This is a genomic window from Novacetimonas maltaceti (assembly GCF_002906255.1).
Taxonomy (GTDB): domain Bacteria; phylum Pseudomonadota; class Alphaproteobacteria; order Acetobacterales; family Acetobacteraceae; genus Novacetimonas; species Novacetimonas maltaceti.
In genome coordinates this window covers 1-57,671 of record NZ_POTC01000018.1, presented here as the reverse complement: position 1 = coordinate 57,671, position 57,671 = coordinate 1, and the positions used below count along the sequence as shown (strand labels likewise).

At 61.8% G+C, this 57,671-nt stretch carries 45 protein-coding genes and 2 tRNA genes; 18 read left to right on the top strand and 29 right to left on the bottom strand.

Translation table 11 applies throughout. From position 1 onward, the window contains the following. Nucleotides 1-176: 176 nt before the first annotated feature. The 3 genes from KMAL_RS08395 to KMAL_RS08385 all read right to left on the bottom strand — a co-directional run bounded on the left by KMAL_RS08395 (nt 177) and on the right by KMAL_RS08385 (nt 2,141). Nucleotides 177-253, bottom strand: a tRNA-Pro gene (locus KMAL_RS08395). Nucleotides 254-309: 56 nt separating this feature from the next. After that, nucleotides 310-894, bottom strand: a complete 585-nt coding sequence (locus KMAL_RS08390) for an LOG family protein (RefSeq protein WP_110095258.1) — start codon at nt 892-894, stop codon at nt 310-312. Nucleotides 895-944: 50 nt separating this feature from the next. Continuing rightward, on the bottom strand, nt 945-2,141 hold the full coding sequence (locus tag KMAL_RS08385; protein WP_110095267.1) for an MFS transporter: 1,197 nt from the start codon (nt 2,139-2,141) through the stop codon (nt 945-947). Between the two features lie 253 nt (nt 2,142-2,394). Between KMAL_RS08385 and KMAL_RS08380 the strand changes: the two genes are divergently transcribed. After that, the gene (locus KMAL_RS08380) at nt 2,395-2,979 is read left to right on the top strand and encodes an NUDIX domain-containing protein (RefSeq protein WP_110095257.1); all 585 of its coding nucleotides are present in this window, start codon (nt 2,395-2,397) and stop codon (nt 2,977-2,979) included. A gap of 159 nt (nt 2,980-3,138) precedes the next feature. On the opposite strand, the gene KMAL_RS08375 is transcribed toward KMAL_RS08380, so the two are convergent. The 5 genes from KMAL_RS08375 to KMAL_RS08360 all read right to left on the bottom strand — a co-directional run bounded on the left by KMAL_RS08375 (nt 3,139) and on the right by KMAL_RS08360 (nt 7,277). Further along, nucleotides 3,139-3,873, bottom strand: coding sequence for a methylenetetrahydrofolate reductase (locus KMAL_RS08375; RefSeq protein ID WP_180999773.1), 735 nt, complete (start codon nt 3,871-3,873; stop codon nt 3,139-3,141). After that, nucleotides 3,873-4,814: a bifunctional methylenetetrahydrofolate dehydrogenase/methenyltetrahydrofolate cyclohydrolase FolD gene (gene folD, locus KMAL_RS08370; RefSeq protein ID WP_110095255.1), complete on the bottom strand. Its 942-nt coding sequence runs from the start codon at nt 4,812-4,814 to the stop codon at nt 3,873-3,875. The genes KMAL_RS08375 and folD overlap by 1 nt, the downstream gene beginning before the upstream one ends. Nucleotides 4,815-4,861: 47 nt before the next feature. Beyond that, nucleotides 4,862-5,029 carry a hypothetical protein gene (locus KMAL_RS17235; protein WP_167400089.1) on the bottom strand — a complete coding sequence of 56 codons (168 nt, stop codon included), beginning with the start codon at nt 5,027-5,029 and terminating at the stop codon, nt 4,862-4,864. Between the two features lie 54 nt (nt 5,030-5,083). Next, nucleotides 5,084-6,643: a Do family serine endopeptidase gene (locus KMAL_RS08365; protein WP_110095254.1), complete on the bottom strand. Its 1,560-nt coding sequence runs from the start codon at nt 6,641-6,643 to the stop codon at nt 5,084-5,086. A gap of 169 nt (nt 6,644-6,812) precedes the next feature. After that, nucleotides 6,813-7,277: a nucleoside deaminase gene (locus KMAL_RS08360; protein WP_110095266.1), complete on the bottom strand. Its 465-nt coding sequence runs from the start codon at nt 7,275-7,277 to the stop codon at nt 6,813-6,815. A 352-nt stretch (nt 7,278-7,629) separates the two neighbouring features. On the opposite strand from KMAL_RS08360, the gene KMAL_RS17795 reads away from it, so the two are divergent. From KMAL_RS17795 to KMAL_RS08315, 10 genes are all read left to right on the top strand, one after another. Then, a complete protein-coding gene (locus tag KMAL_RS17795; protein ID WP_275399309.1) occupies nt 7,630-7,764 on the top strand; it encodes a hypothetical protein in 135 nt (44 codons plus the stop codon). 88 nt (nt 7,765-7,852) lie between these two features. Next, the gene (locus tag KMAL_RS08355; RefSeq protein WP_110095253.1) at nt 7,853-8,590 is read left to right on the top strand and encodes a gamma-glutamyl-gamma-aminobutyrate hydrolase family protein; all 738 of its coding nucleotides are present in this window, start codon (nt 7,853-7,855) and stop codon (nt 8,588-8,590) included. Beyond that, the gene (locus tag KMAL_RS08350) at nt 8,587-9,363 is read left to right on the top strand and encodes a pseudouridine synthase (RefSeq protein ID WP_110095252.1); all 777 of its coding nucleotides are present in this window, start codon (nt 8,587-8,589) and stop codon (nt 9,361-9,363) included. Before KMAL_RS08355 ends, KMAL_RS08350 begins: the two co-directional genes overlap by 4 nt. Nucleotides 9,364-9,373: 10 nt before the next feature. Then, on the top strand, nt 9,374-9,949 hold the full coding sequence (rsmD, locus tag KMAL_RS08345) for a 16S rRNA (guanine(966)-N(2))-methyltransferase RsmD (RefSeq protein WP_110095251.1): 576 nt from the start codon (nt 9,374-9,376) through the stop codon (nt 9,947-9,949). Nucleotides 9,950-10,128: 179 nt separating this feature from the next. Continuing rightward, complete coding sequence (locus KMAL_RS08340) at nt 10,129-12,972, top strand: DNA translocase FtsK (RefSeq protein ID WP_110095250.1); 2,844 nt, start codon at nt 10,129-10,131, stop codon at nt 12,970-12,972. Beyond that, a complete protein-coding gene (locus KMAL_RS08335; RefSeq protein WP_110095249.1) occupies nt 12,969-13,802 on the top strand; it encodes an RluA family pseudouridine synthase in 834 nt (277 codons plus the stop codon). Before KMAL_RS08340 ends, KMAL_RS08335 begins: the two co-directional genes overlap by 4 nt. A gap of 23 nt (nt 13,803-13,825) precedes the next feature. Beyond that, a complete protein-coding gene (locus KMAL_RS08330) occupies nt 13,826-15,931 on the top strand; it encodes a hypothetical protein (protein WP_110095265.1) in 2,106 nt (701 codons plus the stop codon). 157 nt (nt 15,932-16,088) lie between these two features. Then, nucleotides 16,089-16,754: a histidine phosphatase family protein gene (locus KMAL_RS08325; protein ID WP_110095264.1), complete on the top strand. Its 666-nt coding sequence runs from the start codon at nt 16,089-16,091 to the stop codon at nt 16,752-16,754. A 78-nt stretch (nt 16,755-16,832) separates the two neighbouring features. Then, nucleotides 16,833-18,476 (top strand): NAD-dependent malic enzyme, encoded by a 1,644-nt coding sequence (locus tag KMAL_RS08320; protein WP_110095248.1) that lies wholly within the window; start codon nt 16,833-16,835, stop codon nt 18,474-18,476. 384 nt (nt 18,477-18,860) lie between these two features. Next, the gene (locus tag KMAL_RS08315) at nt 18,861-20,051 is read left to right on the top strand and encodes an FkbM family methyltransferase (RefSeq protein WP_110095247.1); all 1,191 of its coding nucleotides are present in this window, start codon (nt 18,861-18,863) and stop codon (nt 20,049-20,051) included. A gap of 150 nt (nt 20,052-20,201) precedes the next feature. Here the strand turns inward: KMAL_RS08315 and KMAL_RS08310 are convergent, their stop codons facing one another. The 7 genes from KMAL_RS08310 to mnmE all read right to left on the bottom strand — a co-directional run bounded on the left by KMAL_RS08310 (nt 20,202) and on the right by mnmE (nt 26,718). Then, the gene (locus KMAL_RS08310; RefSeq protein ID WP_167400092.1) at nt 20,202-20,528 is read right to left on the bottom strand and encodes a YnfA family protein; all 327 of its coding nucleotides are present in this window, start codon (nt 20,526-20,528) and stop codon (nt 20,202-20,204) included. Nucleotides 20,529-20,846: 318 nt separating this feature from the next. Beyond that, nucleotides 20,847-20,922: transfer RNA gene (locus KMAL_RS08305), tRNA-Lys, on the bottom strand. Between the two features lie 222 nt (nt 20,923-21,144). Next, nucleotides 21,145-22,044 carry a ParB/RepB/Spo0J family partition protein gene (locus KMAL_RS08300; protein ID WP_110095246.1) on the bottom strand — a complete coding sequence of 300 codons (900 nt, stop codon included), beginning with the start codon at nt 22,042-22,044 and terminating at the stop codon, nt 21,145-21,147. Further along, a complete protein-coding gene (locus KMAL_RS08295) occupies nt 22,041-22,865 on the bottom strand; it encodes a ParA family protein (protein WP_110095245.1) in 825 nt (274 codons plus the stop codon). The genes KMAL_RS08300 and KMAL_RS08295 overlap by 4 nt, the downstream gene beginning before the upstream one ends. Beyond that, on the bottom strand, nt 22,849-23,487 hold the full coding sequence (rsmG, locus tag KMAL_RS08290; protein WP_408887906.1) for a 16S rRNA (guanine(527)-N(7))-methyltransferase RsmG: 639 nt from the start codon (nt 23,485-23,487) through the stop codon (nt 22,849-22,851). The genes KMAL_RS08295 and rsmG overlap by 17 nt, the downstream gene beginning before the upstream one ends. A gap of 3 nt (nt 23,488-23,490) precedes the next feature. Next, nucleotides 23,491-25,353 carry a tRNA uridine-5-carboxymethylaminomethyl(34) synthesis enzyme MnmG gene (gene mnmG, locus KMAL_RS08285; RefSeq protein ID WP_110095244.1) on the bottom strand — a complete coding sequence of 621 codons (1,863 nt, stop codon included), beginning with the start codon at nt 25,351-25,353 and terminating at the stop codon, nt 23,491-23,493. 24 nt (nt 25,354-25,377) lie between these two features. Beyond that, a complete protein-coding gene (gene mnmE, locus KMAL_RS08280; RefSeq protein WP_110095243.1) occupies nt 25,378-26,718 on the bottom strand; it encodes a tRNA uridine-5-carboxymethylaminomethyl(34) synthesis GTPase MnmE in 1,341 nt (446 codons plus the stop codon). Between the two features lie 72 nt (nt 26,719-26,790). On the opposite strand from mnmE, the gene KMAL_RS08275 reads away from it, so the two are divergent. Together KMAL_RS08275 and KMAL_RS08270 are read left to right on the top strand one after the other, a co-directional pair. Further along, nucleotides 26,791-27,258: a methylated-DNA--[protein]-cysteine S-methyltransferase gene (locus tag KMAL_RS08275; RefSeq protein WP_180999770.1), complete on the top strand. Its 468-nt coding sequence runs from the start codon at nt 26,791-26,793 to the stop codon at nt 27,256-27,258. Nucleotides 27,259-27,291: 33 nt separating this feature from the next. Continuing rightward, a complete protein-coding gene (locus KMAL_RS08270; protein ID WP_110095242.1) occupies nt 27,292-28,263 on the top strand; it encodes a quinone oxidoreductase family protein in 972 nt (323 codons plus the stop codon). A gap of 37 nt (nt 28,264-28,300) precedes the next feature. Here KMAL_RS08270 and rfaD read toward each other — a convergent pair whose 3' ends face one another. The 4 genes from rfaD to KMAL_RS17790 all read right to left on the bottom strand — a co-directional run bounded on the left by rfaD (nt 28,301) and on the right by KMAL_RS17790 (nt 32,369). Further along, nucleotides 28,301-29,275 carry an ADP-glyceromanno-heptose 6-epimerase gene (rfaD, locus tag KMAL_RS08265; protein ID WP_110095241.1) on the bottom strand — a complete coding sequence of 325 codons (975 nt, stop codon included), beginning with the start codon at nt 29,273-29,275 and terminating at the stop codon, nt 28,301-28,303. Nucleotides 29,276-29,324: 49 nt separating this feature from the next. Further along, nucleotides 29,325-30,485, bottom strand: coding sequence for an AGE family epimerase/isomerase (locus tag KMAL_RS08260; RefSeq protein ID WP_110095260.1), 1,161 nt, complete (start codon nt 30,483-30,485; stop codon nt 29,325-29,327). Nucleotides 30,486-30,607: 122 nt separating this feature from the next. After that, nucleotides 30,608-32,134 carry a D-glycero-beta-D-manno-heptose 1-phosphate adenylyltransferase gene (gene rfaE2, locus KMAL_RS08255; protein WP_110095240.1) on the bottom strand — a complete coding sequence of 509 codons (1,527 nt, stop codon included), beginning with the start codon at nt 32,132-32,134 and terminating at the stop codon, nt 30,608-30,610. A gap of 106 nt (nt 32,135-32,240) precedes the next feature. Continuing rightward, nucleotides 32,241-32,369, bottom strand: a complete 129-nt coding sequence (locus KMAL_RS17790) for a hypothetical protein (protein WP_275399308.1) — start codon at nt 32,367-32,369, stop codon at nt 32,241-32,243. A gap of 121 nt (nt 32,370-32,490) precedes the next feature. Here KMAL_RS17790 and KMAL_RS08250 point away from each other — a divergent pair, with 121 nt between their 5' ends. Beyond that, nucleotides 32,491-34,629 carry a glycosyltransferase family 4 protein gene (locus KMAL_RS08250; RefSeq protein WP_110095239.1) on the top strand — a complete coding sequence of 713 codons (2,139 nt, stop codon included), beginning with the start codon at nt 32,491-32,493 and terminating at the stop codon, nt 34,627-34,629. A gap of 263 nt (nt 34,630-34,892) precedes the next feature. Then, nucleotides 34,893-37,031 (top strand): glycosyltransferase family 4 protein, encoded by a 2,139-nt coding sequence (locus tag KMAL_RS08245; protein WP_110095238.1) that lies wholly within the window; start codon nt 34,893-34,895, stop codon nt 37,029-37,031. A gap of 218 nt (nt 37,032-37,249) precedes the next feature. Here the strand turns inward: KMAL_RS08245 and KMAL_RS08240 are convergent, their stop codons facing one another. The 5 genes from KMAL_RS08240 to trpB all read right to left on the bottom strand — a co-directional run bounded on the left by KMAL_RS08240 (nt 37,250) and on the right by trpB (nt 43,176). Further along, the gene (locus KMAL_RS08240; protein WP_239020028.1) at nt 37,250-38,560 is read right to left on the bottom strand and encodes a glycosyltransferase family 4 protein; all 1,311 of its coding nucleotides are present in this window, start codon (nt 38,558-38,560) and stop codon (nt 37,250-37,252) included. A 273-nt stretch (nt 38,561-38,833) separates the two neighbouring features. Further along, nucleotides 38,834-40,162, bottom strand: a complete 1,329-nt coding sequence (locus KMAL_RS08235; RefSeq protein ID WP_110095236.1) for a bifunctional folylpolyglutamate synthase/dihydrofolate synthase — start codon at nt 40,160-40,162, stop codon at nt 38,834-38,836. Nucleotides 40,163-40,177: 15 nt separating this feature from the next. Next, nucleotides 40,178-41,044, bottom strand: a complete 867-nt coding sequence (accD, locus tag KMAL_RS08230; protein ID WP_110095235.1) for an acetyl-CoA carboxylase, carboxyltransferase subunit beta — start codon at nt 41,042-41,044, stop codon at nt 40,178-40,180. A gap of 72 nt (nt 41,045-41,116) precedes the next feature. Beyond that, a complete protein-coding gene (gene trpA / locus KMAL_RS08225) occupies nt 41,117-41,941 on the bottom strand; it encodes a tryptophan synthase subunit alpha (protein ID WP_110095234.1) in 825 nt (274 codons plus the stop codon). Continuing rightward, the gene (trpB, locus tag KMAL_RS08220; protein WP_146044183.1) at nt 41,938-43,176 is read right to left on the bottom strand and encodes a tryptophan synthase subunit beta; all 1,239 of its coding nucleotides are present in this window, start codon (nt 43,174-43,176) and stop codon (nt 41,938-41,940) included. Before trpB ends, trpA begins: the two co-directional genes overlap by 4 nt. 212 nt (nt 43,177-43,388) lie before the next feature. On the opposite strand from trpB, the gene KMAL_RS08215 reads away from it, so the two are divergent. Both KMAL_RS08215 and rho read left to right on the top strand, forming a co-directional pair. Next, nucleotides 43,389-44,363, top strand: coding sequence for a magnesium transporter CorA family protein (locus KMAL_RS08215; RefSeq protein WP_110095233.1), 975 nt, complete (start codon nt 43,389-43,391; stop codon nt 44,361-44,363). 220 nt (nt 44,364-44,583) lie between these two features. Then, nucleotides 44,584-45,885, top strand: a complete 1,302-nt coding sequence (gene rho / locus KMAL_RS08210; protein WP_110095232.1) for a transcription termination factor Rho — start codon at nt 44,584-44,586, stop codon at nt 45,883-45,885. Between the two features lie 193 nt (nt 45,886-46,078). Here rho and KMAL_RS08205 read toward each other — a convergent pair whose 3' ends face one another. The 5 genes from KMAL_RS08205 to KMAL_RS08185 all read right to left on the bottom strand — a co-directional run bounded on the left by KMAL_RS08205 (nt 46,079) and on the right by KMAL_RS08185 (nt 55,677). After that, entirely contained in the window at nt 46,079-47,023 is a 945-nt protein-coding gene (locus KMAL_RS08205; RefSeq protein WP_110095231.1) for a glycosyltransferase family 2 protein, read from the bottom strand. Nucleotides 47,024-47,207: 184 nt separating this feature from the next. Then, the gene (locus tag KMAL_RS08200; RefSeq protein ID WP_110095230.1) at nt 47,208-48,944 is read right to left on the bottom strand and encodes an HAD-IIIC family phosphatase; all 1,737 of its coding nucleotides are present in this window, start codon (nt 48,942-48,944) and stop codon (nt 47,208-47,210) included. 271 nt (nt 48,945-49,215) lie between these two features. Further along, complete coding sequence (locus KMAL_RS08195; RefSeq protein WP_167400091.1) at nt 49,216-52,158, bottom strand: glycosyltransferase; 2,943 nt, start codon at nt 52,156-52,158, stop codon at nt 49,216-49,218. A gap of 30 nt (nt 52,159-52,188) precedes the next feature. Then, nucleotides 52,189-55,188, bottom strand: coding sequence for a glycosyltransferase (locus tag KMAL_RS08190; protein WP_167400090.1), 3,000 nt, complete (start codon nt 55,186-55,188; stop codon nt 52,189-52,191). Between the two features lie 60 nt (nt 55,189-55,248). Beyond that, on the bottom strand, nt 55,249-55,677 hold the full coding sequence (locus KMAL_RS08185; protein ID WP_110095227.1) for a hypothetical protein: 429 nt from the start codon (nt 55,675-55,677) through the stop codon (nt 55,249-55,251). A 546-nt stretch (nt 55,678-56,223) separates the two neighbouring features. Here KMAL_RS08185 and KMAL_RS08180 point away from each other — a divergent pair. After that, nucleotides 56,224-57,549, top strand: coding sequence for a hypothetical protein (locus tag KMAL_RS08180; protein ID WP_146044182.1), 1,326 nt, complete (start codon nt 56,224-56,226; stop codon nt 57,547-57,549). Nucleotides 57,550-57,671 lie beyond the last annotated feature (122 nt).

The following is a 57,671-nucleotide window of genomic DNA, read 5'->3' as shown; positions in this document are numbered from 1 at the left end:
CCATGCGCGCGACGCACGGGGACCGCATGCGTATCCGCATCAATATGGGAGAATACGCCCCCCTGCGCGAGGGGGCACATATCCAATAATTTCAGGCATGATTTTCTGGCGGGAAATATCGCCCGAAGGCGGCGCCTCTATAAGGCGTCCTGACCAGTCCGCTGTAAAAACAGGGCTGGTCGGAGTGAGAGGATTCGAACCTCCGGCCCCTGCGTCCCGAACACAGTGCTCTACCAAGCTGAGCTACACTCCGTCTGGAGGCGGCTATACAGGGGTCTGGCGCGTTCCGCAAGGGGGAGAGGCGTCTTTTCAGAAATGATCGACGTTGACGTTGCCGCCATCGGGGGTAGCCGCGCCATGCAGCGCGCGCATCAGGGCAGGTACATCATCGACCACATGGAACAGGCGACGCACGCTCGGCGATGCGAATCCATTTTCGATCGCGGATTCGATCATGGCCAGCAGCGGCCCCGCCCAACCCGCGATGTTGACGATGAAGATCGGCTTGTCATGCTGTTTCAACTGACGCCACGTCATGATCTCGATCGTCTCGTCAAAGGTGCCAAGGCCGCCGGGCATCACCACGAAGACATCGGATTTCGAGAACATCAGCGCCTTGCGTTCATGCATGGAGGTCGTGACCGTCAGGTCCGTCACCCCTTCATGCATGACTTCGCGGTCATGCAGGAATGCGGGGATGATCCCCGTCACCCGTCCCCCGGCCTTCAGCGTCGCGTCGGCCACGGCCCCCATCAGGCCGACATGCCCCCCGCCATAGACCAGGCGGATCCCCGCCTGGCCAAGGCATGCGCCAAGTTCCGTGGCGGCGTCGTGGAATTCAGGCCGCACGCCAAAGCGCGATCCACAGAATACAGCGGCCGAGGAAATGGACATATCAGAGCAGTCTCCCACAAATCATGGCGATGGATATCAGGGCCGCGCCCTCATGCACGCGCCTGGCGCTGCAGGAGGATCGTGGTCCCGACACCCGCCAGCGTAAACAGTGCGGACACCATGAACAACGCGCCATATCCCATCGTCTGGATGACAAGGCCAAGCAGAGGCCCCGACAGGCCCACCGCGATATCAAGGAACACCGAAAACGCGCCAAGGGCCGCGCCACGGTTTTCCGGCCCGACCCGTGCGACCGCCAGCACGCCCAGTGCCGGGAACACGAGCGAGAATCCCGCCCCCGTCAGGGCCGCGCCCACATCGGCCATGAACACGCCAGAACAGCGCCACAGCACCAGCAGGCCGATCGTCTCCACAATCAGGGAAATCAGCGCCACGATCAGCCCGCCGCGACGGTCGATCTGCCGCGCGAAGACAAAGCGCACCAGCACGAACACGATCCCGAACGCCGCCAGCGCGATAGCGGCACCATTCCAGTTCTGGTGCGCGAAAAACAGCGCAAGGCATGACGAGATGGTGCCGAACCCGACCGACCCGCACGCCAGCACCACCCCATGCGGCAGCACCCGCCAGAAAACGGTGCGAAACGGCGTGGGCGGCCCCTTGTGCACGACGGGAGCCACGGGTTCGTAGCCCAGCGCCATCAGGAACCCGATGAAGGGCAGCAGCGCCGACAAAAGCCCCACCAGCACCAGCCCGCCATAAGGCAGCGGCAGCCCCGAAAGCATCTGCCCGATCGGCGCGCCAAGCGCGATCCCGCCATAGGAGGTCACACCATTCCATGAAATCACCTGCGCGGTGCGCGTGGCCCCCACGCGGCCGATGTTCCACATGATCGCGCCGGTAGCGGTCCAGCTTTCCCCCACGCCAAGGAAGACGCGGCTGAAGATCAGCATCAAGGCCGACAGCGCGGCATAGTGGCGCAACAGGCCCGATGTCATCAGCATCACGCCCGACAGCGTGCAGACCACAAGGCCGATCACCACGGCCGGTTTCGCCCCGCGCCGGTCCGCCGCCTGCCCCGCCGACGCGCGAGAGGCAAAGGTCGCGAGATATTGCAGCGATACGGCGAAACCCGCGATGACCGTGTTGTATCCCAGCACCTGGTGCACAAAGACCGGGATGACCGCCATCGGCAGCCCGATATCGATGTAACACAGCAGGTTGAACAGGACGACGGCCAGAATCCGCCGTGTTGGTGACGCCGTGGACGTCTGCGGCAGGGTCATGATGCGATCGAAACTCCGACTGGGGATATGCGGGACAGGGGCCAGTGCGATACAGGCCACGCCTGCGCGCCCGCATGGACGGACACGATGGCGACACCGTGACGCAATACCAGTAACGGGCATGACGCAGGCAAAACAAGCGCGTGACCCATGCACATAACGCGGTGCGCGTCATGGTTGGCAGGACAGGTACGTAACATATAACCTGTCCCGACGTCATCCCGCCAACAGGACAGCAGGCCCGCACGCCATCATGACCGACACGCCCCATGACCCCACGCCCGACGCGGGCGGCTTCGTCACCGTATCAAGCCGCCTTGCCTATGAAAACCCGTGGACACGCCTGCGGGAGGACATCATCATCCGTCCCAATGGCCGCAAGGGACTGTATGGCGTGGTCGAACGCGGGGATTTCGTCGTCATCCTGCCCCTGTGGGAAGAAGACGGCAGACGCTTCGTCACGCTGATCCAGCAATACCGCTACCCCATCAAGCAGCGGATGTGGGAACTGCCGATGGGCATGTGGGAAACCCGCCCCGACGCCAGCGCCGAAGACGTGGCGCGCGGCGAACTGCGCGAGGAGACGGGCCTTCTGGCCGAAACCATGCGCGACGCCGGCCTGATGTACCAGGGCGCGGGATACACCACGCAGAAAGGCCGCGCCTACCTTGCCACCGGACTGACGCAGGGGCCGAGCGCGCGCGAGGACACGGAAGAAGACATCACCTGCCACAAGGTCGCGCTGGAGGAGATGGAGGCGATGATCCGCGACGGGCGCATCACCTGCATGGTCACCATCGCCGCCTTCGGCCTGATCCGCACGCAGGGCTGGATCTGACACCTGCCACGTCTGGTGCGGCAAGAAGCCGCAGGCCATACGAGCCAGAGGTTATTGGAGAAGATTGAAAGTTTTTGGTGAAGCTTTTTTCAAAAAGCTTCAAAGAACGCCGCCTTTTAAAAAAAGGCGGCACCCAAAAACTTTTATCACTTATCCTTTTCAGACGTCACACAGCGGCACGAGATACCGCTGCAGGTTCACCCGCAGCGGCATGAGGTAGACATTCCCCCCCTGCGCGCGCACCGCGTGCATCATCTGCCGGGCGAAGGCGATGTTCGCCTCCATCGTCGGTTCGAAATCATGGGGGAAGATGACATGGTTCGTCGTCTCCCAGTAGGAACGCGAACGCGGGCCGACCACCGGGGAGATCCCCCAGAACACATTTTCCCCATGCAGCCAGTTCATGCACAGGTCCAGCATGCGCATGTCAAAGATCGGCTGCGTGAAGAACCCGGCGGCCCCGGCCTCCTTCTTGCGCGCGATCGCCTCCATTTCCTCATACGGCGCGCGGCGGTACGGGTCGAACGCGGCATAGACCGACAGGTGCGGGGCCTCCGCACGGTAACGGCGGATGATGCTTTCGGTCGTGTTGGGATAGGTCAGGTGCCGCAGGTCCGATGGCGGATCGCCCTGCACCACCAGCACCGCCTCCAGCCCCTCCTGCCCCACGCCCGGCAGGGGCGCGTCGGGGGCAATGTCGATGGCCCGGATGTGCGGGATCACATTGGGGAAATGCGGGCGGACCAGCGCCGCCGCGTCCCAACTGCGCAGGGGAAAGCGCAGCAGGTCGGGAATGTTGATCATGTCCGCAAGGGGGAAGCACGACCGGACCTCCGCCGCGTCACGCAGCAGCGTTTCGGTATCGCGGGGGATCAGTTCAACGGAAACATGCATCACACGTCCCCCCGCACGCCTTCGACCAGTTCACGCGCCGCCTGCATCGTGTTGCGCAGCAGGCAGGCGATCGTCATCGGGCCGACACCACCGGGAACCGGGGTGATCTGCCCCGCGATGTGACGGGCTTCGTCAAACACCACGTCACCGACCAGCCGCGTCTTTCCATTGTCCAGCCGCACGCGGGAAATGCCGACATCGATCACGGTCGCGCCGGGCTTGATCCATTCCCCCGTCACCAGTCCGCTGCACCCGGTCGCGACCACCAGGATGTCTGCCTGCCGCGCCAGCGCCTGCGGGTTGCGCGTATCGATATGCGCGACGGTCACGGTGCAGCCTTCACGCAGCAGCAGTTGCGCCATGGGACGACCGACAAGGTTCGACGCCCCGACCACCATGGCGTTGAGGCCCCGCAGGTCCCCGACATAGGATTTCAGCAGAAGCAGGCAACCCAGCGGCGTGCACGGCACGATCCCCGGCAGGCCCAGCGCAAGGCGGCCCGCATTGACCACACCCAGCCCGTCCACATCCTTGCGCGGGTCGATGGCGTTGGTCACCGCCACGGGATCAAGATCGCCCGGCAGCGGCAACTGCACGAGGATGCCATGGATTTCGGGATCGGCATTCAACCGCCCGATCAGGGCGAGCAGTTCCTCCTGCGATGTCGTCTCCGGCAGCATGTGCATGAACGAACGCATGCCCGCGCGATGGGTCTGCAGCGCCTTGTTGCGGACATAGACCTCGCTTGCGGGATCATTGCCAACCAGCACCACCGCAAGGCCGGGCGTAACCTGATGGCGGGCATAGAATGCGCGCACATCCTCCGCGATCTCCTGCGTCAGGCGGTTGGCGAACCCCTTGCCATCAATCAGGCGGGCTTCTCCCGGTGTGGGCGCCCCGGATACGGACACCTGTGGATCGGATGATACTGGACCGGTCATAACCCCTCCGCGACTTGCAACACGACGCACAGCAGATACGCAAGAAGTCAGGCCGCGACAATCACCTTTGGGGATTGTTTCAAAAAACCGCCGATAAACATAATAAAAGTTTTTGGGTGCCGCCTTTTTTCAAAAAGGCGGCGTCTTCCGAAGCTTTTTGAAAAAAGCTTCACCAAAAACTTTTGGACGATTGGCGTAAAAAAACCGGGGGACATGCCCCCGGTTTCCTTTAGCTGGAAATGTTATCGCACCTGATGGTGGGATACGGCTTACTGGTCGTCGTCGTCATCGCCGCCATTGTCATTGTCATCGCTGCCCGGCGTCACCGCGACAAAGATGCTCTGCCCATTACGCACGACCCGCAGCAGGACGGAATGGTTGATCTCCAGCGCCTGGCGGATGGCGGACACCGTGGCGCGGGGATTTTCCACCGGCTTGTTGCCCACGGCCTGGATCACGTCACCCGCATGGATGCCCGCCTGCTCCGCCGAGGAGCCGGGCTGCACATCGCTGACGACAACACCATGGACATTCTCGTCAAGGCCAAGCTGCTGGCGCGCATCAGGCGTCAGCGGCGCGAGCGAGACGCCAAGGCGCGGTCCCTTGTCCTCGGAATGGTCATCGCCGATCGTGCCATCGGCCGAACCGCCCTTGCCAAGGTTGGCGATGGTCACGCTCGCCGTCTGGGGCTTGTTGTTGCGCAGGTAGCCGACCGTCACCTTGGTCCCCGGCACGACGGAGGCCACCTTGACCGCCAGCGTATGGGGCGTGTCGATCTTCTGCCCGTTCAGGTCGGTCACGACGTCACCCGCCTTGATCCCGGCCTTCTCCGCCGGGCTGCCGGCGCTGACGCTGGCGACAAGGGCACCCGCCGCCGGCGCGCCATTGACGGATTTCAGGCCCAGCGCCGTGGCCATGGACGGCGTGATCGCCTGCGCCGTGACGCCAAGGTAGCCGCGCGTGACATGGCCGGTCTTCTCCAGCTGTTCCACCACGTTCTTGACCGTGTCGGACGGAATGGCGAAGCCGATGCCGATCGACCCGCCAGACGGCGACAGGATGGCGGTGTTCACGCCCACGACCTTGCCGTCCTGCGTGAACAGCGGGCCGCCGGAATTGCCACGGTTGATCGGGGCGTCGATCTGGATGAAGGAATCATACGGGCCATCGCCGATGTCGCGCCCGCGCGCGGAGACGATGCCCGCCGTCACCGTGCCGCCCAGACCATAGGGATTGCCGACCGCGACCACCCATTCACCCGGTTCCACCTTGTCGGAATCACCCAGTTCGATGAAACGCAGCTTGCCCGAGGGCGTGACCTTGAGCAGTGCGATGTCGGTCTTGGAATCCCGGCCGACGATCTTGGCCGGCAGGCTGGTGCCGTCATCGAGCGTCACCGTCACCTTCGTCGCGCCCTTCACGACATGGTTGTTGGTCACGACATATCCGTCAGGGGAGATGATGAAGCCCGAGCCGCGCGCCTCCACGTCATGGTGCTGCTGCGGCATCATCTGGAACGGGAAAGGGAACGGAAAGCCGCCGGGCATGCCGCCGCCCATTTCCTCGCCCGTGTCGGCATTGTGGATCTTGGCCGTGATGGAAACGACGGCGGGTTTCACCTGCTTGACGAGGCTGACGAAGTTCGGAAGCTGCTGCACCTGCGTATCAGGCCGGATGACGCCGCTGTCATCCGCGCGGGCGCAGGGCGCACCGGCCACCATGCCGCCAAGCAGGCTGCTGGCAAGCAACGTGGCGAGGAGTGCCCCGCGCGCCGGGCGGGGGAAAAGGGTTTTCGGCTTTACTGCGTCTGACATGGCATCCCTGAACATCTTGGTCTGATCTCGCTTGCGTCGGGCTGGGCCGTCCCGACCGGGGTTACAGTCCCATCGCCCGCACTGTGACGCAAGAGAACCAACCCCTCTTATACCACCGCATGAAAGATACGTTAGATTACACGGCCATGGCGCCTCCCCCCCCGGCGCATGCACGATGCGCCGTTCAGGGCGTGCGGCGGTCGCCAAAGAAGGCCCGCAGCATGGCCTGCGCCTCCTGCTCACGCAGGCCGCCGATGGTCTCCGGCCGGTGCAGGCAGCCGGGGCGGGCGAACAGGCGCGGCCCATGGTCCACCCCGCCGCCCTTGGGGTCATAGGCCCCGAACAGGATGCGCCCGATGCGGAAATGCACCGCCGCCCCCGCGCACATCGGACAGGGTTCGAGCGTGACATACAGCGCACAGTCCGCAAGGCGCCGCCCACCGCGCACGCGCACCGCCTCACGCAGGGCCAGCATCTCCGCATGGGCGGAGGGGTCGTGCAACTCCTCCGTCCGGTTGCCCGCGCGCGCAAGGACAATGCCACCGGGGCCGACCACCACCGCGCCCACCGGCACCTCCCCGCGCAGGGCGGCGGCGCGCGCCTCGGCAAAGGCAAGGGACATCGGGTCGCGCGTGCGCCGTGGGGGCATGTCCGGCGCGGCATCGGGGGCGGAAGGGTGCGGCATCACGTCATGATAGCGCGCCTGCAACCCTGCGGGCCATCATGACGTTGCCGGCATGGAACGTGACGGGGCAGGGCACCGCACCAGTCCGTTACCGTGCGAAAACACAACAACAGTGCAAATTCGTGTCAGGAAACCGCAATTTTCATGGACATTTCATGATTCGGGCTGCCATCCTGCCTTGTATGCCGTCATGTTCTGTAACATTCTGTAATCAGGGATCTGGACTCACCCGCGCGTCACTTTCCGGCGGCATCTTCCGCCCCCTGCGGCGGATCGCACGGCACCGGCGCGCATCACAGCACACGGGAGAAAGGGCATGCATACGCTTACGCTGATTCTGACCACTGCCGCGATCGTCGCAGGCATGGCCATCGCGGACGCACCCCGTGGCATCCGCCGCTCCGAAGCCTGCCCCGTCGCGTGCAGCCTCTCCCCCGTGGGGCAGCAGTAGCACGACGGCGGCAGGCGACACCTGCCGGGACCGGTTGGGGCGGGGCGGGCGCATTTCCTTTCCTTGCGAATTCTTCTAGGGAAACGGAATGGATACGTCCCCTCCCCTGATCGGCGTGACACTGGACTGCGAACCGCCCTGCCCCCCGCAGCGCGGTGGCTACTCGCGCTATCCATGGTACGCGCTGCGCTGCAACTACATGGATGCCGTCACGGCGGCGGGGGGACTGCCGGTCGGCCTGCCCCATGACGCGGCGCAGGCGGCGGCCCTCATGGTGCGACTCGATGGCCTGATCGTCACGGGCGGCGCGTTCGACATTTCGCCCGACCTGTATGACGGGGGCGACACACACCCCAGCGTCACCACGAAATCCGCGCGCACCACCGCCGAACTGGCGCTGGTGGAGGCCGCGCTGCGCATGGGGCGGCCAATCCTTGGCATATGTGGCGGGGAACAGTTGCTCGCGGTTGCGCTGGGCGGCACACTGATACAGCATATCCCCGACACCATCACGGCCCCCCTGCCCCATGAACAGCCCAACCCACGGCACGAGGCCGGGCACGAGGTCACCATCGTCCCCGGCACACGCCTTGCGCACATCACGCGCGCCACCCGCATGGCGGTCAATTCGGCCCACCACCAGGCTGTCGCCACCCCCGGCCGGGCCATCGTCAGCGCCGTCGCCCCCGATGGCGTGATCGAGGCCGTGGAACTGCCGGGCCATCCCTTCTGCATCGGGGTGCAATGGCATCCCGAATACGGCATATCGTCAGGCGACCGCCACCTGTTCGATGCCCTGATCGACGCTTCGAGACATACAGAATGACAAAAGACGCCTCTCCCGCCCCTTCCGCCCCGCATGGCGACCGCATCGCCAAGTGGCTGGGCCGCTCCGGTGTCGCCAGCAGGCGTGACGCCGAACGCATGATCGAGGAAGGGCGCGTGCGCCTCAATGGTGACATCGTGCGCCATCCCGCCACCTTCGTCAGCGATGGCGACATCGTGCAGGTGGATGAAAAGGTCATCGCCGCCCCCGACCGCACCCGGCTGTGGCGCTATCACAAGCCCGACGGGCTGGTGACGACACACCGCGACCCCGATGGCCGCCCCACGGTGTTCGCCTCCCTGCCCGAAGGGATGCCGCGCGTCATCAGCGTCGGGCGCCTCGACCTCAACAGCGAGGGGCTGCTGCTGCTGACCAATGACGGTGAACTCGCCCGCCGCCTGGAACTGCCGAGCAACGGCTGGATCCGCCGCTATCGCGTGCGTGTCTTCGGCGTGGTGAACGAAGACCGCCTCGCCGACCTTGCGCAGGGCAGCGTGTTCGAGGGCGTGCGCTATGGCCCCATCGAGGCGGCGCTGGATTCCAGCCGGGGCGACAATGCGTGGCTGACCGTCTCCCTGCGCGAAGGCAAGAACCGCGAGATCCGCAAGGTCATGCGCGGGCTGAACCTGCATGTCAGCCGCCTGATCCGCACCTCCTACGGGCCGTTCCAGCTTGGCACGCTGGAGCGTGAGGAGCTTGAGGAAGTCACCGGCAAGGTCCTGCGCGAACAGGTGCCCGGGCTTGCCAGCCCGCGCCGCAACGGCCGGGCGTGACGGTCCGCCCATGAGGATTGTCGCCGGACGTTTCCGTGGCCGCGCCCTGCGCGCGCCACCGGGCCGCGTGACGCGCCCAACCGCCGACCGGGTGCGCCAGGCCCTGTTCGACATGCTGATGCACGCGCCATGGGCCGGGCGCGGCCGGGTCGAGGGCGCACAGGTGATCGACGGCTTCGCGGGCACCGGCGGCCTGGGGCTGGAGGCCCTGTCGCGCGGGGCGGCGGGCGCGCTGTTCATCGAAAGCGACCGCAACGCGCTGTCGGCCCTGCGCGACAACATCGCGGCCTGCGGGGCGCAGGCCATGGCGCAGGTACGGGCATGGAACATGACGCGCCTGCCGCCCCGTGGCGCGGCGTCCCCTGCGGATCTGGTGTTCCTCGACCCGCCCTATGGCCGCGACCTGCCGGCCGCAGCCCTCGCCACGCTCGAACGTGGCGGGTGGATCGCGCCCGATGCGCTGGTCATCGTGGAAACCGCCGCTGACGAGGCCCCGCCCCTCGCCCCCGAACACCTGCTGGCGCAGCGCGAACATGGGGCGGCGCGCCTGTCGGTCTGGCGGCACGGGGACGGCCGGGCACGATAATTTCGTCCATAAAAGACGCAACCGCCCTTCTTTCACGCGCCATCGCCGCGTTATAGTCCCCTTCACGCAGGCGCGCGCGGGTTCACGCCCGCCTTGTCCCGCCCGGATTTTTCATGACGGCCACACCCCGGCAGCCTGCATGCCGCGATTCCATGGCCATGCAAGCAGGATACGGATTTTTGGCGATCCCCGGCCGTTTCATCCCCGAGTCCCTTACCTCCGGCCCCACGCGGATCCGGCTGGTGCGGCGCCTTGCCGAAACGGGCGGGGTCGCGCTGTGGATGCTCGCCCTCGCGCTGATGGCGGCACTGTGGAGCTATGACCCGCGCGATTCCTCGGCCAATACCTCCAGCGCGCAGGCGCCGACCAACCTGCTTGGCACGGTCGGGGCCTATGTCTCGGATTTCCTGCTGCAGAACATGGGCGCCACCTGCGCGCTGGTCATCCTTGCCCTGATCGCATGGGGGTGGCGCATCATCCGCCATAATGGCGTGGGATCGGGGCTGCTCCGCGTCACCGCGCTGCTTGCGGCGATGCCGGTCGTCTCCGCGCTGCTCGCGGCGCTGCCGATCATGCTCCCCTCCTTTCCCAACCCGCAATGGCCCGCCGATTCCGGGCTGGGGGGCGCGGTCGGGCTGTCCATCGCGCACATGGCGCTGCAGGCGGGCGTCAGCCTGATGGGGCCATGGGGACGGCCCGTCATGTGGCTGCTCGGCCTTGTGCTGGCTCTGCTGCTGATCCCGCTGGCAATGGCGCTGTCGCTGTCGGAATGGCGGGCGATCGGGCGCGCGCTGCGCACGGTGGGACGCCAGCCCGCCCGCCTTGCCGCGGGCACGCAGGCGCTGGCGAACAGCATACGCGCCCGCACATCCCCCCCGGCCGCCCCGGTGGATACGCCCCCGCGCATGCGCGACAGCCTTGCCGATGCGCTGCCGGAAGAGGAACTGCCCCCCCGCCGCATGACACCCGACAGGCCGCCCGCAGCCCCCGACCCGACCCTGCCGGTAACGGAATACCCGGCGGTGGAGGCCACGGCCGACGCGCCCTCACGCGCCATGACCCCGCCGCCGCCAGTGCCGCCGCCTGCGACCTCACGCTCGCTGAGCGTGCGCGAATCCGCACACCCCCCGCTGCCGCCCGCACGCGATGTGGCCGCGCCGCCCGCCGCTGCCGCCAGCCTGCCCGCCGCCGCCCGGCAGGGGCGCGTGTCGATCGGCACGAACTGGGTGCACCCGCCGGGCATGGAAGAGGATATCCCGCCGCCGCTTCTGGAAACGCAGGCCGGGTCGCAGGATGTCGCCCCATGGCATGAGGCCCCGCCGCCACCGGCGACGACATTTACCCCCCCGGCCGCGCCGCAGCCAGAACGCCCGACGCTGCTGGGACGCCTGTTCAGCACGGGTGGTGCCACGCGCCCGCCCGCACCTTCGGCCCCCGTGGTGGAAGACCCGCCACCGCCCGCCCCGCATGCGGCCAGCGTCCCTGCCGAAGAACAGTATGACGCGCCGCAGCAGCATGCATGGCAGCTGCCGCCGCTCTCCCTCCTGCATCCGCCGCCATCGCATGCGACGACCGGCCCGACGGAAGAACTGCTCAGGGCCAATGCCGCGCACCTTGTCACCGTCCTGTCGGAATACGGGGTGCAGGGGGAGATCAACACCTATCACGCCGGGCCGGTCGTAACCCTGTTCGAACTGATGCCCGCACCGGGTATCCGCGCCGCGCGTGTCATCGGGCTGGCCGACGATGTCGCGCGCTCGCTTTCGGTGCTGAGCGTGCGCATCGCCACGGTGCCGGGGCGCAATGTCATCGGCATCGAGGTGCCCAACACGCGCCGCGACACGGTCTATTTCTCCGAACTGCTGCATGACGAGCGCTGGGTGCATGCGCGCGCGCGCCTGAATCTCGCGCTGGGCAAGGACATCGCGGGGGAGCCGGTCTACAGCGACCTCGGCTCCATGCCGCACCTGATGATCGCGGGCACCACCGGGTCAGGCAAGTCGGTGGGCGTGAACGCCATGATCCTGTCGCTGCTGTACCGGCTGTCGCCGGACCAGTGCCGCCTGATCCTGATTGACCCCAAGATCCTTGAATTCTCGATCTATGAGGGCATTCCCCACCTGATGACGCCGGTGGTGACCGAACCGGCCAAGGCGGTCGCGGCGCTGAAATGGACCGTGCGCGAGATGGACCGCCGGTATCGCGCCATGGCCCACCTGCAGGTGCGCAACATCGCCAGCTACAACGAACGCGTGGCCGAGGCCCGCGCCCGGGGCGAAATCGTCACCCGGCGCGTACAGACCGGATACGACCCCGAAACTGGCAAGCCGACATTCGAGGAACAGCAGCTTGCGCTTGATGCGCTGCCCTATATCGTCGTCATCGTCGACGAGATGGCTGACCTGATGATCGTGGCGGGCAAGGAGATCGAGGCCCTGCTGCAACGCCTGGCGCAGAAGGCGCGCGCGGCGGGCATCCACCTGATCATCGCGACACAGCGCCCGTCGGTCGATGTCATCACCGGCACCATCAAGGCGAACTTCCCGACCCGCATCTCCTTTCAGGTCATCAGCAAGTTCGACAGCCGCACCATCCTTGGCGAACAGGGCGCGGAACAGTTGCTTGGCCGGGGCGACATGCTGTTCATGCAGGCGGGCGGGCGCATCACCCGCGTCCACGGACCGTTTGTCGAGGACAGCGAGGTCGAGGCCGTGGTCGCCTTCCTGCGCGCGCAGGGCGAGCCGATCTATGACGACGATGTCATCTCCGCGCAGGACGAGGATGGCGGCGGCCGCGCGATCGGTGGTGGCGGGGGCGAGGAAGACAGCCTGTTCGGGCAGGCGGTGGAGCTTGTCGCGCGCGAAGGCAAGGCCTCGACCTCCTTCATCCAGCGCCATCTCTCGATCGGCTACAACCGCGCGGCCAAGATCATCGAGCAGATGGAGAAGGAAGGCCTTGTCAGCGAGGCCAACCATGTCGGCCGCCGCGAGGTGCTGATGCGCAAGACCGCCGAGGACGAATGAAGCGCCGGGCCGGACCATCCCCCCGCCGTGACATCCCGACCGCAGGCGGGGGGAACCTTCCCTTTCCCGTCCTGTTTCAGGACCGGCATTTCATCGTGATCGACAAGCCTGCGGGCCTGCCCGCCCATCCGGGCCGCGCGGGCGGGCCGAGCGTGGAGGACGCGTTCGGCCTGATGTCACGTCATCGCAACGGGCCGTGGCTGGCCCACCGGCTGGATCGTGACACGTCGGGCTGCCTGCTGATCGCATTGCGCAAGCAGGCACTTCTTGCGGCACAGGAATGCCTTGGCAATGGGCGGGCAACCAAGCTGTACTGGGCGATCACCCATGGCCATCCCCCCGCCGGCCACGGTGTGGTCGATGCGCCGCTGCTGCGTCGGGCCGACCACACGGGATGGCGGATCGAGGCCGCGCCGGGCGGGCAGGACGCACGCACGGCATGGCGCTGCCTTGCACGCGGGCACATGCCCGACGGCAGCCCGGCAAGCTGGCTGGAACTGCGGCTGGAGACGGGGCGCACCCATCAGGCACGGGTGCATTGCGCGACGCTGGGTTGCCCGGTGATGGGGGATGGTCAATATGGTCGGGCGGATGGAAAACTGCTGCACCTGATGAGTCGTGAACTGTACCTGCCACTTGACCTGCCCATCCATGCCATCGCCCCCCCACCGGCCCACATGCGGCTGACCGCCCGGCAGGCGGGCTGGACGCTGGGGGAAACATGTCCGCCGGCCCACCCGGCGACCGAGCCGCCAGCGGATGGTGCGGCCATGCGGACCCATCCCCGCACACGCCGCCGCAGCCACGGCGTGGCCGCCCCGACATCCTGACGCGCCCCATTACGGAGAACCCCGTGCTTGCCCAACAGCTCACCGAAGGCCTGATCCGCGTCCTTGAACGTCCCGACCTGCGCGTCATCGCGGGGACGCGGCGCATCAGCCTGTCGCCTGACCTGCCCGAACCGTTCCGCGTCACGGACAGGGGGGATGTCCTGCTGGGATCGGCATGCCTGGGAAATGGGACGCACAGCGCGTTCTACCTGCGCCATGCGCTGGAACTTGCGCACCTGCTCGACATCGCCCCCCACCAGCCCGTTATGGCGGCATTGTGCGCGGCCCGCACGGCGGCGCTGTTCCATGGGCTTGATGTCACCTGCGATGCGGCACCGGACGGCGTGGTGGCCGTGGCAGCCACGCCTGCGGCGCTACCGACATGGATCGACATCATGGCGGCGGACCATCTGCCCCCGCCCGATCGCCTGCATGATGTCTGGCAGGCCATTGCCCCATGCCAGCCCGCCCCCGCAACGCTGCCCGACATCCATGACGTGCATGCGCGCCTTGGCCCGCTATGGGCGTGGACCGGCCCGACCGAGACGCTGATGGCAATGGGCGGGGATGCGCGGCTGAGCATCGATCCCACCACCGGCCTGAACCATTACGGATGTTCGCATCGCCCGCGCCCGTGGGCGGTGACGTTCGCGTCCTCCACCGCGTCATCACTGTCCGAACGGGGGTTCGCCGGGGCGGAGGCCGCGCGCCTGCGCCTGATCGCCGCCGCCCTGTCAGACCCGCAGACCGATGTGCCCGCCACCCTGACGGCGGAAATCCATGACGGGATCGGCCGCCATTTCGGCCTGCGCGGGGATGAAGGCATCATCCTCGCCCCCTCCGGCACGGATTGCGAGCTTTACGCCCTTGCGCTGGCCGCCCTTGCGCCGGGGGGGCGTGCGGTCAGTAACATCCTGATCGCGCCGGAAGAAACCGGCAGCGGCGTGCCGCTGGCCGCGCGGGGGTGCCATTTCGCCAACGACACCGCACTGGGCCACATGGTGCCAAAGGGGCACCTGATCGCCGGGTTCCCCGATGATACGCAGGTGATCGACCTGCCGATGCGCGACGCGCGCGGGCAGCAGATCCCGCTGGCGCAGGTCGATGCGGACTGCCTGCGCGTGGCCCGGGCGGAACTGGCGCGCGGACGACATATCCTTCTGCATCGTCTCGACCTGTCGAAGACCGGGCTGCTCGCCCCGCAGATGGAGACACTCGACACCCTCGTCGCCACCGCGCCCGCAGGTCAGGTGGATGTAGTGGTGGATGCCTGCCAGACGCGCCTCGACCCCATGCGGGTGCGCGACTACCTCGACCGGGGGTGGATGGTGATGGTCACGGGGTCCAAATTCTTTACCGGTCCCCCCTTCTGCGGGGCGGTCCTGCTGCCTGCGCCGGTCATGGCGCGCCTGTCGGGTCGCCTGCCGGCGGGCCTTGCGCAATACACCCATCAGGCGGCGTGGCCCGTGGGACAGGCGCGCACGGTGCTGCCTGCGGGGCACAATATCGGGCTGCTCCTGCGCTGGCATGCGGCGCTGGCGGAAATGGCGGCACTGGCCGACGTGCCACGCGCCACCGTGACGCAGCGCCTGCGCACGTTCCTGTCGGCGGCGCGCGACGCGATCACGCATAATCCCGACCTGTGCCTGCTGCCGCCCTACGCCCCCCGGCGGCGGCCGCTGGCGGATGCGTGGGACGACGCGGCAACGATCCTGTCCTTTTTCGTGCGCGCCCATGACGCGGGCGACACGTTCCGCCCGCTGGCGCTGGCACAGGCGCGCAGGCTGTATGCGTGGCTCAATACCGACCTTTCCACCGTCATTCCCGCCCGTGACGCGGACGAACGCCGCCTTGCCGCCCTGCTGTGCCATGTGGGACAGCCCGTGCCGCTGGCGCATCCGGCGCTGGATGGGGCGCTGGCCGGGGCGCTGCGTATTTCGGCGGGCGCGCGCCTCGTCTCGGGCGAGCCATCGCATGACGGGATGGACAGCCGCCGCCGGATGGAACGCGAAACCCGCGATGTCCGCCGCGTGGTGGACAAGATCAGCCTGATCCTGCGCCACTGGCCCACCATCGCCGCCCATGACCCGCACCCGACCTACATGCCCCATCACCTGGAACAGGGTTGATGTCTTAAAAAATAAAAGTTTTTGGGTGTCGCCTTTTTTCAAAAAGGCGACGTTTTTCGAAGCTTTTTGAAAAAAGCTTCACCAAAAACTTTTGAATTTCGGCTTCGCCCTGAAGCTGGGCAAACGCGAACAAACGCCTATGGAGACCCCTGCTCCCATGCCGCAAAACCACGGTAATTTCCTCGATACCCCGCAGTTGCAGAAAGGCGTCACGCGGTTCTGGCTGATCCGCCACGCTCTTGTCGAACAGAACGCGCGCCGACACCTGTATGGCGCGATGGACGTGCCGCTGTGTCCCGACAGCCTTGTGGCCCAACGCCCCATGTATGAAGTGCTGGCCCGCCGCCTGCCGCATCCGGCGCTGTGGTTCACCTCCCCCCTTGGCCGCGCGCAGCAGACAGCGCAGGCGATACAGCAGGCCGGATATGGCATGCAGGCCAGCCGGATCGAACCCGGCTTTACCGAACAGTCGATGGGCGAATGGCACGGAACGACACATGACCGCCTGCCCGAAAAGCTGGCGGTGCCTGCCCACCCGTTCTGGTCCGTCGGCGCCACGGAACAGCCACCCGGCGGCGAAAGCATGGTGCAGGTCTGCGCGCGCGTCGGCGCGACACTCGATCGCATGTCGCGCGAACATGCGGGGCAGGACATGGTGATCGTCAGCCATGGCGGGGCGATCCGCGCGGCACTGGCGCATGCGCTGCATGTCCACGCGCACACGGCGCTGCATTTTTCCATCCAGAACCTGTCGCTCAGCGTGATCGAGCACCTGCGCGAGGGCTGGCGCATCGTCAATGTGAACGAACTGCCGCTGGTCTGATACGTTGGATATGCGGCATGCTCGGGCGTTGGCAAGGACGACCCGTTGCCCCCTTTCCCCTGCCGGAGACCGCACACGATGACCCATCCCACGTCCCGTTCCATTCCCCGGGGGGCGGCGCTGCTGAACGACCCCGCCGCCAACAAGGGAACCGCCTTCAGCGCGGAGGAACGACGGGCGCTGGACCTCGAAGGGCTGCTGCCACCACAGATCGAGACGCTGGAACGCCAGGCGGAGCGCGTGTTCCGTCACCTCGACGCCAAGCCGAACGACCTTGAACGCTATATCTACCTCTCCGGCCTTGGCGACCGGAACGAGACCCTGTTCTACAAGGTCATCATGTCCGACCCGGCACGATTCGTGCCCATCGTCTATGCGCCGACGCTTGGCGCAGTGTGCAAGGCGTTCAGCCACCTGTACCGCCGCCCGCGCGGCATGTATATCAGCCTGGAGCACAAGGGACGCATCGCCTCCGTCCTGCGCAACTGGCCCGAACGCAATGTCCGCTTCATCTGCGTGACGACTGGCGGACGCATCCTCGGGCTGGGCGATATCGGCGCCAACGGCATGGGCATCCCGATCGGCAAGCTGCAACTCTATACCGCCTGCGGGGCGGTGCCCCCGCACACGACGCTGCCGATCCAGCTGGATATCGGCACGACCAACGCGGCGCTGCGGGCGGATCCGCTCTATCTCGGGCTGCGGCGCGAACCGCCGGAGCAGGACGAACTCGACGCGTTCGTGGAGGAATTCGTCGAGGCGGTGCAGGAGGTCTTTCCCCCCTGCTGCATCCATTTCGAGGACTGGAAGGGTACCGACGCCATCCGCTACCTCGCGCGCTATCGCGACCGGGTGCTGTGCTACAATGACGATATCCAGGGCACGGCGGCCGTGACCCTTGCGGGACTGACCACGGCGCTGCAGATCATCGACGCGCCACTGTCCGAGCAGAAGATCGTGTTTTTCGGGGCCGGGTCATCGGGGTTGGGCATCGCCGACCTGCTGGTGCGCGCCATGCAGCGCGAGGGCCTGTCCGAAAGTGACGCCCGTGCGCGGATCACCATGATGGATAAGGATGGCCTGCTGGTCGCCTCGCGCACCGACCTGTCGGAACAGCAGCGCCCCTATGCCCGTGATGAAGCGCCCGCGACAGACCTGCTGGACGTGGTCGACCGGGTTCGTCCGTCCATCCTGATCGGGGTTTCCACAGCGGGCGGTACCTTCACGCAGGCCGTGGTCGAACGCATGAGTGCGATCAACAACCGCCCCATCATCTTCGCCCTGTCGATTCCCAATGCCGAATGTACGGCGGAACAGGCCTATACCTGGTCAAAGGGACAGGCGCTGTATGCCGCCGGCATCCAGTATCCGGTAGTCCAGATGGGAGAACGGGAGTTCCATCCGGGACAGGCCAACAATTTCTATATCTTCCCCGGCCTCGGCCTTGCCACCTACGCCACCTGCCCGCGCCACATCACCGATGATATCATCATCGAGGCAGCGCATGCGCTGGCCGATCAGGTGGACCTTGCGACGCGGACGCGCGGACGCCTGTTCCCGCCGCAGGACCAGATCGTCGAAGTCGAGATCACCTCGGCATGCCGGCTTGCGGAATATATCTTCGACCATGACATGGCCCATGTCGAACGCCCCGACGACATCCGCAAATGGATCGAGGGCATGATCTATACGCCCGCCTATAAACCGATCGTGCTGGACTGATACCGTCTGCGATCCGGGAGCCGCCTTCCATTGGAAAGGCGGCATTTTTTTGGATACTGGCTGAACAGGCGCTACGGAACACCAGCTCTTGCAGGATGTCCAGTGGGACAGCTTTTCATCATGCCATCAAGGTAAAAAAAGAAGCTGCCATAAATAATGGCATCCCTTTCCATGCTGCGGCCATCATGATCATTTCGACGCCGTATTTCATGGAATCCATTTGGGATGAAATTCCTATACCTGAGATTCCGGTTCTGAAAGAATTATGAACTGGCCAGTATCACTCTTGCAGAACATAATATTCAGATTTTTTTCCGCCTTTCCAAGCTGTGTTATTTTTTGTATGTTTCTTTATGTAATCACATCCGTTACCAAGGCAATAAAATGGCCAATTTACCTTCAAATATCACAAAAAATGTAAGAAACATTACAAAAAACGTAAAAAAAGCTCTCGAAACCTTTCAGGACAAGAATAAAAAAACCACGGAATCATTCAATCCTGGAATGTCTGATGAGGCATTTGTCAATGCACTCTACAGCGTCATCCTGGGTCGTCCGGCAGATGCCGCAGGGCTTTCCAATCATCTCCAGGCTTTGAAAAACGGGAAAGCCAGAAAAGACCTTATTCGTGATTTTACGGTTTCCACGGAATTCTGTGGCAGTCACTATCCCGAACCCGAAAACAAATGGAAGGAATACTCCAAGGAAGACGTTGATTTCCTTGCGTCCTGGGAACTGAAACACCAGCAGCCAACCCCCGGATTTGTCACGGATTTCATCGGACAGAAAACGCGCATCTCTTCGATGTGGAAAGAATGCGCGCCACTGGACAATGTCGTTCTGGGCCTTCCCGTCCCTGGCGACTATCGCTCGGGCGCGGGAGAATGGATTGGTACCCTGCGCGCGGTTGCCGCCGCCAAAGGCGACCAGTTCTCCGCCATGGAACTGGGCGCGGGCAATGGTCCGTGGATCACGGCTTCCGGCAAGGCAGCAGAACTTCGCGGGATCAAAAAGATCTATCTGCTTGGCGTGGAAGGCGATCCGAACCGGTTTGCCACCATGGAGCAGCATATCAAGGATAACGGCCTTGATAAATACTCGGTCAAACTGATCCAGGGTGCCGTCGGCGTCGAAAACGGCATGGCCCGCTGGCCCGTCCTGCCTGACCCGAATAACCAATCCGGCGCACGACCGCTGCAGAATGACAATTCGGAAGATGAAAAGTACCTCAGCTTTTCATTCGACATCAACAAGACCATCGATGTCAAAATCTTCTCTTTCTCAAGCCTGCTGGCAAAGCGTCCCTTATGGGATCTGATCCATATCGATATTCAGGGCGGGGAATACGATATCTGCAGTGCAACCATTTCCACCCTGAATGAAAAAGCCCGTTACATTGTCATCGGGACGCATTCAAGGAAGCTGGATGGGGACCTGATGGATCTTTTCTTCCGCAATGGATGGGATCTGGAAAACGAACATCCCACGGTCATCGATTACGACCGTAACCGTCCCTCCCTCCTCTCTTCCACGACAGGCGATGGCCTGCAGGTCTGGCGCAATCCGCGTCTGTAATGATGTAGCGGAGAAGGCCAAAATCACCTCTGGCCTTCAGGGGTGGTCACAACCTCTCAACTGTCGCACGGCCATTGGGAGACCGATGGTGACAGGGTTTCATGACGGCAACCGGTCGTCATGTCTTCCCTGCCGGGGCCAAAACCCCGGCTATGCGCTGCGGGGATGAAGCAGGATGATCCCTGCCCCGACAAGGCAGATCGCAGCGCCAAGGATTTCCCAACGTGTTGGGGTATATCCCTCCACCACGCGCATCCATGTCAGGGATGCCAGGATGTAGATCCCGCCATAGGCCGCATAGGCCTGCCCCGCCGTATCGGTGTCGATACGCGTCAGGAGCCATGCAAAGGACACCAGCGACGCCATGCCGGGAATCAGGCAGGCCATGGACCGACCGAGCCGCAGCCACGCCCAGAACGCAAAACACCCGCCGATTTCACAGAACCCGGCCACCATGTAAATGGCAAGGGACAGGATGTACTGGTTCACGGGCGACGTATCCTCTCCTGATATCCGATCCTGTCATGGACCATATCCGCAGGGGAATTACCATCCCTCTACACGACAGCTGATCACCGCATATGGTCTGAGTTCATAAAGAGTTTCTTGGATGATGCCTTTTGAAAAAGGCGACGTTCTTCGAAGCTTTTTGAAAAAAGCTTCACCAAAAACTTCTGTCATTTTTGTCAGGGGGACTGGGCAGGCACTATTCCGTTGCTGTCCGGCCACAAAAAATCCCGGCATCAGATGATACCGGGATTTTTCAGAAGCTGTCGGCGTTACGCCGGAATCCTGTGGTGGGCGCACAAGGGCTCGAACCTTGGACCCGCTGATTAAGAGTCAGCTGCTCTACCAACTGAGCTATGCGCCCACAGGGTTTTCCCTTTCGGGTGAGGGGCTTTTACCAAGGCAGGGCCATCAGGACAAGGGGATTTTTCAATATTTTTTCCCCTGCATGATATCTGGCCCCGAAATCCCCCTATTCCCTTGCTCCGCCACAAATGTTCATTGTTTGTTTCCAAATCACCCGGCAGACAGGCGCCATACAACCAGAAGTTTTTTGGTTCTTTTTTCCAAAAAAGAACCCCTTCCCTTACGCCTGCAACAGCTTCAGCAACCCGTCGAACTGATCAAGGGAGCGGTAATCAACCCGCAGCGTCCCGCCCTTGCCGTCAAACGTGATATGGACCTTCAGCCCCAGCTTCGCCGTCAGTTCGCGTTCCAGCGCACCGATCTCCGGGTTTTCGTGGTTCTTTTCATCCTGCTTTGCCGCGACCTGACGTTTGGCCACCGTCTTTTTCGCCAGCGCCTCGGTCTGGCGGACATTCAGCCCCTGTTTCAGCACGACCTTCAGCGCCGCAACCGGATCGGGATGCGCCAGCAGCGCGCGCGCATGGCCCGCCGACAGCTCCTTCTCCCGCACGGCGTCGCGCACCGGCGAGGGTAACTGCAACAGGCGCACCATGTTGGCGACATGGGGCCGTGACTTGCCGATCGCACCCGCCAGTTCTTCCTGCGTCAGGCGATAATCATCCAGCAGACGCTGAAGCCCCTCGGCTTCTTCGATGGCATTGAGGTCAGCACGTTGCAGGTTTTCCACCAGCGCCGCCGCCATCGCATCCCCATCGTCGAGCGCACGGATGTGGACCGGGACCTCATGCAGGGTGGCAAGCTGCGCCGCGCGCCAGCGCCGCTCCCCCGCGATGATCTGGAACACGTTGGGACGGTCGGGATGCGGACGGACCAGAATCGGTTGCAGGATGCCACGCGTGCGGATGGACTCCGCCAGTTCCTCCAGCGCCTCGGGCGCCATGTGCTGACGTGGCTGGAACGGGCCGGGTTCAAGGACATCCACCGGCAGGACCGATCCACTATCCATGGGCTTGCGCGGCTCCAGCCCCGGCGCGGGATTGAGCATGTTCACCTGATCGCCCAGCAATGCGGCCAGCCCCCGGCCCAGTCGCGGACGGGCGGCGTCCTTCTTCGGTTTCATCCCTGCTTCTTCCCTTTCCTGCCTGCCTTGAGCGCAAGACGTGCGATCACTTCCTCCGACAGCGCCTTGTAGGCCTGGCTGCCGGAAGAGCGGGCATCGTAGAACATCACTGCCTGACCGTGGCTCTGCGCCTCGGAAATGCGGATGTTGCGCGGGATGACCGTTTCCATCACACGATCGCCAAAGAACCCGCGTGCGTCGGCAGCGACAAGTTCCGACAGATTGTTGCGCCGGTCATACATCGTCAGCACGATCCCCTCCAGCTTCAGCGCCGTGTTCAGGGACTTGCACAGGCTGTTGATCGTGCGCACCAACTGGCTGATCCCCTCCAGCGCGAAGAACTCGCACTGCAACGGCACGATGACCGCCTGCGCCGCCACCAGCGCATTGAGCGTCAGCAGGCCGAGGCTGGGCGGGCAGTCGATCAGGATGACATCATACTCCCCCCCGATCCGCGCAATGGCGTCACGCAGGCGGAATTCGCGTCGGTCAGACATGACCAGTTCCAGTTCGGCCCCCGCCAGTTCCGTATCCGCCGCGATGACCGACAGGCCGGGAATGGAGGTTTCCTGTATCAGGTCCGCCGCCGGTGCGTCCTCCCCGATCAGGGCATAGGTCCCGCGACGCCGGTTTTCGTAACCGATCCCCAACCCGGTGGAGGCATTGCCCTGTGGGTCGATATCGATCAGCAGGACGCGGAATCCCTGCGTCGCAAGACCGGCGGCAAGATTGATGGCTGTTGTTGTTTTCCCCACACCGCCCTTCTGGTTCGCAAGGGCGATGATGCGGGGGGTATGCGCGGCCTTATCGACCGGCTGCATGGTTGTGGTCTGTGACACGCCTTATATCGCTCAATCTGAGAATGACACCATCCGCATCGGTGCGGCTTGGAATTCGGGTCACCGCCATGCGCCAGTCGGCATGGGCGGCGTTGAGTTCTTCATCTGCGTTCTTGCCCTTCAGGAACAGGCAAAATCCTTCCTTGTCCAGAAACCGCACGCCCCATTGCAGAAGCTGCGGCAGAGGGGCCAGCGCGCGTGCGCTTACCACGTCGACGGGTCCGGCATCTGCCGCCTCGATCCGGCTGGCAATAACACGGGTGCGCACCCCCGCCACGCGCGATGCCTCCCGCAGGAACGCGGCCTTGCGCTGGTCCGATTCGATCAGCGTGACATGCGCATCGGTCGCCATCGCGATGACCAGTCCGGGGAATCCCCCGCCCGACCCCATGTCCACCACACGCGCACCCGCCGGGATCAGGGTGGCGAGTTGCAGGCTGTCGGCAATATGGCGGGGCCATAACTGCGCCAGATCAGGGCGGGAGACAAGGTTGATGCGCGCGTTCCAGCGCACCAGCAGGTCGGCATAGGCCGTCAGGCGTTCGCCTGTTTCACGTGAAACATGTCCAAGGATCGCGTCCTGCATCGTCATGTCGCGTGCCATGCCTCAGGCCACCTGCCGCACATGCGACAGCACCGCCACCAGTGCCGAGGGCGTGATGCCGGGGATGCGCTGTGCCGCGCCAAACGTCACCGGCCGCGCCTGCGACAGGCGTTCCTGCATTTCGGTGCTGAGGCCACCGATCGCACGGTAATCAAGGTCATGCGGCAGGGTGATGCGCCCGTCACTGGCAAGCTGCCGGATCTCGCGCTCCTGCCGGGACAGGTATCCGCTATAGCGGGCTTCGGTCGCGACATGCTGGCGCACCCGTGGCGACAGGTCAGCCAGCCATGGGGCGATCTTCTCCACCGCCTCCATCGCCGCCCCCGTCGCCATGACATCGAGCAGCGAACGCGCGCGCCCATCGGCGGAGACCGCAATCCCCTCCCGCCGCAGGGCTTCGGGGGGATAGGTTTCGGTGCGGGCACGTTCCATGGCAGTGTCGATCGAGGCGCGCTCCGCCTCGAACCGCTGTCGGCGCGCGGGGCCAACACAGCCCCATTCCATGCCTAGCGGCGTCAGGCGCAGGTCGGCATTGTCGGCACGCAGCGTCAGGCGATATTCCGCGCGCGACGTGAACATGCGATAGGGTTCGGACACGCCCTGCGTCGTCAGGTCATCAATCATGACGCCGATATAGGCCGTGCCACGATCCAGCGTCACCGTCCCCTCGCCCGCCGCGCGACGTGCCGCGTTAACCCCGGCAAGGATGCCCTGTGCGCCCGCTTCCTCATACCCCGTGGTGCCGTTGATCTGCCCCGCAAGGAACAGGCCGTGCAGGGATTTGAGCTCCAGCGCCGGGGTCAGTTCGCGCGGATCGACATAGTCATATTCCACCGCATAGCCGGGACGCACGATGCGGCAGCGTTCCAGACCGGGGATTGAATGCAGCATCTGTTCCTGCACATCCGCAGGCAGGCTGGTGGAGATCCCGTTGGGATAGACCAGGTCGCCCCCCGGATTGCCCGGCAGGGCTTCGGGTTCAAGGAAGATCTGATGGCTGTCGCGCTGCGCGAAGCGGACGACCTTGTCCTCGATGGAGGGGCAGTAGCGCGGCCCCCGCCCCGAAATCGCCCCACCATAGATGGCCGACAGGTGCAGGTGTTCGCGGATGATTTCATGCGTGCGCGGGGTCGTCGCGGTGATGCGGCACGACACCTGCGGGTTCGTGATCGTATCCGTCATGCGGCTGAACGGTTCGGGGACCGCATCGCCCCGATCCTCCGCCAGTGTGTCCCAGTCGATGCTGTCGCGCGCGATGCGGGCGGGCGTGCCGGTCTTCAGCCGCCCCATCCGCAGGCCCAGCGCCTGCAACCGTTCGCCCAGTTTGCGGGCCGGCGCCTCCCCCACGCGGCCCGCAGGCTGGCTGTCATGGCCGACATGGATGACACCGCGCAGGAACGTGCCCGCCGTCAACACCACCGCCCCGGCATGGAATACACGCCCATCCTCGCACACCACGCCACGGACCGTATGGTCGTCATCGACCACAAGGTCGCCCGCAGCGCCCTCGACAATTTCCAGCCCTTCGGTTTGTGCCAGCAGGTCCATGATCGCCTGCTGGTACAGGAACCGGTCCGCCTGCGCACGTGGCCCATGGACGGCTGGCCCCTTGGAGCGGTTGAGCAGCTTGAAATGAATCCCGGCCCGGTCGGCGGCCCTGCCCATCAGGCCGTCGAGCGCGTCGATCTCGCGCACCAGATGTCCCTTGCCAATCCCACCAATCGCCGGGTTGCACGACATCACCCCCACCGTCACGCGATGGTGGGTCAGCAGCATGGTCCGCGCACCACATCGGGCGGCGGCGGCGGCGGCCTCGCACCCGGCATGGCCGCCGCCGATCACGATCACATCGTAAGTGGCGTTCACCTTATCCTTGCTCCCGCTTCATCCCTACTTGCCGATACAGAACTGCCCGAACACCGTGTCCAGCAGTGCCTCCACATCCACAGCCCCGGTCAGGCGCCCCAGCGCGCGCATCGCCAGGCGCATCTCCTCGCCCCGCACCTCTGGCCACGCATCGTCGGCGGCACGGGCCAGGTGGCGGGCCGTCTCCTCGATCGCGGCGCGATGGCGCGCGCGTGTCAGGGGGGCGGCCGCACGTCCCTGCGTCAGGTCCCGCGCCCGCTGCGCCAGCACGTCACGCAGGGTTTCCATCCCCTCCCCGCTGCGCACGCTGATGCCCGTGATGCCCGGCGGGGCGGCGACTTCGTCAATCTTGTTGCAGACCATGATGCTGTCGGGGCCGACCTTATCCGGTACCGCCGCACCTGAAAACACATGTATCACGCAATCAGCCTGTTTCACGTGAAACAATGCCCGCCGCACGCCTTCGGCCTCGATCTCGTCCTCGGTTTCACGCAGGCCCGCCGTATCCACCAGTGTCACCGGCGCATCGCCCAGCACGACACGCACCTCGATCGCATCGCGCGTGGTCCCGGCGCGCGATGACACGATGGCGGCGTCACGCTGCGCCAGTGCGTTCAGCAGGCTCGACTTCCCCACGTTGGGTTCGCCGACAATCGCAAAAACCAGCCCCCGGCGCAGGCGCTCGCCCTGGCTGCCATCGTCAAGATAGGCCTGCATTTCATCACGTAGGCCCGCAATCGTGCCGAGCAGTTCGTCCTCCACCTCCGGCGGCAGGTCCTCGTCGGGGAAGTCGATCAGCGCCTCCTGATGCGCAAGCGCGGTGCGCAGGCGCGCGGCCCAGTCCTCATACAGGCGGCTTTGTGCGCCATCGGCCTGTGCCAGCGCCTGCCGCCGCTGGGCCTCGGTCTCCGCATCAATCAGGTCGGCGATACCCTCCGCCTGCACAAGGTCGAGCCGTCCGCTGGCAAAGGCGCGACGCGTGAACTCCCCCGGTTCGGCCGGACGCGCGCCCAGCGCCACGAGCGCATCGGCCACGCCGGAAATCACCGCAGGCCCGGCATGCAGGTGCAGTTCCGCGCTGTCCTCGCCAGTATAGCTGTTGGGTCCGGGAAACCACAGCACGACGGCCCGGTCGAGCAGCACGCCCTGCCCCCCATCCGCATCGCGCCGCCAGATCCCGCGCAGCGACGCGCGGCGCGGTTCGGGCAGGCCACCGCACAGGCTGCGCAGGATCGCGTCACTCCCCGCGCCACTGATGCGCATGACGGCAATGGCGGCGCGCCCCGCGCCGGTGGCAAGGGCGAAGATGACGGGGGCCGCACCGTCGCCGTGCCGCCCTGCTGGAACCTCGGTTGCCGCTGTCATTCGGGTCGTTCCCATTTCCTCTGTGACGGGAACGGGTTATCGTTCACGTCCCTGTCGTGATCAAGGTGACACATGCCACAACTCTCCCTGCACTCCCCTATCGGCCCCCTGACCGTCTCGGCCGAGGACGACATGATCGTAGCGCTCGACTGGGGCTGGGGCCGCGACCAGGAGGAAACGCCCCTGCTGCGCCGCGCGTGTGACTGGCTCGATTCCTATTTCGACGGTGACACCACACCCTGCACCCTGCCGCTGGCCCCTTATGGCACACCGCAGCAGGTTGCGGCATGGACATTCATCCGCACCATCCCGATGGGACAGACCATGCCCTGTGCCGAGGTCGCGCGTCAGGCCGGCGTGGACGTGGCGGACGTGGTGGCCGCATGCAGTGAAAACCCGATCCCCATCCTGATCCCCTGCCACCGGGTGGATATGGACGGATGCGCGGAGTACGACGCGGACACCTACCCCGGCGATAACGGGGCGATGGACCGCACCTTCCTGCGTGAGATGGAAACCGGCACGCCCGACACGGATTGAACCCAACGCTCACGAGCACGAGGAACCCCCGCCATGAACACAGTCATCCGCATCCATGAATATGGTGGCCCCGACGTCCTGCGCGCCGAAGACCTGCCGATCCCTACACCGGGCGAAGGCGAGATCCTGATCCGGCAGGCAGCGATGGGCGTCAATTTCATCGACACCTATTACCGCAGCGGCCTGTACAAATTTCCCTCCCTACCCGCAACGCCGGGCATGGAAGGCGCGGGCGTGGTCGAGGCGGTCGGCCCCGGTGTGCGTGACCTCGCGGTGGGGGCACGCGTGGCCTATCCCATCATGCTGGGCGGATACGCGCAGTACCGCATCATCGCGGCAGACCGGGTGGTGGCGCTGCCCGCCGAAATCCCGTTCGAGACGGCGGCGGGCATCATGCTGCGTGGCCTGTCGGTGCATATGCTGCTGCGGCAGGTACATGACGTGCGCAAGGGGGAGAACATCCTCGTCTACGCAGCGGCAGGCGGGGTCGGGCTGCTGATGTGCCAGTGGGCGCGGCATCTGGGCGCGCGTGTCATCGGCGTCGTCTCGACCGAGGAAAAGGCCGAACTGGCACGCGCCAACGGGGCGGCGGATGTGCTGGTCGGCACGCACGACATCCCCGCACGGGTCCGTGCCCTGACCGATGGCGCGATGGTGCCCGTCGTCTATGACAGCATCGGCCACGCCACGTTCGAGGACAGCCTGAACTGCCTCGCACCGCGCGGACTGATGGTCAGCTATGGCAACGCGTCCGGCGCGGTAACAGGGGTCGCGGTCGGCACGCTGGCCAGCCATGGCAGCCTGTACCTGACACGCCCGTCGCTAGGCACCTATATCGCGAAGCGCGATGAACTGATGGCGGGGGCTGCGGAACTGTTCCGGCTGGTGGAAAAGGGCGTCCTCACCCCGCGCATCGGGCAGAGTTTTGCCCTGAAGGACGCAGCACAGGCGCATGTCGCGCTGGAATCGCGCAAGACCACGGGCAGCACGATCCTGCTGCCCTGAACCGGGAGGAAGCGCGCATCCCGACCTGCCAGCACGATCAGGGATGCGCCGCCTGGTAAAGCCGCACGAAATCGTGGATCGCGTCTTCGAGTTTCATGCCCGGCCGGTCATATCCGGCGGCGCGAAGGCGCGTGTTATCGGCCTGCGTGAAATACTGGTACCGCTGGCGCAGGACCTCCGGCATCTCGACAAAGCGGATGCGGTGCTCCAGCCCCAGCGTGTCAAAGATCGCCCCCACAAGGTCGAGGAAGCTGCGGGCCTGTCCGCTGCCGCAATTATACAGGGCCACGCCCTGTGACTGTTCCAGCAGCCACAGGATGACAGCCGTAATGTCGGCGACATAGACAAAGTCGCGCAACTGCTCGCCATCGCGGTAAGCAGGGTTGTACGAACGGAACAGGTCAATCGTCTCGCCGTTGCGGATCCTGCCGATATATTTCGAGGCCAGGCTCATCATCGCGCCCTTGTGGCCCTCGTTCATGCCAAAGACATTGAAGAACTTCAGCCCGATACACAAAGGCGGCAGTGCCTGTCCGCTTTCCCTGCGGCTTGCCACGACCTGGTCGAACAGCTGCTTGCTCCACCCGTACAGGTTCAGGGGCCGCAACCGGCGCAGATAGGCCAGCGACAGGTCGTCCTCAAAACCATGGGCGCCATCGCCATAGGTCGCCGCCGAGGACGCATAAATGAACCTGACCTGCCGTTTCGTGCACCAGTCGAGCAGGGCGAGGGAGAAGCGGAAATTGCTTTCCATCACCTCGTCCCCATCCTGTGCCATCGTGGAGGAATTGGCCCCCATATGGATGATCGCCTCGACCTCCCCCTGCCGGTCCAGCCATGCCAGCAGTTCATGTGGCGGGACGATGTCCTGCACGACGCACTGGCGCAGGTTCTGCCATTTCCCGTCACGGCCCAGCCGGTCACATACGGCCACGTCCATGCGCCCGGCTTCATTAAGGGCAGCGACGATATTGGACCCGATGAATCCTGCCCCGCCCGTCACAACGATCACTGAGATTTTCCTCCCGCAGCAGAGGTGAAAAGAGAAGAGCCCCGTCCCATCAGGATGCCATCATGGCGCGATGCGCGACAGTAATGGCCGACGTCAGGTGATAGAGGCTGGATGCCGGCACCGGGTCATTCCCCCACGCCCCGTTCGCAAGGCGGCGTTCGCGCCACAGGCCGGCAGGCGTCAGATAACTTTCGAGGACACGGTACGCCTCCCCGATCCGCGCCTCCGTCGGATCAGGGCGCAGGATTTCGGCCTTCAGCCATTCCGTCTGCGGCCACAGGCGCTGGCTGCGCGAACGAACGGTGCCATCGCCCATGACCTCGTCAAACAGCGCCCCCGTCACCGGGTCCTTGCCATACAGGTCGACAAAGCGCATCAGCCCCCGCAGGGCGTCCTGCATCCCCGGAACGGGCGCACGCCCCGCCCTGGCACGAGAACGGGCATGCCATGAAAGCAGCCAGACCCATTCGGCATGATGCCCCGGTTCCACCACGAATCCCGCTTCCTCCCTCTGGAGAGGACGAAGCTCCTCATCGAAATATTCCGGCAGCAGCCCGGCCCCGGGCAGCCAGAGATGATCGAGGAACAGTCGGGCGATTTCATCGGCGCGGTCAAGGAAAGGATCGTCACCAAAGCTTTCGGCCGCCGCAAGATATGCCTCCAGCAGGTGCATGTGCGGATTCTGCCGGCGCGGCAGCGCATGCGGCAGGCTTTCATGATATCCCGCGACAGGATGGCGCAATACCCGCTGCAGGTAGGCATCAAGGGCCAGCGCCTCCGCCTTCAGCCTGTCGGCCGGACAGGCACGCATCGCGCTCGACAGCGCCAGCAGCACGAAGGCGTGGTCGTAAAGGTCGCGCCGTGCGTCGATGACCCGCCCATCAAGGTCGAACCGCCAGCAATACCCGCCCGAGGGATGAAGCGCATACCGCCGCAGGTAATCGATCCCGTTCTGCACCGCCACGGCGGCCTGTTCCATCCCCTGCACCACGGCTTCGCTGAAGACATAGATCTGGCGCGTCACGACCCGCAGCCTGCGGAAATCGGCGCTGCAGTGGTAGGTGCCGTGGGAAAGATGCTCATGAAAACCGCGAAACCGCGCCCCGGAGTCATGGTCCAGACCACGCGCCAGCCACAGGGGCCATGCGACATCACGCAACCAGCCAAACAGTCTGTCATCGATTGCGCGCAGGGATGATGAAGGCACCATCACCCGACATTCCCCATCATGGCGCATGCGCCGCCGCACCGAAGATGCCGCACGTCAGGGCACAAATCCATTTCCTGCCCTTCCGGCTGCCATCTTACCCATACCGCCCTGAAACCATGTTCCTATTGCCGGGGCACGACGCTGCCCGTGCCGATCCCGCCGGGATCGTCCGCGTCAATCATGCCCATGCGGCGTATCATCGCGGTCGTGCTGGTGTCAGGCAGGTAGTCGATCAGTTCGACCCGCCCGCCATAGGATTCGACAAGGTCACGTCCCACCACCGTTTCCAGTCGATAATCCCCGCCCTTGAACAGCACATTGGGGCGGAGCTGCGATATGAGTTCAAGCGGCGTATCTTCCCCAAACAGGATGACGGCGTCTATCATCTCCAGTGCGGCGGCGACAGTCAAGCGCGCCGCCTCGTCCTGCACGGGGCGGTTTTCGCCTTTCAGGCGGCGGACGGACTGGTCGGAATTCAGGGCAAGGACAAGCCGGTCAACACGGTTGCGCGCTTCGGTCAGGGTATGGATATGGCCGGGATGCAGCAGGTCGAAACAGCCATTGGTGAAGCCGACCACGAAACCCGCGTCCTGCCAGTGCGCCACCTGCTGGCGCAGGCGTGGCACGCTGGTGAAGATCTTGGGGCTGATGCGGTGCACGCGCCGGTGCAAAAGCAGGTCCCCAAGCTCCGCCACATCGGCGGACGCCGTTCCCGGCTTTGACACCGCGATGCCTGCCGCCGCGTTGGCGATACGTGTCGCCCCCACCAGGTCGGCCCCGGCCGCCATCGCCATGCCAAGCGCCGCCACCAGCGTGTCGCCCGCCCCGGATACGTCCACGACCCGCCGCGCCAGCGTGGGAAAGCGCGCCCGCGTCACACCACCTTCGACCAGTTGCACGCCACATTCGCTGCGCTTGACACAGATGGCCGCCCCACCCGCCAGCCGCGACAGATGGGTGGCCGCCTGCTCCACCGCCCTGTCATCCTGCGCGATCGCATGGTTCAGCACCACGCCTGCTTCATGCAGGTTCGGGGCGATGACCGTGGCCCCGCGATAACGGGCGAAATCACGCCCCTTGGGATCGACAACAACCGGGATGCCCAGTGAAGCTGCCGCCCCGGTCACGGCATGGATCAGGGAGGACTGGAGCACGCCTTTCATATAATCGGAAAGGATGACGACATCCGTGCCGGGAAGGGCGGCAAGGGCGCGGTGCGTGATCTCGTCCAGCACCTCCCCGGTCGCAGGCATGGAATGTTCCCAGTCCAGCCGCAGCAGGTGCGTATTATGATGCGGGTTGATGAAACGGGTCTTGAGCGTCGTGGACCGGGCAGGATCGGTGACAAGGTTGGCCGTGATGGCAGGGAACCGCGCGATTTCCGCCCGCAGTTCAGCTGCAATCGCATCTGCGCCGCAGACGCCGAACAGATGGCATTCCCCGCCCAGCGCCACGATATTGACGGCCACGTTGCCAGCACCACCCAGCATCTGTTCCTGGCTGCGCGCGGCAAGGATCAGGGTCGGCGCTTCCGGCGAAACCCGGTTCGTATCGCCATAGACGAAGCGGTCAAGCATGACGTCGCCCACGACCATGATGCGACGACCGGCCATGTGGCGCAGGATTTCAGCAATGGGCGTTGCAATCATGCGCGATATCCTGACCAGGGCATATATGGGTGTCGCATAATGGATGGTCCAGCCACGGGGCGGGAAGGGTGGGGCCGCTCCCCGTTTAACATCATAGCAGGCTTTATTAAACCTGCATGCCGCGCGTCGCGACATTTGCCAGCACCCGGGCATGCAAGCCATATTCCGCCCGCCCCGACTGCCGCGCCGGCATGCTGGCGACAGGAAAGGACGGCCACGCATACTGCCATTGCATGACAGGAAATCCGCGCCTCCTGCTCTGCTTGACGGGGTTGCTCCCTTCTGTACCTCTTTGGTGGCATATGACCCGGATTCTGCAGGCCATGCAGGACATTTCAGCCTAAAGTGAGGATAACTTGCCCCAGAATACGCTGCCAACCGTATGGTTAGACATCTCGGATTTCCTGGAATACGCCAGGGGGGGCAATATTACGGTCAGCGGCATCCAGCGTGTCACTGCCAATCTTGTCACGCTCAGGGGGCAGTCGAAGTATAATGTGACGCCAGTCGTCGCGAAAGATGACGACGCGGTCTTATACGCCGCCAATATCGAACTGTTCCAGAAACTGGTCGATGGCCTGCAGTCTGGTCGGCATGATTCCAAGCATATACAGAAGCTGGAAAAGAAGGTCCGCAAGAACCTTGCCCCGGCCCGGACGTCTGCGGGTGACATCTTTGTCATTGCCGGGGCTTTCTGGGCGTACCAGGATTTCCAGTTCCTCAAGGACCTGCGGGAACGTGGCCTGAAAATCGGCGTGCTCATCCATGACCTGATCCCGATCAGGAACCTGCAATATGTCGCTCCTGCGCTGACAAGGAGCTTTGAGGACGCATTCCTTGACGTCCTGTCGGAAGTGACGCTTGTCCTTACGATTTCCAATTATGTCCGCGATGACCTGAAGGATTACATGCAGGGCAGGCTTGGCCTGGACATCCCTGTCGAAACGATTACGGAACCGACCGAACTTCCTGCAGTTTCCTACACGTATGAGAATATCCGTGACGAGGTGAAGGCCGCGGCGAAACAGGATTACGTCCTGTTTGTCTCCACGATCGAGGTCAGGAAAAACCATACGCTCCTGATGAAGGCATGGGAACGGCTGCGTCTGGACCGCAATCTCAATGTCCCGAACCTTGTCTTTGTCGGGAAATGGGGATGGGGCAGCGAGAAAATCCGCGAATACCTCGACAAAACCGGCGGAGTTGGCAAATGGATCTTCCTGCTGAGCAGCCTGTCAGATGAAGAGCTGAGCTACCTGTACAGGCACTGCGTGATGACCTCTTTCCCCAGCCTTGCGGAAGGGTGGGGCCTGCCGGTTGGGGAAAGCCTTGCGCATGGCAAGATGTGCATCGCCTCCAACGCCACATCCATTCCCGAAGTCGGCGGCGACCTGGTCGATTATATCGACCCTTACAATGTGGACCGGGCCTGCGAAACCTTCCGTTCCTTCTTCCGCGATCATGACAGGATCCGGCAGCGCGAAAAGGACATCCGCGAAAACTTCAGGGTCAAGACGTGGGATGCCTACTGCAAGGAATTCTACAAAAACATAGACCAGCACATAGAAGACAAGAACGCCCTCTCCAGGGAGGGAAACTATGTCTACTCCCCCGGGGAAATCTATTTCTACGGGTCGGATGACGTATCCGAACAGAATGAAAAGGGCGGCCTGCTGGTCACGGCCCGCATGACCCGGGTGTCGGGATGGAACAGGCTTGAGAAATGGGGATGCTGGGCGGCCAACAACCGTGCCGTCATCGACCTGCCGACCTCCCTGCCTGCCGGGCGGAAGGTCCGCGTCTTCATCCGGGTGAAGGCCCCCGTGTCACAGGAAAGGATGTGGCTCTCATGCCAGGCGGGCGGCGAGGATTTCGCCTATGGCAATGTCTCCCCCGTGGCGGCCTTCATCAATTTTGACGGCGTCATCGGACAGGACGGCAACCTTCGCGTCGTCCTGAACTCGACCGGCGTCCCCGCCCCCGACAGTTCCTACCCGACGGTTCATGTCGGCATCAGCGCCATCGGGTTCGTGCCCGCGGACGATGCCGCGGCCTGCCTCGGCTTCCTTGAAAAGGTCCTGAACGAAACCCCCAAGACGCTTGGCGACGCCATCGGGACAATGCCACGGGGACAGGCGAGCGCCACAGGTCCGGGCATGGGCAGTCCGTTCCTGTCCCGACTGCTCCTCGGCAAGGCGGAAAACCCCAAGCCCATACTGGGGACCGTGGAAAAGATGTCCGACAGGCTCTCCCTGTTCCGCGCACGCAGGTCCGCACGGAAACAGAAATGGGGAGAGGCGGAAAAATACTATGCCGCCATGCTGCGGCGATACATCAACCGTCCCCGCATCCTGGTGCAGTATGGCCACATGCTCAAGGAACAGGGATTCTACGCACCCGCCGCCGAGGCCTATCGGCAGGCCGCGAAAATCGATCCCTCCGACAAGGAAATCCGCAAACACCTCGCCGCTGTCGAGCATATGGTAAACAACTGACGCCAAGGCCTGCTGTCCCATGGGCAATCCCCTGACAAACGCGGGGGATTGCCCGGCAGGCAGTGCTGGACAGCGTCAGGAGACGGCACAACAAACCTTCCCGGTTTCGCAAAATCCCGTCCGGCCAGTATCCGGCCGGACAGACAGAAGGGAGCGCCCCCCTCTGCTTGACGGGGTTGCTCCCTTCTGTATCTATTTGATGGTATATTTACCCCCTGCTCTGCAGGCCATGCAGGACATCTCAGTCTCAAAGTGAGGATAACTTGCCCCAGAATACGCTGCCAACCGTATGGCTAGAGATTTCGGATTTCATGGAATACGCCAGGGGGGGCAATATTACGGTCAGCGGCATCCAGCGTGTCACCGCCAATCTTGTCACGCTGCGGGGGGAGTCGAAGTATAATGTAATGCCCGTCATCGCGGAAGATGATGACACGGTCTTATATGCTGTCGATATCGAGCTTTTCCAGAAACTGGTCGATGGCCTGCAGTCGGGCCTGCATGATTCCAAATATATACAGAAGCTGGAAAAGAAAGTCCGCGAGAACCTTGTCCCGGCCCGGACGTCTGCGGGTGATATCTTTGTCATTGCCGGGGCTTTCTGGATCTACCAGGATTTCCAGTTCCTGAAGAACCTGCGGGAACGTGGCCTGAAAATCGGCGTGCTCGTTTATGACCTGATCGCCATCAGGAAACCATATTTTGTCATTCCCATACTGACACGGATATTCGAAGATGCGTTACTTGATGTCCTGTCGGAAGTAACCCTTGTCCTTACGATTTCCGACCATGTCCGCGATGACCTGAAGGATTACATACAGACCAGGCTTGGTCTGGACATCCCTGTCGAATCCGTGACAATGCCGACCGAACTTCCTGAAGTTTCCTACACATATGAAAATATCCGTTCCGAGGTAAAGGCCGTTGCGAAACAGGATTACGTCCTGTTTGTCTCCACGATCGAGATGCGCAAGAACCATGCCCTGCTGGTCAATGTGTGGGAGCGGCTGCGTCAGGACCGAAATCTCAATGTCCCGAACCTTGTCTTTGTCGGGAAATGGGGATGGGAAGTTGAAGACCTGAAAAACGATATCAACAGGTCCGGTGGCTCCGGCAAATGGCTCTTCATACTGAACAACATGTCAGATGAAGAACTAAACTATCTTTACAGGAACTGCCTGCTGACGGCCTATCCCAGTTTTGCGGAAGGGTGGGGCCTGCCGGTTGGGGAAAGCCTGGCGCATGGCAAGATGTGCATCGCCTCCAACGCCACATCCATTCCCGAAGTCGGCGGCGACCTGGTCGATTACATCGACCCTTACAATGTGGACCGGGCCTGCGAAACCTTCCGCTCCTTCTTCCGCGATCATGACAGGATCCGGCAGCGCGAAAAGGACATCCGCGAAAACTTCAGGGTCAAGACGTGGGATGCCTACTGCAAGGAATTCTACAAAAACATAGACCAGCACATAGAAGACAAGAACGCCCTCTCCAGGGAGGGGAACTATGTCTACTCCCCCGGGGAAATCTATTTCTACGGTTCGGATGACGTATCCGAACAGAATGAAAAGGGCGGCCTGCTGGTCACGGCCCGCATGACCCGGGTGTCGGGATGGAACAGGCTTGAGAAATGGGGATGCTGGGCGGCCAACAACCGTGCTGTCATCGACCTGCCCACCTCCCTGCCTGCCGGGCGGAAGGTCCGCGTCTTCATCCGGGTGAAGGCCCCCGTGTCACAGGAAAGGATGTGGCTCTCATGCCAGGCGGGCGGCGAGGATTTCGCCTATGGCAATGTCTCCCCCGTGGCGGCCTTCATCAATTTTGACGGTGTCATCGGACAGGACGGCAACCTTCGCGTCGTCCTGAACTCGACCGGCGTCCCCGCCCCCGACAGTTCCTACCCGACGGTTCATGTCGGCATCAGCGCCATCGGGTTCGTGCCCGCGGACGATGCCGCGGCCTGCCTCGGCTTCCTTGAAAAGATCCTGAACGAAACCCCCAAGACGCTTGGCGACGCCATCGGGACAATGCCACGGGGACAGGCGAACGCCACAGGTCCGGGCATGGGCAGTCCGTTCCTGTCCCGACTGCTCCTAGGCAAGGCGGAAAACCCCAACCCCATACTGGGGACCGTGGAAAAGATGTCCGACAGGCTCTCCCTGTTCCGCGCACGCAGGTCCGCACGGAAACAGAAATGGGGAGAGGCGGAAAAATACTATGCCGCCATGCTGCGGCGATACATCAACCGTCCCCGCATCCTGGTGCAGTATGGCCACATGCTCAAGGAGCAGGGATTCTACGCACCCGCCGCCGAGGCCTATCGGCAGGCCGCGAAAATCGATCCCTCCGACAAGGAAATCCGCAAACACCTCGCCGCTGTCGAGCATATGGTAAACAGCTGACGCCAAGGCCTGCTGGCCCATGGGCAATCCCCTGACAAAAGCGGGGGGATTGCCCGGCAGGCAGCAGGCATGCGCGCGGGATGTTTGCAGGGGCGTATTTTCCTGCCGCCTGCAAGGATTTCAGGATGTCGCCTTTTCCGGGACAGGCGACATCCTCAATTCTGTCGTTTCCATAAGGTGCTTACTGTCAGACCGGCTTTGAAACGGCCTGTATGCTTTCAATATCTGCTGACGATATCGGCATACATGTCTTTGACACGGTTCGTGTAGGCATCCATGGAAAATTTTTCCGCCTGGGCCGGGCCTTCAAGCTTCAGCTTTTCAATCAGGCCAGCATCCTGATCCATGCTGTTGATTCCCTCGGTAATGGATGCCACGTCATAGGCGTCCACCATGACGGCGGCCTCCCCCACCACTTCGGGCAGTCCCCCTTCGTGCGATGTCAGGACCGGCGTGCCCAGCGACATCGCCTCCAGCACCGGAAGGCCGAACCCTTCGGTCAGCGACGGAAACAGCAGCGCGCGGGCATGCCGCACCAGTGCGTTCAGGCTTGCCTGCGGCAGGTAATCGATCAGCATGATGCGTCCCTCATCAATGCCGCGCTGCAGGAAGCGGAGTTCATTTTCATTCTTCCATGCCATGGCGCCCACGATCACCAACCGGCGCTCTGTCTGGCTGCTCAGGAAAGCGGAAATGATACGGCCGATATTCTTCTTCGGTTCCAGGGAACCATAGAACAGGAAGTAACTTTCCGGTTCCAGCCCGAACATGCCCCGCACTTCATCGCGCGTTTCTTCGTCACTCCTCCTGAGGAAGGTCGGGTTGGGGAGGAAAGACTGGTACGGGTTATAGATATGTGGCGCCATTTCCGGAAAGAAGGACACGATATCCTTGCGTGAGGCCTCTGACACCGTGCAGATCGGCCTCCTGAGATCACGCAGCGTTTCCATCAGCCTGAACTGATACGCCTTGTTGTCCAGCGTGGTCTGGGGGAAGCGCAGGGGAACAAGGTCATGGACCGTATAGAGGTTGATGGCCCCTTCCACCTGCACCGGCACCGGATAGGTCCAGTGCATGATGCGCGGCGCATCCGGCAGGCGCAGCGTCAGGAGACGGCCGGTATTGCGGAAATACCTGTAGGCCCGCGCAAACAGGTTCCGCGAATTCACAACCCGGTCATAGGCAGGCAGTCGGTTGAGGAAGCTGCGCTGCTCCACCCGGCCGGTCAGGCTGATCTCAAAAGGATGGTTTTTCGCAAAGGACGAAATCTGGCTCCTGACCCATCTGGAGACCTTTCCCTGCGCGGGGGGCGAGCCATTGTTGCCTGCGAGGATATTGAAAAACGTGACTTCCTGTAACTCTGGCGAGATCCTGTGCGAGATGTCCATGCCATAGACAACATCCACGGGATGACCGAGCGCCTTGACGACATGACTCAGGGTACGGGCATAGGTCGCAATGCCGGTCCCTTTCGGGATCGCGAGATTGTATCCGTCAATGCCGACACGATACGTCACAGGTTCAGACAAGCTATTCAATGTTTCACATTCCCCTGTGTGGATACCTGTTGAAGACTGGCTCGGGCCACTCGTCCATGAAATGGCGCATGACATGGGTCATGTTCATGCGCCCCAGTCGTAGCATGATTGGCGCAGGGTATCACAACCCGTCCCCACGGATATCATGCGGAGACATCCGGCACGCCGGGGCGATGCACAACCGGAAAATGGGAGACCCGTGGCGGTTGTCCCACCACGGGCCGCCAGCAACGTGCCGTTGACGGCGCTACGCGATGCTCCTGCTCAGGTCGCGCGCCATCCGTCCTGCTGCAACGCCACGCCCGCCAGGTACAGGCTGCCACAGACCACTACCCGCGCGGCCGGTTGGGGGGGCATATCGCGGGACAGGTGTTCCAGCGCCGCCCTGATGGTCGGGCCTGCGGTTACACGTCCCTGCCCCGCCGCGATGATATCGGCCACCGGCAGGGCAAGGTGCTGCTCCGGTTCGGCCACGGCCTGCACGCTTGCGGCATGGGGCAGCAGGGGGGCGAGGAAACCGGAAGCATCCTTGGTCTGCTTCATGCCGACAATCAGGTGCACGGGACGGTCCGACCATCCCTGCATCACGCGGGCCAGCGCCTCTCCCGCGCCGGGATTATGGCCACCATCGAGCCATAGCTCCCACCCGTCGGGCAGAAGGTGCGCCAGCGCCCCATGCAGTTGTTGCAGCCGCGCGGGCCAGTGTGCATCCGCAAGCCCCGCCCACGCCTGCGCAGGCAACGACAGGCCACTTGAACGCAGGGTGGCAACCGCAAGCCCCGCATTATCCACCTGATGCGGCCCCGGCAGGCCGGGATGCGGCAGTTCCAGCATCCCCTCCCCGTCGCGATAGATCAGGCGCGTGCCATCGGGTGACGGGGTGATGGACCATTCATGGCCTCGCCGCCACAAAGGCGCGTCATGTTCCGCCGCCACGCGGGCGATCACGCCCATCACGTCCGTCGGGTGACGACCCGTGGCAACCGGCACGAAATCCTTGATGATGCCCGCCTTCTCCAGTGCGATCTTTTCCAGCGTATCGCCAAGGAACGCCTCATGATCCATGGAGATGGAGGCAATCGCACACGCCGCGGGCCGCGCCAGTACGTTGGTCGCGTCGTAACGCCCGCCCAGTCCGACCTCGACGATCATCAGTTCGGCGGGATGGCGCGCGCCTAGCACGAAGCCTGCGGCGGTCAGCACCTCGAACACGGTGATCGGCGCGCCATCATTGGCACGCTCGACCTCCTCCAGCACTTCGGCCAGTTCGGATTCGGTGACGATCTTCCCCGCGATGCGGAAGCGTTCGGTCACATGCACCAGATGCGGCGACGTCATGACATGAACGCGCCACCCCGCCGCCTCCGCAATGGCGCGGATCAGGGCGCAGGTGCTGCCCTTGCCATTGGTGCCCGCAACATGGATCACCGGCGGCAGGTGGCGTTCGGGATGGCCCAGGCGCGCCAGCAGATGTTCCAGACGCCCCAGCGACAGGTCGATCAGGGCCGGGTAAAGCCGGTTGAGCCGTTCGAGGATCGCGCCGGTACGCCCGGCGAATTCAGGACCCAGACCGGACACAGGCGATGCGTTCATGATGGACCGTACAGGTTACGCCGCAGGGGGCGTGATGTGGGCATGGTTGAGTTGCCCGATCAGGGTGCCAAGGATGGCCGGCAGTTCCGGGCGCGCAACCACCATGTCGAGCATGCCATGGTCGAGCAGGTATTCCGCGCGCTGGAACCCTTCGGGCAGCTTCTCGCGCACGGTGTCCTCGATCACGCGCTGTCCGGCGAAACCGATCAGGGCGTTCGGTTCCGCGATCTGGATATCGCCCAGCATCGCAAACGAAGCCGAAACCCCGCCCGTCGTCGGGTTGGTCATGACCACGATGTAAGGCAGCTTCGCCTCACGCAGCATTTCCACCGCGATGGTCGTGCGCGGCATCTGCATCAGGCTGAGCATCCCTTCCTGCATGCGCGCACCGCCCGAGGCGGTAAAGACGATCAGCGGGGCCTGCTGCAGGATCGCAAGGCGGGCGGCGGCGAGGAAGGCCTCGCCCAATGCCGCGCCCATCGTGCCGGCAATGAACTCGAACGCCATGACCGCGACAACCGCGTCATGCCCACCAATGCGGCCATGCGCGACCGCCATCGATTCCTCAAGCTGGGACTTCGCGCGCTCATCCTTCAGGCGGTCGGTGTAGCGCTTGCGGTCGCGAAACGACAGGGGATCGACCGGGGCCTTGGGCAGTTCGATGCGGGTGAACTCCCCGTTGTCGAACGTCCATTCCAGCCGCTGCTGCACCGTGGCGCGCATGTGGTGGCCGCAATGCGGACAGACATTCATCGCCCGCCGCAGGTCCTTGACCAGAATCATCTGCTCACAGGACTCGCAGTTGGTCCAAAGATTGTCCGGCACTTCCCGCTTGAGCAGGCCACGGATCTTGGGCCGGACATATTCGGTCAGCCAGCTCATGTTAACTCTCCCTGACGTACATCTATCCGCCTGCTCCATACAGGCAGATCGCGTGTGATGCCAGATTCACGTTTATTTCCGGGCCGCACGGACCGCATCGGCCAGTTCCCGCAGTTGCTCCAGCACGCTGCTGACGGTCGTGGCCGTGGCATGGCCATCCGCATCCAGCGTCCCCTCCAGCGTGTTGAGCAGTGCCGAGGCCACGACGGCGGCATCGGCGGCACGCACCGCGTTGGCGGCCTGTTCGGGCGTGCGGATGCCAAAACCGATGGCGATCGGCAGGTCGGTGGCAGCCCGCAGGCGCGGGATGGCCGCCGACAGTTCATCGCTGCTGGCGGTGCGGGTACCCGTCACCCCGGTGATGCTGACATAATACAGGAAGCCCGACGCCCCATCGAGCACGATGGGCAGGCGCGCATCCGGCGTGGTCGGCGCGACAAGGCGGATGATATCCAGACCGTTCGCCGCAGCAGGCGCGCGCAGCAGGTCGCCTTCCTCCGGTGGGACATCGACGATGATCAGCCCATCCACGCCCGCGCGCGCGGCATCGGCGCAGAAGCGGTCATGTCCATACGCCTCGATCGGGTTGACGTAGCCCATCAGGATGATCGGCGTCTCGTTATCGTCACGACGGAACGCCGTGATCATCTCCAGCACGCGCTTCATGCTGGCCCCGCCACGCAGGCCGCGCAGCGCCGCCTTCTGGATGGTCGGGCCATCGGCGCTGGGGTCGCTGAAGGGCATGCCGACCTCGATCAGGTCGGCACCCGCCCCCGGCATCCCCCGGAGCAGCGCGAGCGAGGTTTCGTAATCGGGATCACACGCCTCCACATACGGGATCAGGGCGCCGCGCCCCTGCTGCTTCAGGGCGGCGAATCGGCTGGCAATACGGCTCACAACGACACTCCCAGATGCGCGGCGACGGTGAAGATGTCCTTGTCCCCCCGGCCCGATACGTTCAGTACGATGATCTGATCCGGCGACATGGTGGGCGCCAGCTTCGCGACATAGGCCAGCGCGTGGGCACATTCCAGCGCGGGGATGATCCCCTCCGTCCGGGTGCAGAGCTGGAACGCGGCCAGGGCCTCGTCATCGGTGGCGCCGACATATTCGGCACGGCCGATATCATGCAGCCATGAATGTTCCGGCCCGATGCCGGGGTAATCGAGGCCCGCGCTGATGGAATGCGCCTCCGCGATCTGCCCGTCTGCATCCTGCAGCAGGTAGGTACGGTTGCCATGCAGCACGCCGGGGCGTCCACGTTCGATGGAGGCTGCGGTCTCCCCGCTGTCGAGGCCGCGCCCGGCGGCTTCCACGCCGATCAGGCGCACGGACGCATCATCAAGGAACGGGTGGAAGATCCCCATCGCGTTCGATCCGCCACCGATGGCCGCCACAATGGCGTCGGGCAGGCGACCTTCGGCCGCGAGGATCTGCTGCTTCGTCTCCACGCCGATGATCGACTGGAAATCGCGCACCATCTCCGGATAGGGATGCGGGCCCGCCACCGTGCCGACAAGGAAGTAGGTGTCGCGCACATTGGTGACCCAGTCGCGCATCGCCTCGTTCATCGCGTCCTTCAGCGTGCCGGCTCCGGCGGTGACGGGAATGACCTCCGCCCCCAGCAGGCGCATGCGGAACACGTTGGGCTTCTGCCGCTCCACATCGGTCGCGCCCATATAAATGCAGCATTTCATGCCGAACAGGGCGCAGACCGTGGCGGTCGCAACGCCATGCTGCCCCGCGCCGGTTTCGGCGACGATGCGCGTGCGGCCCATGCGACGGGCAAGCAGGATCTGCCCCATCACGTTGTTCAGCTTGTGCGAGCCTGTGTGGTTGAGCTCCTCGCGCTTCATGTAGACGCGCGCGCCGCCCAGTTCCTCCGTCAGGCGACGGGCGAACCACAGCGGGCTGGGGCGGCCGACATAATCCTTGAGGTAATAGTCCAGTTCACGATGGAATTCGGGGTCCGCCTTCGCTTCCCTGTAGGCTTCGGTCAGTTCGAGGACCAGCGGCATCAGGGTTTCGGCAACAAAGCGGCCACCAAAGATACCGAACCGCCCGTGTTCGTCCGGGCCGGTGCGCAGGCTGTTCGCGCGGGACGGCGGGGCCGGGGATTGTGCTGCGCTCAACTTTGCTCTCCACAGGGAATAAAATTCATGCGGGTGTCGATGATGGTATATCGCACGTGCCCGCGCGATGATACGCCTACGGCGTTCTGGACCCGATGGCGCAAAAACACCACCCCCCTGCCCCTTGAGCCCTTGGCCTGACTGTCACGATTTGACATAAAGCCGGTTGTCCCGATGATAGGCCGCGACAGGATACGAAAAGAGGATCACTTATGTTTCTTGCGCACAGGCCCGGCTCGCCCGCCCGGACGATCACGAGCGAGGCCGATGCACAAGAGGTCAAGGATGTGCCCTGGCTGGACCTGCTGGATCCGACCGAGGACGAACAGACCCTGGCCGCCCACATCACGGGGCAGCGCATCCCCACCCGCGCCGACCTGGACGAAATCGAAAGTTCGTCGCGCCTGTTCATGGAAGATGACGCGGTGTACCTGTCCACGCCGCTGGTGCGCCAGATCGGGGATGACTTCTTCGTCTCCCCCGTCGGCTTCATCCTGATGCGCGACCGGCTGCTGACGATCCGCTTTACCGGCTTTACCGCGTTCGACGTGGTGGCGCGGCAGGTGGCGGGGCAGTCCACGCGCCTGTCTGGCGATGAGTGCGTGACCCTGCTGCTCGAAGCGGTCGTGGACCGGCTGGCCGATATCCTTGAACATCTGGGGCAGTCGCTCGACGGCATGTCGAAGGATGTGTTCCAGTCCGAACATGGCGGGATGCGGCGCATGGACGGTCTGCTGCGCAGCATGCTCAGCCGCGTGGGACGTTCGGGTGATCTGACATCATCGGTGCGCGACAGCCTGCTGGGCCTGGAACGCATCACCATCTTCGTGACCGAGAACAAGAAGCGCGACCTGTCCGACAAGCTGCAGGGGCGGCTGGCGACGGTGGAGCGCGACATCAAGTCGCTCAATGACTTCGTCTCGCAGACATCGAACAAGGTGCAGTTCCTGCTCGACGCCACTCTGGGCTTCATCAGTATTGAACAGAATAACGGGATGAAGATCCTGACGGTGGTCAGCTTCATCGGTGTGGCGCCCACTCTGGTTGCCGGGATATATGGGATGAATTTCCATGATATCCCCGAACTGAACTGGAAATATGGATACTGGTACTCGCTGGCTCTGATGGCCGCGACCGTGGTGCTGCCGCTGCTGTGGTTCTGGCGCAAGGGATGGCTGGGAAAGTAATCACAATCCGCCATTGACTTTTGCCTCACTTTGGGATACCTGACACCCTATGTGCTGGCGGTCGCCCGATCGCCACGCCTTATCCTCTGATGAATGTAATATCCACGTCGCATTTCTGACTTCGTCTGCAGATGCTGGGATGTGACAACACGCCTGTTCCTGTCACACCGGATATTATCCATTCCCTCCCCCTGAACTGCCAGTCCAAGGCAACGCTTGCATGCATCTCGCCGAACTCAAGGCCAAAACACCAGCAGACCTTCTGGCTTATGCCGAAAGTCTGAATATTGAAAACGCATCGTCCCTGCGCAAGCAGGAACTGATGTTCACCATCCTCAAGACGCTGGCTGAAAATGACCAGGCAATTTACGGGGATGGGACACTTGAAATCCTGTCGGACGGCTTCGGCTTCCTCCGCTCGCCAGAGGCGAACTACCTGCCCGGCCCCGACGACATCTACATCTCCCCCAGCCAGGTGCGGCGCTTTGGCCTGCGCACCGGCGACACGGTGGAGGGGCAGATCCGCGCCCCGCGCGATGGGGAGCGTTATTTCGCGCTGCTCAAGGTCGATACGATCAATTTCGAACCGCCCGAGGCCGTGCGCCAGCGGATCAATTTCGACAACCTGACGCCGCTGTATCCCGAACGCCGCCTGCAGATGGAAGTCGAGAACACCGCCGTGGGGCCGGCCGAAAGCACCGCCAAGGGGAAGGGCAAGGGCCAGACCCGCGACTTTACCCCGCGTGTGATCGACCTTGTCTCCCCCATCGGGATGGGGCAGCGCGCGCTGATCGTCGCCCCCCCGCGCACCGGCAAGACGGTGATGCTGCAGAGCATCGCGTCCTCCATTTCCGCGAACCACCCCGAAGTGTTCCTGATCGTGCTGCTGATCGACGAACGCCCCGAGGAAGTGACCGACATGGCCCGCTCCGTTCGGGGGGAGGTCGTGTCCTCCACCTTCGACGAACCGGCAACGCGCCATGTGCAGGTGACCGAAATGGTGCTGGAAAAGGCCAAGCGCCTGGTCGAGCACAAGCGCGATGTGGTCATCCTGCTGGATTCGATCACCCGCCTGGCGCGCGCCTACAACACGGTCGTGCCGTCATCGGGCAAGGTGCTGACCGGTGGTGTGGACGCCAATGCGCTGCAGCGGCCCAAGCGTTTCTTTGGCGCCGCGCGTAATATCGAGGAAGGCGGGTCGCTGACGATCATTGCCACCGCCCTGATCGATACCGGCAGCCGCATGGACGAGGTGATCTTTGAAGAGTTCAAGGGCACCGGCAACTCCGAACTGATCCTTGACCGCAAGCTGGCGGACAAGCGCACGTTCCCGGCCATCGACATCACCAAGAGTGGCACCCGCAAGGAAGAGCTGCTGGTGGATCGCGCCGACCTGTCGAAGATGTGGGTCCTGCGCCGTATCCTGGCGCCGATGGGCACGATGGATGCGATGGACTTCCTGCTCGACAAGCTGAAATACAGCAAGACGAACAAGGATTTCTTCGACGCGATGAATACGTAAGGTCCCGTGCCATCCGGCCAGTGACTGATGACCCCTCCTGTGTGCCGCAGGAGGGGTTTTCTTTTGTCCGTACTACGGCAGAAAAACAGAAAGAAGTTTTTGGTGAAGCTTTTTTCAAAAAGCTTCAAAAATACGCCGCCTTTTAAAAAAAAGGCAGCACCCAAAAAACTTTTATTTTTTACCTACATCGCCATCAGGCAAGGATCCGGTCCCGCAACTGTGGGTTTTCATCCATTTCCTGCCCGAATGCCCGCGCGATGGAAAACGAACAGTCCAGCACCAGTTTGATGCATTTGGCCTTGTAGTCCGTTTCCTCGGTATATCTGAGGTCTCCGCCATCATACTTCATCATGTCCATGGTATAATGACTGTTGGGCGTCCTTTCGAAAAACCCTTTGTCATTGAGAATCCTGTTGGGGTCATCCATCAGTATCCGCAGGGGTTCGACATAATGCGACCCTGTGCCCTTTTCCACTTCCCGCTGGCCTGCCGCCGTGATCTTCAGACGCATGATGATCCACTTGTAGATATCCTGCCAGCCAGACCTTCTGGGGTAATGCGCGATGCACAGGTTGCTGCCACCAAAGGCCCGCAATTCAACACCATCACGATAGGCGGTATGATTGCCTTCACTGATCTGGATGTGACCTGGAATCCTTCCCCTGACCGCAACTTTCAGGACACCGATATTTTCGATCGTGCGCCATACCATCCTGTGGGGGACGACCAGCTCTTCCTTTTTGTCAAATACCGTATCCATATAGTTTCTGATGGGAAGCAGGATGGATTCAAATTCAGGGGGAACCGTTTTGATGAAATTCAGAAAACCTTCGACCCTGCCACGCATGTCGATGAATTCATCTGCATCTATGAAAAACACCCAGTCCGCGTCGAAATCCGTGCAGGCAATATTGTATAGAAACGTATTCCTTTCGCGTTCACTGGACACGATGCATGGTTTTTTTATGAGAGTGATTGCCAGGCCTTCGTCAATCATCTTCTCGATGATGTCCAATGTCCTGTCCGCGCTGCCGTCATCCAGAATAATGATGCGGTTAAAATGCGCCAGATGATGTCTTATATTTGCTTCTATAACATCATCTTCGTTAAGAAGCCTCATCACTGCAACCACGTTCATTTTATGTTCCTTTCCCTGATTGCATGATTTTATATACGCTTCATAAACAGAAAATAAATCATATGCCGGGCCGGTCTGAAAAACGTACCATATCCCCGGTCATGTTCCTGTCAGACCGGGGATATGCCGCGTCCTGCGGATCAGGTGGGACCAGCGTCAGGTTCAAAATCATAGATACTTGCGCTCAATCGGCTTTTTCGTTTTCGATTGCATATCTGTCGCAGATATTCATGATCTCTGTCGCCATTTTCAGATAGACTTCACGGGAGAAATGGACCCCGTGATCATCTAGCGATGCAAGATCTTCTACGGATTGAACATATTTTCCATAATCCACCAGATCAAACCCATATATTTTCGACAGGGGGACAACGATCCGGTTGATGTTGCCATAAACGGATTTGATCCAGTCATCTGATCCCACCCGTTCATTCAGGACAAGAATGATGACCTTTTTGCCTTTCAGTTTCTCGAACAGTTTGCAGACATCCGCCATGAACATCCCGATGTCATGATGTGCGAAGAATTCAAATTCCTGCTGCATGAATTCCCATTCGCTTTCGGAAAAGCCGGGATCACGACCAAAATTCCTGACCAGTGTTTCATAGGACGTTTCACTGAAATCCCGCCCTGCCAGGAAATCGTTACACAGCGAAACCGTGACCCCTGTGGAACGGGACCTGTATAAATGCGCGGCATATTCGACAGAAAACGAAAGCACATAAATATCAGCATCCCCGCTGATGACTGCAGAGTCCAGATAGTTGTCCGGAAAGATGCTTGTGCGCGACAGAAGTTCACGGCCCTGTGGCGTCTGCAGGGCATCGGTTGCGGCAATCGTCCTTACCCACGGGCTGAACGCCCATGATTTATAGGCCAGCGGGAATTCACCCAGAACATTGTACCGGGCACGGAAATAATGTTCCATTGACGTGAAATCGCAGGCTCCCCTCAGGCAGACCTTGAGGTTTTTTGCGTAATCATGAATGAAGTTGTTTGAATCATCATCGACATCATCAACAATCGTAATCCAGTTGACGTCACCATCCAGTGACGAGATGACATCACCGACAACATGGACATGCGGGCGCATCAGATGGTTCCAGCAGAACTGCTCGACCCCCATGCTCATGATACGGCATGAGAACAGAAAATGCGTCGCCCTGCGCTCCCCGATCAGAAAAAAACCGCAGATCCCATAATTTCCGTATTTGTCAGAGACTTTTATATATCCAGAAGTCGCGGGGAATCTTTCTGAAAACTCTTTCTGGAACACGTCCCATGCTGCCTCCCGGTTCTCCGGCCAGCGATTCTTGGTGAAATTCAGCTGATTGGTTCTGTTGACCAGTTCATGTATGCGGTCGAATTCTTTTTCGATATCATAATGAAAACTGATCCTGATATCACTCTGCCGCAGGAAGTCTATGTTATCCCCCTGCATCCCTGTCCTGTCCTTGTGCTTTTCCTCCAGCACCTTATAGCGCGCGAGGCGCTCCATCCCCGTATCCGGCTTTCCCTGAAACCTGTCATCTTCAGGTATAGTCTCAATAATCGATGGATCAGCAACCTGCATGCCCTCATAAAAGAACAGGGCTTCATTGAGATTCATCGGATTATCATCAATGAACATCATCGTCTCCGGGCGCAGGTTGGTTGCCTCGACGATTTCCCGGATCATTGGTCCCTTGGGCGCAAAGGCGATCTGTGGGAAAATGAAATACTCCCAGACACCCATTTTTTTCAGTTCGCGTTCAGCATCCGCAAAATTGTTTTTTGAACATATGGAATTGACGATACCCCTTTCAGACAGGGTCTTTAGCAAAGCCATGTTCCGTGCGACGGGCTGTATGCCGCCTTCACTCAATGTGCCGTTCCAGAATGTCTCATCCAGATCCCAAATGACCAACCGGACGGGTTCCATTATATTTTCCTCTTAAATGTTATTTATCAGCATATTGGCTCCTTATGTTATAAGGTTTCTGTTAATATATGCTTCACGGTGCCCCACAGTTTGCGGGCGTACGCTGTCCCATCCGGCATGAAGGGCAGTTTCAAAACGCCCCTTCATGAGATTGACAAAAGTTCTCGGGTGCTGATTTTTTCAAAAATGTATCGTTTCCTGAAGCTTTTTGAAAAAAGCTTCACCAAAAACTTCTTTGCGATTTGGCCTGCGTTTTATGGACGGCCTGTTTTCAGTTGTTGAAATTCAGGATGTCCTGCAACCGTCTGCTGTAATCATCAGGACGGTTTTCAAGGAAGATCCGGTGCAGGGCATTACGACGGATCCGGGTCCACAGGTTTTCATCCGTATAGACCTGTTGCATTGCCCCCGCGAATGCCAGCGGCTGGGTTTCCGGCGCGCTGGCAATATCCGCCCCAGCTTCCCACCCGACCTGCCTGACAAGAAGGTCCGTTGCGACAATGGGCAGGCCATGGGCCGCAGCTTCATGGACCTTGTACGGGATACCGGCAGCAAAACGCGTAGGGGCAATGAAGACACGATGTGCCTCATACAGGGGAGCAAGGTCTTCGACAGCCCCCAGCAGTTCAAACCGGGGATGCGTCAATATGGTGGACAGGTCGATATCCCCGCCAACATACCCGGCCATCCTGATACGGACGTCATCGGGCAGCAAACTGTCGAGATACGGCACGACATGATCGTTCAGCCATGAAAGCGCATCCCAGTTGGGGGATTCCAGGTTCTGGATCGCCCCGACAAACAGGAAATGCCTGCGTTCCCCAAACGGACGACCCTGCGGGGTTGGAGTTTTCACATGGCCCAGAACATGGACATCCTGTTTCACGACCCCGCTGACAAGGGTGGCCTCTTCACTGCTGACTGTCACGAACCGGTCGATGAAATCCGTATTCCGCAGTTCATAACACAGCATGCCATTCAGGTCGGGCAGGTCCGTCTGGCCCATGATCCGCATCCTGCCATGCTGGCGCAATGTAGCGATGGCCTCCGTATCCAGCACGACCCGGCATCCCGCCAGCGCCTCGCCACATGCCGCAAGAACAGGCTTCAGGCGATCCGCGTTATGGGTCCTGCCGATCCATATGACGTCATAATACCCGGCACGACCATGCAGGAAGGTTTCAAGATCACCAATCCCGCGATCCCACATGACCTCCGCCCTGTCAGGGAAGTTCCGGTATCGTGTCACAGGCGCACGGCGTGGCGGAAAGATGGGATAGACCGTGACATGCAACCCCAGTGCCTCCACCATCGTACGCACGATGTCATTGGAACGGGGAAAGCCCGCCCCGATTTCAGGCTGTGGCAGGTAGTCCTCGATGAACAGGACACGCCTGCTGCCAGCATCGGCAAAGCGTGCCTTCAGCACATTGGCTTCATCCCGCGAATATTTCCCTTCCACATATTCGCGGTTCTTGTGAAAGAACTTTCCGATGTTCCGTCCCAGGTATGATGCAATTTCGCCGGACTTCCCGCTGCCGAATTCGTAATGCAGGACGACCACGTCAGGATCATATACGATGTCAAAACCACGCTGGCGGATCTGCACGCACAGGTCGGTTTCTTCATAATAGGCCGGTGCGAACAGGGGATCGAAGCCATCGAGCGCCTTGACGATGTCCGTCCGCGCCATGAGGAACGCACCGGAGCAGAAATCAACCGAACGTACGAAATTTGCTTCTGGCAGCAACGGAGACGCATCGCGCAGGTAACCGGATGTCGTGCCATCGTTCCAGACAATGCTTCCCGCTTCCTGCAACTCTCCGTTCGTGCGGACCAGTTTCGCCCCCACCGCCCCTGTGCCTTCCTCCCGACGCAGCCGGTCCAATGCCGTATCCACGGCACCGGCCATCAACTCCACATCGTTATTGAGGAACAGGACATAGGGTGCCACCGCCCTGGCCAAGCCAAGGTTCGATCCGGCAAGAAAGCCGACATTTTCCGACAAGCGGATGACCTCGATCCCTGCGACATGACGCTCGATCACGGAAGTTGCGTCTGTCGAAGCCCCATCGACAAGAATCACCTGAATCGTCCCGCGACAGGTCGCACGCAACGAGGACAGTGCTGTCATGGTAAAGGCGAACTGGTCATGGACCACCATCACGACGCTCAGTTCCGGCAGGTCACAGGAAAAATCCAGTCCCTGCTGCAGAACCGTCGCGGCCCGGACCTCCGCCATCCGGCGATAGGCGCGTTTGCAGAGGATTTCAGGCTCCTGCCGCCCGCCATCCGCATCGGGGGTTTTCCCATACAGCACGGCATAGGCCCCGAACGGCGTCGGGTATTCCCCTTTCTCCACGGCGTCGGAGACACTCGGGTCGCGCGCATACTCCGCAAGATTCACGTTCGCGCATGGACGTCGGTATTCATATTGTCCATAGCGCAGAAAATGCTCATAGGCGTTGCGAAAAGCCCCCCCGGCCACCACCGTTGCGACATCAGGATTTGTCTGGGCATAGAACCGTTCGCTGAAGAACGGATTGGGGTCAAACGCGCTGGGGGCCGGATTGCCCAGATAATGCCGTAACGGATGCTGCCATTCGCTTATATGTTCGGCAACATCAGGATAGGCCCGCATATACCATTCAGGATCGAAACAGGCGGATGTGCGACACGTGACAATCGCCGGATCCATGAAATTTTCAAGGAAGGACACAAACGCGCCCTTGCGCCGGTCATAAAGGAAATCCGGATTTTCCCTCAGAAACAGTTTCATGGAAAAGAACAGCGACGCGTCACGTCCTTCCCGCGCGCCATAGATCAGGTAGTGGTCGTACCCGTTGCGCAACCCATGGGCCTCAAGCTGCTGGGTGGACATGCAGACCTGCGTCCGGCAATAGAATTCTTCGTCAAAGAAGCAGTTGGGATTACGCTGCGCAAAGCCGCCAGCACAATAATGCGCGAACCCGGACGCGATCTCCCCGGCCTCGATCAGCGGCAGGATATCGGGATAGGACGTCCTGTACCATTCCTCGTCAAAAAACACGTTCGGGGAATGGGCCAGATTGACCCCGAACTCCTCATAGAACTGCGTGATGCTTTCATCATCATGCAGCCCGAACGTATCGAGGATGACATGGTAATGCCGTTTGTACCATGACGCGTCGAAACAGGCCCAGTCAGGTTTCGTGCCCAAACCTTCAGCCGACATCACGATATTCCCTGTCCTGACCGCCATACATCACCGTGACATGAACCGTGCGGGATTCAGCAGGACACTGGCCACGGAAGCCACGGGAAGGTGCAGCGGAATGACGAGCCCCCCGCCTGCGGTCCTGATGCGTTCGGCAGGGGCACCGATGTCGAACGTCACGACGGGAAAATCATGCCGCCAGAATTCCGTCAGCACATAGGACCATGTCTCCGGCCATACCGCAGGCAGGAAGCCCCAGTCACATTTCTGCATCCGGATCAGCGATGTCAGTTCATTTTCGGCATAACGTCCGGTGATTTCAACAACCCCTGTTTCCAGCAGTCGTGAATCATCGCATGTGAACCCCACGATGGAAAACCGCAGCGGCAGTCCGGATGCCGCCACATGCCGCGCAAGCCTGAGCAGCAGGTCATATCCTTTTTCAATGCCGATCGCCCCGATCAGCAGGATACGCCTGACATCCGTGGGATCCCTGGGGGTAAAGACGATGTCCTGCGTCGGGACCGGGGCCTCCCACTGTTCCAGAACCACGGGCACATCGATATGCCGGCGATACCGTGTGGCCACGTCATGGCAGGACGCAATCACCGCCCGGGCGCGCCGGAAGATATCCGTTCCCAGTTCCCGCAGCAGCGGCAGCGCCGTGTCATCCCCCGTTGCATGGCCACGGTCCATGACGCAGGTCTGGCAGGCCGAAAGCTCCGGCTCCCCACAATAGAGGCTGTTATGGGAGACCAGCGTAATCTGCGGGCAGAACCATGAGTAGTCATGGAGATAGACATCATAGTCGAACCCGAAGAGCGAAACCCAGTGGATGTCCTTGATTCCTGCACCAATATAGCTGTGGATTTCCATTTTCCCGCAATGAAGGGACAGCAGGAGTTCACGCAGGCCCGGCCCACGGCGCGACAGGATGATATTGGGATACTCATCCGCCAGGCAGGGTGCGACTTCCCACTGGGGATAGTCGCCTTCCCCCTCTGCCGCACATGGGGAAATGACAAGAGGTACACATCCATTTTCAAGGATGGAAGCCGCGCGTTCGCGTACGAAACGATGCACGCCCCCTTCACGGTCATGCGTCATGAGGGCGACGGTCTGGCGGTTTCCGATGGCATGTGACAGGCGGCGGATATCGAGGTCACGCCGGAACCGCTGCAGGGGATTGCGCTCCTGCCATTCATGGACAAGACGGTCATAGCCGGGATGCAGTCCGTTCAGCAGGGCAAGGTTGCGCCGGATCAGGTCGCCTTTGAACGCGCTGAAGGACTGCCCTTCGGCATGGCCGACATAGGTGCCAAGGCACACGACATGCCGCCACCCCAGCGACGCGGCCCGCCGGCTGAAATCATTTTCCTCGCCATAGCCCTGGGCGAAGACATCCTCGCGCAGTACGCCCGTCTGGTGCAGGCACTCCGCCCGGATATACATGCAAAAGCCATGCCCGGTCGGAACCTCGATGATCTCCCTGCTGTCAATTTCCGCCAGCAGGGAGGAAAGCTCCCTCACCTCGTCAAGGGAGGGGATCGGATTGTTCCCATCCTTGCGGGGATAGCTGAAGATTGTCGCAGCGTTGGAAAGTGGCGTCGCCGTGCCGATATCCGGCGCGCGATAGACGGCCTGTTGCAGCTTCGTGATCCAGTCGGGCGGCGGGATGGTATCGCTGTTGAGCAGGACCGCATCTTCATCCTGCCCGACTTCACGCAATCCACGATTGGCCGAACAGGTAAAGCCGCGATTGCGCTCGTTATGCACGACCGTGATGCCCTCCCTGTCCGCAACCCCTTCAAGGAAGCTGACAATGCGCGGATCGGGCGAGAAATCGTTGATGACGACCAGGCGATCATCCGGCCCACGCCATTGCAGGGCAAGTTCGATACATTCCCTGGTTACTTCATACCCTTTGTAGACCGGGATGATAATGGCAACAGGACGCCCAACCCTGCCGGAACCCGCCTCCTGATGCACGCCCTCCCTGAATTGAGGGGAGTACAGGGCCGGGAAAGGCTGGTTGGAATCCGGCATGGAGGATTTGGAACAGGCGGTGGGGAACGTCCGCGCCACCCATTGCGCCTGTGCGCGGGCGTACCGCGCGCCCGCAAGGGGATCGAGCGGGCTGCCATAGAATTCCTGCGCGAAACGGTCCGTGACCCGGACGGCGGGCGTTTCCACCCCGTCCAGGTCGCTCCACGGGATCAGGAATGGCGTACGCGCTTTTTCCGCGACAAGAAGGTCGGAGCATCCGTCTCCCACCTCGTCGTCGAACAGTAGCCTGTCATCCTCCATCGCGCGGACCCGCACATGTTCATCCGCCCCAAGGTTGTTGGGATAACGGAACCACCCTGTCAGGCCTTCGGCGCACCCTTCGACAAACCCTTCGCAACGCCAGATGGTGCGTGGTTCAAGCGCACTGCCCAGCATGTCACGGCCATCATGGCGCACATGGATGACGGGAAGGCTGGCGGGAAGTTCGAAATTGGTGATTTCATATACACCAAACCCGGCGAAGGACCCCAGTGACGCCAGTTCCGCCCGATGTTCCATGTCATCATGATGCCATGTGACATCACCATCTTTCCCATCCGCAAGGCCCACGGCGATACGCCCGTCTGGCCACATGGCGCACCACCCGTCACAGCGATGCACGGCCGAGAGGGTGCTGAAGACCTCGAACGCGACATCATCAAAGACAATGGCGGTTTCACGCAGGAAGGAGCGCAACTCACCAAAGGTGCGGTCATGCGCGCCGAATTTCAGGCGTGTCAGCAGCAGGAAAAACCGCGCAACAGGGGAAAGCACATGCCCGGAGAGATATTCGAAGGGTTCCGAAGCCCGCGGTTCGCCCATCGCCAGGCGGCACAGGCCAATCCCGAGCATGATGTCACGTGCGCTGGGATGTGCCCGCTGGAGATATTCCAGCCGCCCGAGCACAGACGACAGGTCTTCCGGGACCTCGGGAAGCCCATCATGGCGGGCGGCAAGGGACGCAATATAACGGTGGGCCGAGTCCGCTATGAAATCGTCCATATTACCACCCATATATTCCGAACTCCCTGCAACACATCCTGAAATTTCTATATTCCGTTCTTATTTATACTTGCTGTCCAGCAGGAACTGACGCCACGTATCATACAATGGCACCAGTGCCCGGCAGGGCGCGCGCAGCTCGGCACGCCCCATGGCCAGCCAGTGTTCCTTGCCCGTCGTCCAGTCACCGCGCCGGACGGATGCCACGACGTCGGGATTGTTCTTCAGGTACCATTTTTCATCGAACTCGCTGCTGCCTGTCTCACGGCCTTCGAAAAAGCCCGTGTACAGGAAATGCTCCCTGCCGCTTTCCATCTCCCCCCGATGGACCGCAGCATCGACATCGGGATTTGTTTCCAGATAGGCCTTTTCATCGAATGGAAGGGATTTCAGGTATTCCGACAACAGGAACCGGAACAGCGTCTTGGATATGATTACATGTGCACCGCTTTCTTCAGCCAGCGGTGAAAGAACAGAATACGGAATCATGTCAGGATCAACCTTTTAAAATAGGCCATTCAGAACAATATAAAATACATGCGTATTATAGTCAACTATTAATAAGTAATTAAAGATTCATTACTTGTTAATTTATTATCGTTATCAATCAGGGCATGGTTATTTTTATTTCGTTAATTTTCAATTAATTACACTGCGGATACCGCCATGTCCCATCAAGCATTTTCCACAAGAGACGGATCAGCACGAAGACACGCCCCACACACGTCATTTCCATTATTCATATATATTTACAGCACATGCCTGAAACATATCCTGACGGCTTCCCTTTGCATCGGCATCGCACAGAGCGTTGCGCAGGCGGCCCCTGCGGATCATCCACGACATCTGGCAGATATCGCAGGAAGCTTTGACGGGGACGCCAGTCGGGCGCACGCGCAGGCAGCGGCGGGCACGACATCACGTACACTGGCGCAGCATTTCAACGATACGTTGTCCCCGCTGGATTTCGGGGGGAAGTTCGATGGGAGCGACGAGAGCCTTTCCCTTGACGCCTATCGGGGAAGTTTTCCCTCCATGGCACTGCTACACATGCCAGCAGGATCCTTCACATACCGGACCCCGCCGGTTTCGGGCTATCGGGGTACACAGATCTGGATTTCAGACGGGGCAAGGGATGCGGCCTCCGGTAACAGTTTCCGCATCTTCCCCACGCCTACTGCCGATACGGTCATCTCCAACTATGCCGGCACCCTCAACATTGCCAAGAACGGCAATCACGCCGGGGACGGGGCGGTGGTCAGCGTGGATTACAATATCAATACGCCTGCGAAAAACTGGAACACACCGGAAAATCCTGTCTACAACGCCCATTTTGGCATCACTGAAAACTGCGAGGAAGCCAATATCGAAAACAGGGGGCAGGTCTATTGCCTCAGCAGCCAGCTAACTGCGGCCTCCTATAACGGCGCGATCAAGACGGATGCGAACCTTTTTGCAATCCGTCCCGCCATTACGGACAGCCACGGTCCGCGAAGCCAGATTTCTGGCATCAATACAGGCGTGATCGACCAGACCGGTTTGCCGTCCTCAAAAGCCGGGGGGATCGAATCCGCGGAAATAGACCTTTATGCCAGCGGTGCCGATGACGGGCATGACAGGGTTGCCCTGATCGTCGGATCACAGCAGCAGAAAGACGACAGCCATAACAATCTGGAGGTCGGAAACGGCATCCTGCTCCGGGCCGGGGCCTATACCTTTTACGACAGCGCCTTTCAGATCATGGGCGCTTACAAGGACGCTGCCATTGACCTGCGTTACGCCAATACCGGATGTCCGGGCGACATCTGTGCGCCCGCGCTCTGGCTTGGCGAACTTGGCCCGATTTCCTTTGGCCATTCAGATCCCAACCGGGTCAAGATATTTGGCGATTATCAGGGGAACCTGCATTTTGTAACCCGTTATGCGGACGCGCTGGAACTGACCGGGTCTGGTGATACCGCGATCTCTGGCCGACTGATCGCACGACAGGGACTTCAGATCGGTGCCAGATCCTATCCCGCGATCACAGACGACGAATATGGAACCCTCAACTTCGTCGTTCCCGGACCGGGCAGGGATATGACACGCTCCCTCAACGCGCTTTCGATTTCTCCCGATGGGGAAGTGACATTCAACAGTAATGTGCATGTCGGCCGGGACGTGGAATTCGCGGGAAATGTCATACTGGATAAGGCCATCAGCACAAGACAGGGCATCGTTCTTCCCACCATGACCGAAAAACAGATCAGACACATGACGGCACCTGCCGAAGGCCAGATCGTCAACGATCAGGAAACCCATGCCCCGGTGATTTTTGAACAGGGGCATTGGTATCATATTCCCCTTGGGAAAGAGCTTTAGCAGCCTGTCGGGTTGGGGTACCCTGTGAAGAGGTGAAGTTGTAAGGTGGTGAGATGAGCAGCTTCATCCCGTTTGACCGGTCTCAGCCGTATCTTCTGCCGCCTGATCTGAAGTCGTGGCTT

Bases quoted from the DNA above. Each gene is read 5' to 3' on its own strand.
- KMAL_RS08190 (WP_167400090.1), bottom strand. From the start codon at position 55,188: ATGGACGATTTCATAGCGGACTCGGCCCACCGTTATATTGCGTCCCTT.
- rsmG (WP_408887906.1), bottom strand. From the start codon at position 23,487: ATGGCACGCGACATGACGATGCAGGACGCGATCCTTGGACATGTTTCA.
- KMAL_RS08375 (WP_180999773.1), bottom strand. From the start codon at position 3,873: ATGCATGTTTCCGTTGAACTGATCCCCCGCGATACCGAAACGCTGCTG.
- rho (WP_110095232.1), top strand. From the start codon at position 44,584: ATGCATCTCGCCGAACTCAAGGCCAAAACACCAGCAGACCTTCTGGCT.
- KMAL_RS08320 (WP_110095248.1), top strand. From the start codon at position 16,833: ATGACCCATCCCACGTCCCGTTCCATTCCCCGGGGGGCGGCGCTGCTG.
- KMAL_RS08380 (WP_110095257.1), top strand. From the start codon at position 2,395: ATGACCGACACGCCCCATGACCCCACGCCCGACGCGGGCGGCTTCGTC.
- KMAL_RS08315 (WP_110095247.1), top strand. From the start codon at position 18,861: ATGGCCAATTTACCTTCAAATATCACAAAAAATGTAAGAAACATTACA.
- folD (WP_110095255.1), bottom strand. From the start codon at position 4,814: ATGACCGGTCCAGTATCATCCGATCCACAGGTGTCCGTATCCGGGGCG.
- KMAL_RS08385 (WP_110095267.1), bottom strand. From the start codon at position 2,141: ATGACCCTGCCGCAGACGTCCACGGCGTCACCAACACGGCGGATTCTG.
- KMAL_RS08365 (WP_110095254.1), bottom strand. From the start codon at position 6,643: ATGTTCAGGGATGCCATGTCAGACGCAGTAAAGCCGAAAACCCTTTTC.
- KMAL_RS08390 (WP_110095258.1), bottom strand. From the start codon at position 894: ATGTCCATTTCCTCGGCCGCTGTATTCTGTGGATCGCGCTTTGGCGTG.
- KMAL_RS08325 (WP_110095264.1), top strand. From the start codon at position 16,089: ATGCCGCAAAACCACGGTAATTTCCTCGATACCCCGCAGTTGCAGAAA.
- KMAL_RS08195 (WP_167400091.1), bottom strand. From the start codon at position 52,158: ATGTCGGCTGAAGGTTTGGGCACGAAACCTGACTGGGCCTGTTTCGAC.
- KMAL_RS08335 (WP_110095249.1), top strand. From the start codon at position 12,969: ATGAAGCGCCGGGCCGGACCATCCCCCCGCCGTGACATCCCGACCGCA.
- KMAL_RS17235 (WP_167400089.1), bottom strand. From the start codon at position 5,029: ATGTCCCCCGGTTTTTTTACGCCAATCGTCCAAAAGTTTTTGGTGAAG.
- mnmE (WP_110095243.1), bottom strand. From the start codon at position 26,718: ATGACAGCGGCAACCGAGGTTCCAGCAGGGCGGCACGGCGACGGTGCG.
- KMAL_RS08275 (WP_180999770.1), top strand. From the start codon at position 26,791: ATGCCACAACTCTCCCTGCACTCCCCTATCGGCCCCCTGACCGTCTCG.
- KMAL_RS08200 (WP_110095230.1), bottom strand. From the start codon at position 48,944: ATGGAACCCGTCCGGTTGGTCATTTGGGATCTGGATGAGACATTCTGG.
- KMAL_RS08215 (WP_110095233.1), top strand. From the start codon at position 43,389: ATGTTTCTTGCGCACAGGCCCGGCTCGCCCGCCCGGACGATCACGAGC.
- rfaE2 (WP_110095240.1), bottom strand. From the start codon at position 32,134: ATGATTGCAACGCCCATTGCTGAAATCCTGCGCCACATGGCCGGTCGT.
- KMAL_RS08295 (WP_110095245.1), bottom strand. From the start codon at position 22,865: ATGCAGCCGGTCGATAAGGCCGCGCATACCCCCCGCATCATCGCCCTT.
- KMAL_RS08360 (WP_110095266.1), bottom strand. From the start codon at position 7,277: ATGCCCCCACGGCGCACGCGCGACCCGATGTCCCTTGCCTTTGCCGAG.
- KMAL_RS08260 (WP_110095260.1), bottom strand. From the start codon at position 30,485: ATGGTGCCTTCATCATCCCTGCGCGCAATCGATGACAGACTGTTTGGC.
- KMAL_RS08235 (WP_110095236.1), bottom strand. From the start codon at position 40,162: ATGAACGCATCGCCTGTGTCCGGTCTGGGTCCTGAATTCGCCGGGCGT.
- KMAL_RS08350 (WP_110095252.1), top strand. From the start codon at position 8,587: ATGACAAAAGACGCCTCTCCCGCCCCTTCCGCCCCGCATGGCGACCGC.
- KMAL_RS08185 (WP_110095227.1), bottom strand. From the start codon at position 55,677: ATGATTCCGTATTCTGTTCTTTCACCGCTGGCTGAAGAAAGCGGTGCA.
- accD (WP_110095235.1), bottom strand. From the start codon at position 41,044: ATGAGCTGGCTGACCGAATATGTCCGGCCCAAGATCCGTGGCCTGCTC.
- KMAL_RS08205 (WP_110095231.1), bottom strand. From the start codon at position 47,023: ATGAACGTGGTTGCAGTGATGAGGCTTCTTAACGAAGATGATGTTATA.
- KMAL_RS08270 (WP_110095242.1), top strand. From the start codon at position 27,292: ATGAACACAGTCATCCGCATCCATGAATATGGTGGCCCCGACGTCCTG.
- KMAL_RS08180 (WP_146044182.1), top strand. From the start codon at position 56,224: ATGGCACTGCTACACATGCCAGCAGGATCCTTCACATACCGGACCCCG.
- KMAL_RS08300 (WP_110095246.1), bottom strand. From the start codon at position 22,044: ATGAAACCGAAGAAGGACGCCGCCCGTCCGCGACTGGGCCGGGGGCTG.
- KMAL_RS17795 (WP_275399309.1), top strand. From the start codon at position 7,630: ATGCATACGCTTACGCTGATTCTGACCACTGCCGCGATCGTCGCAGGC.
- KMAL_RS17790 (WP_275399308.1), bottom strand. From the start codon at position 32,369: ATGCAATGGCAGTATGCGTGGCCGTCCTTTCCTGTCGCCAGCATGCCG.
- rsmD (WP_110095251.1), top strand. From the start codon at position 9,374: ATGAGGATTGTCGCCGGACGTTTCCGTGGCCGCGCCCTGCGCGCGCCA.
- KMAL_RS08355 (WP_110095253.1), top strand. From the start codon at position 7,853: ATGGATACGTCCCCTCCCCTGATCGGCGTGACACTGGACTGCGAACCG.